58 protein-coding genes and 5 pseudogenes (2 of these 63 running past the window's edge) are annotated in these 56,793 nt (G+C 42.2%); 27 read left to right on the top strand and 36 right to left on the bottom strand.

The genetic code is table 11. From position 1 onward, the window contains the following. Both GQR42_RS26015 and GQR42_RS26020 read left to right on the top strand, forming a co-directional pair. A protein-coding gene (locus GQR42_RS26015; RefSeq protein WP_158202186.1) for an ABC1 kinase family protein crosses the window boundary here: on the top strand, nt 1 shows a 1-nt sliver of it. The gene continues 1,679 nt to the left of window position 1, outside the view; just 1 of its 1,680 coding nucleotides falls inside the window; its start codon lies off the left edge, out of view; the stop codon is cut by the window's left edge — 1 of its three bases falls inside, at nt 1. Nucleotides 2–144: 143 nt separating this feature from the next. Next, entirely contained in the window at nt 145–630 is a 486-nt protein-coding gene (locus GQR42_RS26020; RefSeq protein WP_158202187.1) for a DsrE family protein, read from the top strand. Nucleotides 631–697: 67 nt separating this feature from the next. On the opposite strand, the gene GQR42_RS26025 is transcribed toward GQR42_RS26020, so the two are convergent. Together GQR42_RS26025 and GQR42_RS26030 are read right to left on the bottom strand one after the other, a co-directional pair. Beyond that, nucleotides 698–1,024, bottom strand: coding sequence for a hypothetical protein (locus GQR42_RS26025; protein WP_158202188.1), 327 nt, complete (start codon nt 1,022–1,024; stop codon nt 698–700). Between the two features lie 93 nt (nt 1,025–1,117). After that, nucleotides 1,118–2,176, bottom strand: coding sequence for a tocopherol cyclase family protein (locus GQR42_RS26030; protein WP_158202189.1), 1,059 nt, complete (start codon nt 2,174–2,176; stop codon nt 1,118–1,120). 2 nt (nt 2,177–2,178) lie between these two features. Between GQR42_RS26030 and GQR42_RS26035 the strand changes: the two genes are divergently transcribed. Continuing rightward, nucleotides 2,179–3,429, top strand: coding sequence for an FGGY-family carbohydrate kinase (locus tag GQR42_RS26035; RefSeq protein WP_158202584.1), 1,251 nt, complete (start codon nt 2,179–2,181; stop codon nt 3,427–3,429). Nucleotides 3,430–3,458: 29 nt separating this feature from the next. Here the strand turns inward: GQR42_RS26035 and GQR42_RS29680 are convergent, their stop codons facing one another. Continuing rightward, nucleotides 3,459–3,593, bottom strand: a complete 135-nt coding sequence (locus tag GQR42_RS29680) for a hypothetical protein (protein WP_257792606.1) — start codon at nt 3,591–3,593, stop codon at nt 3,459–3,461. A gap of 42 nt (nt 3,594–3,635) precedes the next feature. Further along, nucleotides 3,636–4,217 carry a thioredoxin family protein gene (locus GQR42_RS26040; protein ID WP_158202190.1) on the bottom strand — a complete coding sequence of 194 codons (582 nt, stop codon included), beginning with the start codon at nt 4,215–4,217 and terminating at the stop codon, nt 3,636–3,638. Nucleotides 4,218–4,513: 296 nt separating this feature from the next. Between GQR42_RS26040 and GQR42_RS26045 the strand changes: the two genes are divergently transcribed. Both GQR42_RS26045 and GQR42_RS26050 read left to right on the top strand, forming a co-directional pair. Continuing rightward, entirely contained in the window at nt 4,514–4,768 is a 255-nt protein-coding gene (locus tag GQR42_RS26045) for a hypothetical protein (RefSeq protein WP_158202191.1), read from the top strand. A gap of 34 nt (nt 4,769–4,802) precedes the next feature. Continuing rightward, nucleotides 4,803–5,330, top strand: a complete 528-nt coding sequence (locus GQR42_RS26050) for a hypothetical protein (protein ID WP_158202192.1) — start codon at nt 4,803–4,805, stop codon at nt 5,328–5,330. Nucleotides 5,331–5,491: 161 nt separating this feature from the next. On the opposite strand, the gene glmU is transcribed toward GQR42_RS26050, so the two are convergent. Then, entirely contained in the window at nt 5,492–6,844 is a 1,353-nt protein-coding gene (gene glmU, locus GQR42_RS26055) for a bifunctional UDP-N-acetylglucosamine diphosphorylase/glucosamine-1-phosphate N-acetyltransferase GlmU (protein ID WP_158202585.1), read from the bottom strand. A 191-nt stretch (nt 6,845–7,035) separates the two neighbouring features. Here glmU and GQR42_RS28055 point away from each other — a divergent pair, with 191 nt between their 5' ends. Together GQR42_RS28055 and GQR42_RS26060 are read left to right on the top strand one after the other, a co-directional pair. After that, nucleotides 7,036–7,203, top strand: coding sequence for a hypothetical protein (locus tag GQR42_RS28055; RefSeq protein WP_002801704.1), 168 nt, complete (start codon nt 7,036–7,038; stop codon nt 7,201–7,203). Nucleotides 7,204–7,295: 92 nt separating this feature from the next. Continuing rightward, a complete protein-coding gene (locus GQR42_RS26060) occupies nt 7,296–8,039 on the top strand; it encodes a DUF561 domain-containing protein (RefSeq protein WP_158202193.1) in 744 nt (247 codons plus the stop codon). A 231-nt stretch (nt 8,040–8,270) separates the two neighbouring features. On the opposite strand, the gene GQR42_RS29260 is transcribed toward GQR42_RS26060, so the two are convergent. The 6 genes from GQR42_RS29260 to GQR42_RS26090 all read right to left on the bottom strand — a co-directional run bounded on the left by GQR42_RS29260 (nt 8,271) and on the right by GQR42_RS26090 (nt 12,435). Then, nucleotides 8,271–9,557, bottom strand: a complete 1,287-nt coding sequence (locus GQR42_RS29260) for an IS110 family transposase (protein WP_233271175.1) — start codon at nt 9,555–9,557, stop codon at nt 8,271–8,273. Nucleotides 9,558–10,059: 502 nt separating this feature from the next. Next, complete coding sequence (locus GQR42_RS26070; protein ID WP_158202194.1) at nt 10,060–10,335, bottom strand: hypothetical protein; 276 nt, start codon at nt 10,333–10,335, stop codon at nt 10,060–10,062. 460 nt (nt 10,336–10,795) lie between these two features. Further along, on the bottom strand, nt 10,796–11,038 hold the full coding sequence (locus tag GQR42_RS29270; protein ID WP_233271177.1) for a hypothetical protein: 243 nt from the start codon (nt 11,036–11,038) through the stop codon (nt 10,796–10,798). Between the two features lie 98 nt (nt 11,039–11,136). After that, the gene (locus GQR42_RS28060; RefSeq protein ID WP_199273246.1) at nt 11,137–11,331 is read right to left on the bottom strand and encodes a transposase; all 195 of its coding nucleotides are present in this window, start codon (nt 11,329–11,331) and stop codon (nt 11,137–11,139) included. A 463-nt stretch (nt 11,332–11,794) separates the two neighbouring features. Beyond that, the gene (locus tag GQR42_RS26085) at nt 11,795–12,232 is read right to left on the bottom strand and encodes a type II toxin-antitoxin system VapC family toxin (RefSeq protein ID WP_158202195.1); all 438 of its coding nucleotides are present in this window, start codon (nt 12,230–12,232) and stop codon (nt 11,795–11,797) included. Continuing rightward, nucleotides 12,220–12,435 (bottom strand): hypothetical protein, encoded by a 216-nt coding sequence (locus GQR42_RS26090; protein WP_002746864.1) that lies wholly within the window; start codon nt 12,433–12,435, stop codon nt 12,220–12,222. Before GQR42_RS26090 ends, GQR42_RS26085 begins: the two co-directional genes overlap by 13 nt. A 424-nt stretch (nt 12,436–12,859) precedes the next feature. Between GQR42_RS26090 and GQR42_RS26095 the strand changes: the two genes are divergently transcribed. Then, nucleotides 12,860–13,279, top strand: a complete 420-nt coding sequence (locus tag GQR42_RS26095) for a XisH family protein (RefSeq protein WP_158202196.1) — start codon at nt 12,860–12,862, stop codon at nt 13,277–13,279. Next, nucleotides 13,264–13,569, top strand: a complete 306-nt coding sequence (locus GQR42_RS26100) for an element excision factor XisI family protein (protein ID WP_158202197.1) — start codon at nt 13,264–13,266, stop codon at nt 13,567–13,569. The genes GQR42_RS26095 and GQR42_RS26100 overlap by 16 nt, the downstream gene beginning before the upstream one ends. Nucleotides 13,570–13,687: 118 nt before the next feature. On the opposite strand, the gene GQR42_RS26105 is transcribed toward GQR42_RS26100, so the two are convergent. Genes GQR42_RS26105 through GQR42_RS26115 form a run of 3 tightly spaced genes read right to left on the bottom strand, consistent with a single transcriptional unit; the run spans nt 13,688 to nt 15,031 of the window. Further along, nucleotides 13,688–13,954, bottom strand: coding sequence for a DUF5615 family PIN-like protein (locus GQR42_RS26105; RefSeq protein WP_158202198.1), 267 nt, complete (start codon nt 13,952–13,954; stop codon nt 13,688–13,690). After that, complete coding sequence (locus GQR42_RS30220; protein ID WP_371731271.1) at nt 13,951–14,340, bottom strand: DUF433 domain-containing protein; 390 nt, start codon at nt 14,338–14,340, stop codon at nt 13,951–13,953. The genes GQR42_RS26105 and GQR42_RS30220 overlap by 4 nt, the downstream gene beginning before the upstream one ends. Next, entirely contained in the window at nt 14,318–15,031 is a 714-nt protein-coding gene (locus tag GQR42_RS26115; protein WP_233271178.1) for an NYN domain-containing protein, read from the bottom strand. Before GQR42_RS26115 ends, GQR42_RS30220 begins: the two co-directional genes overlap by 23 nt. A 300-nt stretch (nt 15,032–15,331) precedes the next feature. Here GQR42_RS26115 and GQR42_RS26120 point away from each other — a divergent pair, with 300 nt between their 5' ends. The 4 genes and pseudogenes from GQR42_RS26120 to GQR42_RS26130 all read left to right on the top strand — a co-directional run bounded on the left by GQR42_RS26120 (nt 15,332) and on the right by GQR42_RS26130 (nt 18,730). Continuing rightward, nucleotides 15,332–16,231: a J domain-containing protein gene (locus tag GQR42_RS26120; RefSeq protein ID WP_158202199.1), complete on the top strand. Its 900-nt coding sequence runs from the start codon at nt 15,332–15,334 to the stop codon at nt 16,229–16,231. A 90-nt stretch (nt 16,232–16,321) separates the two neighbouring features. Continuing rightward, nucleotides 16,322–17,806, top strand: coding sequence for a serine/threonine-protein kinase (locus GQR42_RS26125; protein WP_158202200.1), 1,485 nt, complete (start codon nt 16,322–16,324; stop codon nt 17,804–17,806). Nucleotides 17,807–17,833: 27 nt separating this feature from the next. Continuing rightward, nucleotides 17,834–17,963 (top strand): annotated as a pseudogene (locus tag GQR42_RS29275) (IS630 family transposase); the annotation flags it as partial. 401 nt (nt 17,964–18,364) lie between these two features. Further along, nucleotides 18,365–18,730, top strand: coding sequence for a hypothetical protein (locus GQR42_RS26130; RefSeq protein ID WP_158202201.1), 366 nt, complete (start codon nt 18,365–18,367; stop codon nt 18,728–18,730). A gap of 236 nt (nt 18,731–18,966) precedes the next feature. On the opposite strand, the pseudogene GQR42_RS26135 reads toward GQR42_RS26130, so the two are convergent. After that, nucleotides 18,967–19,110: pseudogene (locus GQR42_RS26135) on the bottom strand (carbonic anhydrase); the annotation flags it as partial. A 555-nt stretch (nt 19,111–19,665) separates the two neighbouring features. Between GQR42_RS26135 and GQR42_RS26140 the strand changes: the two are divergent. Both GQR42_RS26140 and GQR42_RS26145 read left to right on the top strand, forming a co-directional pair. Beyond that, a complete protein-coding gene (locus tag GQR42_RS26140) occupies nt 19,666–20,304 on the top strand; it encodes a MotA/TolQ/ExbB proton channel family protein (RefSeq protein WP_158202587.1) in 639 nt (212 codons plus the stop codon). 18 nt (nt 20,305–20,322) lie between these two features. Next, the gene (locus tag GQR42_RS26145; RefSeq protein ID WP_158202202.1) at nt 20,323–20,925 is read left to right on the top strand and encodes an ExbD/TolR family protein; all 603 of its coding nucleotides are present in this window, start codon (nt 20,323–20,325) and stop codon (nt 20,923–20,925) included. On the opposite strand, the gene GQR42_RS26150 is transcribed toward GQR42_RS26145, so the two are convergent. Next, nucleotides 20,926–21,276, bottom strand: a complete 351-nt coding sequence (locus GQR42_RS26150; RefSeq protein ID WP_158202203.1) for a hypothetical protein — start codon at nt 21,274–21,276, stop codon at nt 20,926–20,928. Nucleotides 21,277–21,828: 552 nt separating this feature from the next. Then, the gene (locus GQR42_RS26155) at nt 21,829–22,824 is read right to left on the bottom strand and encodes a glycosyltransferase (protein WP_158202204.1); all 996 of its coding nucleotides are present in this window, start codon (nt 22,822–22,824) and stop codon (nt 21,829–21,831) included. Between the two features lie 118 nt (nt 22,825–22,942). Here GQR42_RS26155 and GQR42_RS26160 point away from each other — a divergent pair, with 118 nt between their 5' ends. After that, entirely contained in the window at nt 22,943–23,338 is a 396-nt protein-coding gene (locus GQR42_RS26160; protein WP_158202205.1) for a helix-turn-helix domain-containing protein, read from the top strand. A 60-nt stretch (nt 23,339–23,398) separates the two neighbouring features. On the opposite strand, the gene shc is transcribed toward GQR42_RS26160, so the two are convergent. From shc to GQR42_RS26210, 10 genes and pseudogenes are all read right to left on the bottom strand, one after another. Next, nucleotides 23,399–25,306 carry a squalene--hopene cyclase gene (gene shc / locus GQR42_RS26165; RefSeq protein ID WP_158202206.1) on the bottom strand — a complete coding sequence of 636 codons (1,908 nt, stop codon included), beginning with the start codon at nt 25,304–25,306 and terminating at the stop codon, nt 23,399–23,401. 264 nt (nt 25,307–25,570) lie between these two features. Next, a complete protein-coding gene (gene tsf, locus GQR42_RS26170) occupies nt 25,571–26,326 on the bottom strand; it encodes a translation elongation factor Ts (protein WP_158202207.1) in 756 nt (251 codons plus the stop codon). Between the two features lie 116 nt (nt 26,327–26,442). Next, a complete protein-coding gene (gene rpsB / locus GQR42_RS26175; RefSeq protein WP_158202208.1) occupies nt 26,443–27,240 on the bottom strand; it encodes a 30S ribosomal protein S2 in 798 nt (265 codons plus the stop codon). 156 nt (nt 27,241–27,396) lie between these two features. Continuing rightward, a pseudogene (locus GQR42_RS26180) lies at nt 27,397–27,579 on the bottom strand (peroxiredoxin); the annotation flags it as partial. A 385-nt stretch (nt 27,580–27,964) separates the two neighbouring features. Next, complete coding sequence (locus GQR42_RS26185; protein WP_158199336.1) at nt 27,965–28,432, bottom strand: hypothetical protein; 468 nt, start codon at nt 28,430–28,432, stop codon at nt 27,965–27,967. Continuing rightward, nucleotides 28,419–28,673 (bottom strand): hypothetical protein, encoded by a 255-nt coding sequence (locus GQR42_RS26190; RefSeq protein ID WP_233271179.1) that lies wholly within the window; start codon nt 28,671–28,673, stop codon nt 28,419–28,421. The genes GQR42_RS26185 and GQR42_RS26190 overlap by 14 nt, the downstream gene beginning before the upstream one ends. Then, nucleotides 28,645–29,217, bottom strand: coding sequence for a hypothetical protein (locus GQR42_RS26195; RefSeq protein WP_158202209.1), 573 nt, complete (start codon nt 29,215–29,217; stop codon nt 28,645–28,647). Before GQR42_RS26195 ends, GQR42_RS26190 begins: the two co-directional genes overlap by 29 nt. Before the next feature lie 112 nt (nt 29,218–29,329). Beyond that, nucleotides 29,330–30,163, bottom strand: coding sequence for a hypothetical protein (locus tag GQR42_RS26200; protein ID WP_158202210.1), 834 nt, complete (start codon nt 30,161–30,163; stop codon nt 29,330–29,332). 3 nt (nt 30,164–30,166) lie between these two features. Further along, the gene (locus GQR42_RS26205) at nt 30,167–32,287 is read right to left on the bottom strand and encodes a hypothetical protein (RefSeq protein ID WP_158202211.1); all 2,121 of its coding nucleotides are present in this window, start codon (nt 32,285–32,287) and stop codon (nt 30,167–30,169) included. Between the two features lie 25 nt (nt 32,288–32,312). Continuing rightward, on the bottom strand, nt 32,313–32,633 hold the full coding sequence (locus tag GQR42_RS26210) for a hypothetical protein (RefSeq protein ID WP_158202212.1): 321 nt from the start codon (nt 32,631–32,633) through the stop codon (nt 32,313–32,315). Nucleotides 32,634–32,832: 199 nt separating this feature from the next. Between GQR42_RS26210 and GQR42_RS26215 the strand changes: the two genes are divergently transcribed. The 4 genes from GQR42_RS26215 (at nt 32,833) to GQR42_RS29280 (ending at nt 36,299) form a co-directional block, all read left to right on the top strand. Further along, nucleotides 32,833–33,195, top strand: a complete 363-nt coding sequence (locus GQR42_RS26215) for a tyrosine-type recombinase/integrase (protein ID WP_233271180.1) — start codon at nt 32,833–32,835, stop codon at nt 33,193–33,195. Nucleotides 33,196–33,217: 22 nt separating this feature from the next. Then, complete coding sequence (locus tag GQR42_RS26220; protein ID WP_233271181.1) at nt 33,218–33,973, top strand: hypothetical protein; 756 nt, start codon at nt 33,218–33,220, stop codon at nt 33,971–33,973. Nucleotides 33,974–33,984: 11 nt separating this feature from the next. Continuing rightward, nucleotides 33,985–34,275, top strand: coding sequence for a hypothetical protein (locus GQR42_RS26225; RefSeq protein WP_158202213.1), 291 nt, complete (start codon nt 33,985–33,987; stop codon nt 34,273–34,275). Between the two features lie 737 nt (nt 34,276–35,012). Beyond that, on the top strand, nt 35,013–36,299 hold the full coding sequence (locus GQR42_RS29280) for an IS110 family transposase (RefSeq protein WP_233271182.1): 1,287 nt from the start codon (nt 35,013–35,015) through the stop codon (nt 36,297–36,299). Here GQR42_RS29280 and GQR42_RS26235 read toward each other — a convergent pair. The 3 genes and pseudogenes from GQR42_RS26235 to GQR42_RS26245 form a co-directional block, all read right to left on the bottom strand. Beyond that, a pseudogene (locus tag GQR42_RS26235) lies at nt 36,284–36,586 on the bottom strand (peroxiredoxin); the annotation flags it as partial. The gene GQR42_RS29280 and the pseudogene GQR42_RS26235 overlap by 16 nt on opposite strands. Nucleotides 36,587–36,588: 2 nt before the next feature. Continuing rightward, nucleotides 36,589–37,437: a M56 family metallopeptidase gene (locus GQR42_RS26240; protein WP_158202214.1), complete on the bottom strand. Its 849-nt coding sequence runs from the start codon at nt 37,435–37,437 to the stop codon at nt 36,589–36,591. Further along, on the bottom strand, nt 37,437–37,925 hold the full coding sequence (locus GQR42_RS26245; RefSeq protein ID WP_199273247.1) for a BlaI/MecI/CopY family transcriptional regulator: 489 nt from the start codon (nt 37,923–37,925) through the stop codon (nt 37,437–37,439). The genes GQR42_RS26240 and GQR42_RS26245 overlap by 1 nt, the downstream gene beginning before the upstream one ends. A 20-nt stretch (nt 37,926–37,945) precedes the next feature. Between GQR42_RS26245 and GQR42_RS26250 the strand changes: the two genes are divergently transcribed. After that, nucleotides 37,946–38,242 carry a small RNA NsiR4-regulated ssr1528 family protein gene (locus GQR42_RS26250; RefSeq protein ID WP_158202215.1) on the top strand — a complete coding sequence of 99 codons (297 nt, stop codon included), beginning with the start codon at nt 37,946–37,948 and terminating at the stop codon, nt 38,240–38,242. 87 nt (nt 38,243–38,329) lie between these two features. Here the strand turns inward: GQR42_RS26250 and hemL are convergent, their stop codons facing one another. Continuing rightward, nucleotides 38,330–39,631, bottom strand: a complete 1,302-nt coding sequence (gene hemL, locus GQR42_RS26255; RefSeq protein ID WP_158202216.1) for a glutamate-1-semialdehyde 2,1-aminomutase — start codon at nt 39,629–39,631, stop codon at nt 38,330–38,332. 404 nt (nt 39,632–40,035) lie between these two features. Here hemL and dnaN point away from each other — a divergent pair, with 404 nt between their 5' ends. The 4 genes from dnaN to GQR42_RS26275 all read left to right on the top strand — a co-directional run bounded on the left by dnaN (nt 40,036) and on the right by GQR42_RS26275 (nt 45,258). Next, complete coding sequence (dnaN, locus tag GQR42_RS26260) at nt 40,036–41,184, top strand: DNA polymerase III subunit beta (RefSeq protein WP_158202217.1); 1,149 nt, start codon at nt 40,036–40,038, stop codon at nt 41,182–41,184. A 702-nt stretch (nt 41,185–41,886) separates the two neighbouring features. After that, nucleotides 41,887–43,449: a GmrSD restriction endonuclease domain-containing protein gene (locus GQR42_RS26265; RefSeq protein WP_158202218.1), complete on the top strand. Its 1,563-nt coding sequence runs from the start codon at nt 41,887–41,889 to the stop codon at nt 43,447–43,449. Between the two features lie 31 nt (nt 43,450–43,480). Then, complete coding sequence (locus GQR42_RS26270; RefSeq protein ID WP_158202219.1) at nt 43,481–44,689, top strand: XRE family transcriptional regulator; 1,209 nt, start codon at nt 43,481–43,483, stop codon at nt 44,687–44,689. A gap of 23 nt (nt 44,690–44,712) precedes the next feature. Then, a complete protein-coding gene (locus GQR42_RS26275) occupies nt 44,713–45,258 on the top strand; it encodes a hypothetical protein (protein WP_158202220.1) in 546 nt (181 codons plus the stop codon). 96 nt (nt 45,259–45,354) lie between these two features. Here GQR42_RS26275 and tnpC read toward each other — a convergent pair. The 4 genes and pseudogenes from tnpC to GQR42_RS26295 all read right to left on the bottom strand — a co-directional run bounded on the left by tnpC (nt 45,355) and on the right by GQR42_RS26295 (nt 51,637). After that, nucleotides 45,355–46,890: pseudogene (gene tnpC / locus GQR42_RS26280) on the bottom strand (IS66 family transposase). Between the two features lie 313 nt (nt 46,891–47,203). Next, entirely contained in the window at nt 47,204–49,255 is a 2,052-nt protein-coding gene (locus GQR42_RS26285; protein WP_158202221.1) for an FAD-dependent oxidoreductase, read from the bottom strand. Nucleotides 49,256–49,470: 215 nt separating this feature from the next. Next, nucleotides 49,471–50,034, bottom strand: a complete 564-nt coding sequence (locus tag GQR42_RS26290) for a Uma2 family endonuclease (RefSeq protein WP_158202222.1) — start codon at nt 50,032–50,034, stop codon at nt 49,471–49,473. Between the two features lie 76 nt (nt 50,035–50,110). Further along, a complete protein-coding gene (locus GQR42_RS26295) occupies nt 50,111–51,637 on the bottom strand; it encodes a bifunctional aminoglycoside phosphotransferase/ATP-binding protein (RefSeq protein WP_158202223.1) in 1,527 nt (508 codons plus the stop codon). A 1,021-nt stretch (nt 51,638–52,658) separates the two neighbouring features. Here GQR42_RS26295 and GQR42_RS26300 point away from each other — a divergent pair. Both GQR42_RS26300 and GQR42_RS26305 read left to right on the top strand, forming a co-directional pair. Beyond that, the gene (locus GQR42_RS26300; RefSeq protein ID WP_158202224.1) at nt 52,659–54,476 is read left to right on the top strand and encodes an EAL domain-containing protein; all 1,818 of its coding nucleotides are present in this window, start codon (nt 52,659–52,661) and stop codon (nt 54,474–54,476) included. A gap of 1,242 nt (nt 54,477–55,718) precedes the next feature. Continuing rightward, the gene (locus GQR42_RS26305) at nt 55,719–56,720 is read left to right on the top strand and encodes a phosphoribulokinase (protein WP_002768058.1); all 1,002 of its coding nucleotides are present in this window, start codon (nt 55,719–55,721) and stop codon (nt 56,718–56,720) included. A gap of 52 nt (nt 56,721–56,772) precedes the next feature. Here GQR42_RS26305 and GQR42_RS26310 read toward each other — a convergent pair whose 3' ends face one another. After that, nucleotides 56,773–56,793, bottom strand: partial view of a response regulator gene (locus GQR42_RS26310; RefSeq protein ID WP_158202225.1) — the final stretch only. Its footprint extends 693 nt past the window's final position; only the last 21 of its 714 coding nucleotides appear in the window; its start codon lies beyond the right edge, outside the window; it ends in the stop codon at nt 56,773–56,775.

Consider the following 56,793-nt stretch of genomic DNA (forward strand, 5'->3'; position numbering starts at 1 on the left):
AATAATTATCATCTTTAATTAGTAGATGGTTTTTGTTATCCGCAACAAAAATTAAAGTTTGACAGGCTGTCTGTTGACAAAATTTTCCAGAAGTTATCATAATGAAAATGTTTTCATTGCACCCAGCAGCAAAAGGACAAGAAAATGTTATTAAAATCTTTAGCCCTTGGTTCCCTTGTGGGATTATCCTTAGTTACATCTATCCCAGTCTTGGCTAATCCTACCCTTTCTCCAGTACAAACTAACGAAGCAATAATCGCTGTCGGTCAACAAAAATCCGATTTATTTGTTAATTTAACCACCGATGATCCTTGGCGAGCTGCAATGGCCATTGGTGTCGCCACCAATATGCTAAAAAAAGGTCACTCAACCACCATTTTTTTGAATATTACAGGGGTACACCTGGCAGCGACGACCATTCCTCAACACACTAACGGTATCACCGGTAAAACCCTGCAAGCAATGTTAGTAGATTTCATCAGTCAAGGGGGAAAAGTCTTAATTTGTCCCTCCTGCATGAAACAAGCAGCCATAAAACCCGAAGAGCTAATTGCCGGTGTGGTGACAAGTTCCCCCGATTCCCTAGAAGCAAATTTATTTAAGGAAACGGTTAAAGTAATTAGCTGGTAAATCTAGCATTTTCTAGAGAATCTAGAGGATGCATCTCAATTTTGTCTGAGATGCAGCTACTGCTATCTCACTTTTTAGCATAGAGTTCCGTGGGAATATTTTCTTCATCTTCCACTTCTGTCTGCGCTACATAATAGAATTTTAGGTCATCGAGCATATCAGTGATTGCTCTTTCTACAGCAATTCTTATTCTTAATCTTCGGGTGTGGGGATCGTGATATTTCTCTGCCAAAGTTTTGAAACTGCGCGGCAAAAGTTGGATAGCATTATTCATGACTCGATCGATTTTAGTCTCCGAGAGATATTGACGAAAGGAAGCAGGTAAATTCCTTAACTGTTCCTTAACTTCTACTATCACTAATTGCTCAACAAAATTGAGAGAAGGTTGGTTCATGAAGCAATTTTTTAGCGATCAAAAACTAATTCTATGTTAATACCGATCAATCAAGAATAGAGTGATATTCTCCCGTCGCAATGGTGATTTAACTCACCGTTTTATCCATGCTGATGGCCAAATACCGCCAATTTCGAGACCAGCTAGACCACTAGAAGCATTTATAATAATTTTACCACGACTATCAGCCAATTTTATCGATAATTTACCTTTGAGGGTATCTTGACAAGCAAAACAGAGACCTTTTTCTGTGGGTACACGCACGCGATCGGGAGGATAATCACTGATACCGATTAAGACAATGGTATAATTCTCGTTAGTTGCCCTCATTTCCCAGTATCCCCAGGGTTGCACTGTCCAACTTAGTTGAGAATTCCAGATATCAAACTTATAAAAGCGATTTTGCCAGTGAATACCGATAATTCCCACCGATTCCGTCCAGTGGAGAACTTTCCGGGTAGAACCCACTGCGGTTAAGGTTAAATCGGGATTTTCAGGGAAAGCATTACAATTAATCCAAAACCACTTTTCGGGGAAAGAATAACCCCAATTTTTTTCGCTATAAAAAGGTACATTCTCAAATTGGTAATTTTTTCCCCGATAGGTAATCATTCCCGTTGCTAAACCATGAGCAGTTAAAATCTGCCAACCCGGGTCAAAAATCGGTAAATAAGATAATATTCCTGCTGTTGCTTGGGGTGGACGCTTGTTATCTCCCCAACTGTACCTAGTTTCAATGCGATAATCCCATTGACAGATTTCTCCAGTGACGGGATCATAAATTCGTCCTTGCTGCTGGTTTGCTGTTGCTTGATAACCTTCTCGAATAGACTCAAAAAAATCTGACGGAGAAAGCAGACGGGGACGGGTTTTTAAGTTAGTTTTTCCCCAATGGATAATGGCTAATTCCTGACGACTTGCCCAAAATTGATCCGTATCGGGAAAAGTGCGACCAAGATAATTAGATTCTATGGCTAAAATTTGTACTGCTCCACCGCTATTGACTTGACCGCCGCTTGGGTCTTGTATAGAATACATAAAGGCGAATCCGTCGGCTAATTGCGGAATCATGACTCGGAAGTACCAACCTTCAAAGAATCGGGGAGTGATACCATCCCAATGGTAACCAGAATGAGGGGGTTGTGAAGACATCAATGGGTTTATCTTTAGGTATTGATTTTGGCACATCGGGAGCGCGAGCGATTGCTATTGATTCTAGCAAAAATATCGTCGCTGAGGTTCATTATCCCTTCACTAATGCCAATTTTCAGGATTGGCAAAAGTCCCTATTTTATTTATTGGATAATCTAGGGGATTCGGTGCGTTCAGAACTTAAATCGATCGCGATTAATGGTACTTCCTCGACGGTGTTATTATGTGATAATTGGGGTAATCCTCTTTCTCAGGCAATATTATACAATGACGGGCGAGGAATTGCATTTTTAGAAGCAATTAAAGCTATAGCACCCCCTCACCATCCCGTGATTAGTGCTACCTCCAGTTTAGCTAAATTACTTTGGTGGAGTGAACAAGAAATTTTTTCGCAAGCGCGTTATTTTCTCTCGCAAGCGGATTGGTTAGCATTTCTGCTGCACGGTAAACTGGGAATCAGTGACTATCACAATGCCTTAAAGTTAGGTTATGATCTCGAAAATCTCTGTTATCCCGATTGGTTAGAGAATTTACCGATGTTTAATTTATTACCGGAAATTTTTGCCCCGGGTACAGCGATCGATACTATTAAACCGGATTTAGTGACTCGTTTTGCTATCCCGAAAGATTGTTTAATTTATACGGGAACCACCGACAGCATAGCGGCATTTTTAGCCAGTGGTGCTAATTCTTTAGGAGCTGCGGTGACATCTTTAGGTTCAACTTTAGTTTTAAAATTATTAAGTAGCCAGAAAGTTGATGATAGTAACTATGGCATCTATAGTCATCGTTTAGGAAATTTGTGGTTAACTGGTGGGGCATCCAATACGGGAGGAGCAGTGTTAAAGAAGTTTTTTTCTGATCAAGAATTGAGAAATTATAGTTTAGCAATAGATGGACAAAAAGAAAGTAATTTAGATTATTATCCTCTACTAAAAGCGGGCGAGCGCTTTCCAATTAATGATCCTTTTTTACCCGCAAAACTGACTCCTCGCCCCGATAATCCTCTAGAATTTTTGCATGGTTTACTAGAAAGTATTGCCCGCATTGAAGCTTTAGGTTATCAGCGTTTACAGGAATTGGGGGCCAATAAATTAGAGCGAGTTTATAGTGCGGGTGGTGGGGCAAAAAATCCGACTTGGAGAATAATTCGTCAGCGTCATTTAGGGGTTCCCGTGCTTTTATCTAAACAGGATCAAGCGGCCTATGGTACTGCCCTATTAGCACAGCAATCGGTTACGCTATTGAAATAGGGTTTGCGGCAAAAAGTTTGTTGGTGGGGCTACGAGTCAGAATTCAGGAGTCGGGAGATAGGGTGATAGGGATTTGGGGGTTTAGGGTGTTGAGGTGTTAGAGTTTTAGTTGAAATTCCCCCACTTCCCCACTTCCCCACTTCCCCATTTCCCCATTTCCCCATTTCCCCACTTCCCCACACCCCACACCCTACACCCTTCGTTAATTAACCATAATAGGGTGGCTCATTACCCGGTTTCCATTTGATATTACAGCCTAAACTGGGTTTTTGCTCCGTCGGTACTGGTTGACCGCTTAAAACCTTGTCAATAGCGGCACGGAGATCTTTGCCTGTCACCGGTACGCCATTACTAGGACGACTATCATCCAATTGACCGCGATAGACTAGGCTGCGCTGACTATCAAAGAGGAAAAAATCGGGGGTACAGGCTGCCGTGTAAGCTTTCGCCACTGCTTGGCTTTCGTCATAGCATAAATTGAATTTAAAGTCAAGGGTTATCGCCATTTTTTTCAAATTTTCGGGCGAATCATCGGGATATTTCTCCACATCATTAGAACTAATTGCGAGGATGCCCAGATTGGTGTTAGCATAATCGCGACCTAGACGGGTAAGTTCTTCTTGAATGTGTTTAACAAAGGGACAATGTTCAGAGAGGAAGATGACTAACAGAGCGGTTTTAGCCGCAAAGCTGTCCAGAGAGATAGTTTCACCCGAAACCACATCGGGTAGGGCAAAACTGGGGGCTTTTGTCCCCAAATCTAACATTGTGGACTCGGTGCGTGCCATAAAGTTTATACTCTTTTCTATAGGGAGGACTGAGATTTTTATAACATTTCACGCTTCATCGCGCAAATTTAAGGCCTTAACCCGCATCAGTAATCAGTAAACAGTAAACAGTAATCAGTGAACTGATAAGCCATTGACCTATCTAAATTACTGGTTAATATTGTCTATGAGCAGGGAGAAGGGAGATAGGGAAGTGGGGAGAAGGGTGTAGAGAGCAGAAAGAAAAAGCCAACTACTGACTCCTGACTCCTGACCCCACAGTTAACCTTAATTTTGTCCAACTACTTAGAGGTTTTATGGCGTTTATTCTCATCAAAGGTAGATTTACCCCACAATTCGGTCAACCCGATGGGGATTCTGTCCGTTTTTTGGCAAACAATCGTCGCCTATTATTTGAATTAGAAGGTCGAAGACCGAATATTTCTCGTGATAACGGCACTGTGCAGTTACGTTTCGAGGGTATCGACGCAATCGAAAAAGGGGCAATTAAACCTTTATCGACTCAAGCTAAAGAGAATATGCTCGATTTAATCGGTTACGATTCAAAATAATAATCCCACCCCCAAGGGCTATATTCTAGCGCGCATGGTGGATGACAGTTCTGGTCGTCCGATTTGTTTCGTTTTCGCAGGAAATACCGAGCGAGAAGATGGAGATGAAGTATTTTTAGATGCTAACCTACTGAGAGATTCCGTCAATTATCGGCAGGTACTAGAGGGTTATGCCTACCCCTTATATTACAATACGCTTTTTACCCAATTGCGACAAGAATTCAACAAAGCTTTAGCAGTGGCTAAGAAAGATAAAAAAGGTTATTGGCCTAGTGATAAAACTTTAACGGGAGTTACTGTTAAAAATAAGGATGACTTGAAAACAATCGATCCAATTTGGCCAAAATTATGGCGGCGATTGGAGGAGTATTTTCGTTCAGCAGATTCTCTAGCAGGATTTATCGATTTTCTCGAGGTTAAAAATGAGAGAATCGATATTCTTTCAGAAATGGAGGAAAGAGGACTGCAAGATATCGTCGCTGTCCAGGGAAATCTTGTTAAACTTACCGAATCTCCTGAAAATATTCGCGTAGTCGGTAAAGCAGGTCGTCGCGGCCGTTAAATAAGCAAACATCCCCCTTAAACCCTATTTAGTTCACCTGTATAAGTAAGGGTTGAGTACCATTCAACCCCTCTTTCTTTCCTGCCCTTATCAAAGTGTTTATCTTGACTCTAATCTCGGAATTTAGCAACAGTTTTCTGTCCTTATATCCCGGAATTAACCTACTGAAACTGCTCTGCCCAATTTTCGATCACACGCTGACTTTCGCGAGCAATAACTAAAGCGTTATCGGGGACATTTTTAGTGATAGTTGAACCAGCGGCCACGGTGACATTTTTTCCTAATTTTAAAGGGGCAACTAAAACACTATTTGCCCCAGTTTTTGTGCCACTGCCGATCATAGTTTGGTGTTTCTTCACACCATCGTAATTAGCAGTAATTGTTCCCGCACCAACGTTAACTTTTTCCCCTAAAGTGGCATCTCCCAGATAGGATAAATGGGCAATATTGGTTTTATTGCCGATGTCACTTTTTTTAATTTCAACAAAATTACCGACTCGACAATTAGCCCCAATTTTCGCTTCTCCGCGCAAATGAGCATAGGGACCGATGCGACAACCAGAATCCACCTGACTATCAGAAATAACCGAAAATAAGACCGTTACATCGCTGCCTATGCGACTATTTTCGATTAAACTCCCAGGACCGAGACGACAACCAGAAGCGATTATCGTCTCACCGCGCAGATGGGTTTGGGGTTCAATAATCACATCGGGACTGAGGGTGACAGTATCCTCAATGGTGACACTATCGGGGTCAATAATGGTGACTCCAGCGGCCATCCAATGATCCTTAACTCTAGTTTGCAGGATATCATAGGCGGTGGCTAATTGTTTGCGATCGTTAATGCCGCTAATTTCTAAACAATCCTCCACATCCACAGCCATGACGGGAGCGAGAAAATTGACCACATCCGTGAGATAATATTCACCTTGATCGTTATTGGGCGTTAAATTAGGCAGTATCGCCGCTAATTTTGACCAATTAAAGCAGTATATACCCCCATTAATCCGATGGTTTTGTCTTTGGGCATCGGTACAGTCTCTTTCTTCCACAATCTGCTTAACGAGATTATTGCCATCACAAAAAACTCGACCGTAACCTTTCGGGTTAGGAAGATTAGCAGTTAATAGGGTGGCGGCGTTACCATGGTCTTGGTGCATCTGGAGAAGATTTTGCAAGGTTTCGGGACGCAACAGAGGAACATCGCCATTTAAGACCAACAAATCCCCCTGAAAGTCCTCTAAATGGGGGATTAACTGCTGAATAGCATGGCCAGTGCCTAACTGTTCCCTTTGTTCGACAAATTCGATATCCGGAAGATGCTGTAGAGTATTGCGCACCTGTTCCCCTTGATAACCGATAATTACCAGTTTTCGCCGGGGATGTAAGGATTCGCTGACATTAAGGACCCGTTCCACTAGCGATCGACTGCCGAGGGGATGTAAAACTTTTGGAAGGCTGGACTTCATTCGGGTTCCCTTACCCGCCGCTAAAATTGCTACCGCTACCATGGTCATGCTTGCCAATATCGTTCGCGACTGAGTATATCGCACTCCGATCCCCTTGGTTGCAAGAATTTTTCCCCTCTTTAATCCTGTGCCAGTTGAGAAACTACCATCAAAAGGTTTTCTTTAAGACATTGTTAAGGTACTATATACAAATTGAAACAATTAAACATAATCAGCACTCTATAGATACCGCTATGACAACTGTACTAACTAAGGAATCCTCCGCCATGAAACAGATTCGCACCACCTACCAAGCTGACCAACAGGTGAAATATCTCCATTTAGAAGCGGAAATCGAGGTACTGCTGCAACAACTGCAAAACCTCAAGCGCAAAAACCAAGAGAATCAAAACCTAAATTAAAGAAAATTTCCCTAATAATTCTCAAATCCCACCCTCTGATCAGCGAGAAGGTGGGAAAATGTTTTTTGAGAATTCCAGATAGGTGTGGATTAATGATCAATTTTACCTTACAGCAAGCCTTCGCCCGTCGTCATGCCCTGAAAGTGATTAGTGGGTTAAATAATTTCGATCGCTCGCAGGTTCTCTCAGTAGTTAAAGCCGCTACAGCCGGAGGAGCAACTTTTGTCGATATTGCCGCTAATGCTGACCTAATTCGGGCCGTAAAAGCCTTGACAAATTTACCCGTGTGTGTATCGGCCGTCGAGCCAGAATTGTTGGTGATGGCAGTGGATGCGGGAGCCGATTTAATTGAGATCGGTAATTTCGATAGTTTTTATGCCCAAGGACGCATTTTTGAAGCGGCGGAAGTTTTAGCCCTAACCCGTCAAACTCGCGACTTACTGCCCGAAATTACCCTGTCTGTAACAGTTCCCCATCTCCTCCCCCTCGATCAACAGGTGAGACTAGCAGAAGCTTTAGTTAGTCAGGGTGCTGACATTATTCAAACCGAAGGCGGCACTAGCAGTCAACCCCGTCACGCCGGTATTTTGGGACTGATTGAAAAAGCCGCCCCGACTTTAGCAGCAGCCCACGCTATTTCCCATGCGGTTAAAGTTCCCGTCCTCTGCGCTTCCGGTTTATCCATTGTTACTGCGCCCATGGCGATCGCTGCTGGAGCGGCCGGTATCGGTGTTGGTTCGGCGATCAATCAATTGGATAATGAAGTGGCTATGGTGGCAGCCGTGCGCGGTTTGGTCGAATCTCTGCAAGCACAACCGGTCTATATTGGCAACTAGAACAATTTTTGTCTAGATACGGCACAGAAGGGGCTGTTTTCCCTTCTCTTTTTCCCTCTGTAATCAGTTATCAGTTATCAGTTATCAGTTACCAGTTACCAGTTACCAGATGTGAGTTTTCAGTCAATAGTATTAAGTGACAAGTTCGGAGCTTGCTTTTCACTGATTACTGTTTACTCCTCACTGATTACTGTTTACTGCTCACTGCTCACTGAAAAGCCCCACACCCCATCACTTTACCAAATTGTCCGTTAAAAGCCGATACAAAAGTCTAGTCTCGTAAAACAGCAAGCGACACAGTCCATCCTTACCCAGTGCCTTAAAGCTAGGTAATTCTTTCCTTTTTTCGATTCTTTGACCATTTTCGTGGTCGTAATAGAGATGAATCCGGGGATTAAGCCAAGAATGCTTAAGCTTGCCAACAATCTCAGTTTTAGCTGGCTTATTTGGGCAAATAGTAACCATTGCGTGAGCATACAAGTGAGAGCGCATTAAATCGGAACCCTTCCAAGACTTCTTAACCTTGTCTTGTTTGGCGGAAGTATCCCCCGAAATCTGATAGGAATACCCTAAGCTTAGATAAGCCTGAAACTTTCTCAAACTAATATCGTGATCACCTCTAAAATAAGGTTTACCGTTGACCAGAAATCTTTCGATAGGATAGCAGTGTAAAAGCAACAAGCTTTTAGTCACCGTACCAAAAAGAAACTGGTCAAATACTTGGCAATAACCGTTAAACTGCTCTAATTCCAGAATTTCTCTTAAGCTTAACTCTTTAGCTTCGATTCTCTCCTGATAAGTAATAATGTCTTTAGCTAATAGCTGACTGTATTCACTGACTCCCGTCCCAGACGTGGTTTTAATGCGCGGGTTTCCCGCTAATCCGGCAACCCACCCTAAAGTCGGGTTACAGCCGCTAACTCCGATATAATCAAAGTCTCTTTGAGCGATTTCAGGAAACTCACAACATAGCCGTTGTCTAAGCTGATTAATCAAAGAATTTTTGTTCTTATTAAGCTGCTCTCTCTCGTGAAACGTCCGACGCAACAAATCGATCGAGTCATAGTCATAGTTGTTTAAGATGGGGGGATTGCCTAGATCATCTAACCCTGACTTATCAAAATAAGTTAAGGCAATAGTTAAAGCGTCTAGATAGTCATCTTTGTTTTTAGTCTTAAAATAGTGCTGACGATTTATCTTAGTTTGCTGGTGAGATATCCAATAAATATCTAAACCTAGCTTCTTAGCACAATTAACCCAAAAACTAGCGTACCAATACCCAGTAGGCTCTAAAACAATCGCATCAGCTTCTAGGGATTTAATAATCTCGATCGCTTCTAAGTTGCATTCTAACTTCCAGGCTATCTCGTTAAGCTGAATATTTCCTTTAAGTCGAGCGTATCCTTTAACTGGTTCCTTAATGCTTTTCGAGTATTGCAGGGGGGAAATCGTCGGAAATTCACACAACAAAACCACGATAGCCCAATTACGGCTAACGTCTATACCTAATATTTTCATCGGTTATAATGGGAGTGAATTGAGTTTAAAAAGAATTAGCCTTACGATACTCCCGTAGGGCTTTTTTAGCCCTATCTCACTTTAAAAGGCACAATTCTTAAAAGTCCTTGAAGCCTTACGATTGCGGTGCAAGCTAAAGCTTGAAATCAATGAAAAAGGCACTCTTGGACTAGGATTAGGTTTGGACCCTAACCCCATTCCCCCCGCGATAGCGGGTAGGATGCGATTAGGTTAAAAGGGGATATCGTCATCATCTAGATTGACATCTTTTGGCTCCCAATCTTCCGGGGTGAATTCCTGTTGATTTTGACAATGCTCTCAGAACCAATTCACTGTTTTTGCGATGAGAATTTTTTTTAAAGCGTCATAGTCTTCTCCGTCGATCAAAACGCAACAACCGTCTGACATTTTCAGAATTAATCTGTCTTTTTCTGAAGTAATATAGGAAACATGATCTAAATTAATCCAGTAGTTTCCATCCACACAACTTCCGTAGTAAAAATTAGTCATTGCATACCTCAACTGTAGTAAATTCAAGGCAATCCTCTAGGCGAAATCTTTGCCTGGCATCTAACTGAGCCATGTAATTCTTAGCAGGGATTAAGTAGGCTAAGATTACGGCTTTATGTAACTCGCTTAAGCATCCAAATTCGATTAAATCAATTATGGCAGCTAAACTATTTTCAAGTCCATAATCTGCTATTGTTTCCTTAAGTTGATTCCTCATGATAAAATTGTTATCGCTACACCCGTCAGTAAAGAACGAAATCATCGACATTAACTAACTTGCCATTATCGACAAAATATGAGTTAACTTTAGGAGAGTAATAATCATCCTGATAACGAAAATGGCGTTGCTGATTTGAGATATGAATCTTCTTTTGTGGGATTTTTAAAACCTAGACTCAAACTAACTTTTGGATACGATGCACAGTCGGCATTCATACCTTGATTCAGCAACGCCAGAATTACTTCTTTCAATCACCCATCGAGTTTTTACAGGTACGAATCCTGAGCAACCCTTCTCCGCTTTTTTGGTTTTTGACGGTTTTGGAGACAGTTCAAACTGAATTTTAGTCATTATCTCTGGATAGACCTTAACCAACTCTTTCTCTATTTTGTCAGGATGATAACCATTATCTAGAAGAATAGTCGTCTTAGGCAGTTCCGACGGTTTTAACTTGAAATATAGCGTTTCCTGTTCGCACTAGGTACATTATCGATGTTGAAAAGCTTAATTAGCAAAGGTTTAACTGTGCCACACAGGTGTGAGAAACGCTATAGTCAATATTGATAGTTAACAACTCAATCAATCCTTGGTCATCAGATAGGTTGGCGGGAGTACAATGAGCGAAAAAGGGAAAACCAAGACTATCCGTCGCTAGATGACGTTTAATTCCATTGGTGCACTTGTAGAAACAAAATCCTTTCGTCTCCACACTCGCATTACAGGTATTTTTGACGGCTTGAGAATCAATCATAATTAGAGTCGTCCACAAGTTTTTTTTCTTGTTGTCGTAATCTGCGATGTAATTCTTCCCTTATTTTTTGGATGATTCCCTGACTTCTCCACTGTTTATCATGCCAGAACACGGTGGAGTAGGTCGGGAAATCTTTCGGGAGGTCCCCCCCAATTACAGCCATTTTTGAGTTGATAGAAAATCCCATCTAAAATCTGTCGTTTTGTCCATTTTGGGGGACAAGTCAATTTCTTCTTTGGCAATAGCGGTTCTACGAGCGACCACTCTTCATCCGTCATACTACTTGAGTACATTTAGCTGACTCCTCCTTTGATTTTTTGGGACGACTAGACGGTGACGCATTCACAAAACGGGGTTCAGACTAAAGTATTGCCGTTAAGCGCCGCCAGAGACTCTCTCCCCTGAAACCTATAATGGACAAGGTTTTCGCTTCACCTTTTCAGCAAGGGCATCTACATTATAAAAGATACCAAATGGGTTCTATACAGAAACTTTCCGAATAAAGAGAGTAAGGATATGGGGAAACTTTCGGCATATCACCCGTTTTGTGGATTCCTGACAATCAGCCGAGGTACAAAGAACCTTTCAGCGACCATAGCACCAATTATTCAATCTGACTGCACTTCGTAACAAAAATTTACAACTCTCTCATAAGAGATCGCACTCCCGTCTGTCGCTGTGCATAGACGTTTTTTACTTGTAATCATTTACTTGAATCAATGTTTAAGGAACGAACTCCACCAGATTGGCGTACTGTTACAGAGCATCCAAAACCAAAACTTTTAAATCTGGGACAGCAGCTAAACGGGCATCATTGGTCAAGAAAAACATAGCACCTTCTCCCATAGCAGTGGCGATCTGAATTGCGTCTGGAGTTCGCAAGTTTTGTCTTGCTCTTAACTGGGCGGCAACTTCGGCGATCTCAAGGGAAATAGGTACTGTGATTAAGTTTTCTTGATCGAGAAGAATATCACGATACTGGCCAGCAAGTTCTACATTGCCTGAGCGTAATGGATGCACCAAAACTTCCGACAGCGTCAACGTAGAGGTAACAACTTGAAACTCGCCTCGACTTAGCGCCCCAAAAAAGGCACGAACAAGCCCTAAATATGCCTGATTTTGCTCGATCAGGTAAATGAGTGGCGCGGTATCCAAACCCACAACTTGACCTTGTAGTTGCATCAGCCATTCCATGAGGCACGTTCCTGATTAACGTACTCTTGAGCATCAAGTCCATTCCAGATTTCTTTTCCTAGTCCTTCTAGTTCCATAATGCTATGCTTGGGCTTAACAAGCATAGGGCGACGTACCATTACAGCTAACTCTTTTAACAAGCGAAGTTGCTCGTCTGGGGTGAGATTCTCAACTTGCCGGCGAACATCTTGATAGGTGGTCATGCTCTTTACTCCCTGTTTCTTCTATTAATCATGTCATATTGCCCACAGATCAAGGCTCCAAAAAGTAAGGTAAAATGCCCCCATATTTGTCTAAATTTGATCGCACTCCCGTCCGTCGCTGTGCCTAGACGTTTTTAGATTATTATCATTTACTTGAATCAATGATCATGGTGCGTTCCCCAAAATCGATCGCTGCAGCGGTAGGACTTGCATGAGGTAACGCACCCTACCAGATCTGCACTGAGTTCCGTTGTTGCCTTGCTAGGATTAGGAGGATTAGGGTTAGTCTCTAGCCTGAAAAAACGGAAATAGGAATAGTAGGGTGGGCAATGTCCACCTTACCGCTTTTTCGGTCATAATAAATCCGAATTAGGGCGAACTGTAGTAAAATAGGAAACGAACCTCTTAAGCAGGGTTTATAAGGATGTCCAGACGAGACGATCTACATTTATCATTACGTCATACTTTAGAAAAAGAAGGTTGGAAAATCACTGATGATCCTTTAATTCTAACCTTAGAAAAAACCTTGCTTAAAGCTGATTTAGGAGCAGAAAAGTTTTTTGCTGCGGAAAAAGAAGATCGTAAAATTGCCGTAGAAATCAAAGACTTTGATACGCCTTCAGTTATCAGTGAATTAGAAAAAACAATAGGACAACTTCAATTATACCAATGGGCTTTAGATTCACAAGAACCTGAAAGAAAACTTTTTTTGGGCATTAGTCAAGCGGTTTATTTAAAACACTTCAAAAAAGCTATTTTCCAACTGGTTATTAAACGTAACAGAATCAATTTAGTTATTTATAATCCTCAAAAGGAGATAATTGTCGAATGGATAACACAGTAAATTATGCCGATATTCTGACTCAAGTTATCAGAAAAGAATCGGCGATGCAACCTCGATTACAAACCCTTAAAATTACTCCAGTTTGTGATCCAGAATCAGGCAACTTTTTAATAATTATGACTGGTTGGGAAAAAGAAGCGTGGATTAATACAATTTTATTTCACGCTCGTTTATTGAAAAATAAAATTGTCATTGAAGATGATAATCTTGAAGAAGGATTAACAACCAATTTAATTCAAGCTGGGATTCCCCCAGAAGATATTATTACTGGACTTTCCCTAGAAAGGTAGGCATTGCCCACCTTAGCGATATCGCACTAAATGTTAGGAAAAATTATCTAAATGCTTCAATTCGATCTAAATAGACATTAACTAATTTATGTTCAATGACCAAAGCTTCAACCTCTGGTCAAATACGAGCTAAAAACTGATGAAATTCTCGTTTTCCTATATTGCCAAAACGGAGATGTACTACTTTAGGTGGGGAAAAATAAACCATTAGTCGATCGGAAAAGTCTGCATCTTTCGTAACAATAACCAGTTTTTTATCCTTTGCATATTGCCAAATTTCCGTATCCCTTGGACTTCTACCTAAAACCGAAACATAAATGATCGGTAAAGATGGAGTAAACAGGATTTTAGCGGGTAAATTTTCATCAAAGAAAAAACCATTCATGCAATTTTTCTGACTTCATAGTGATTCGCCATCAATCTTGCTGCAAATTGCATACAGGCATAAATATCTTCTCGATTCAGAGAAGGATATTCTTCAAGGACTTCTTCAATAGAATCCCCTGCTCCCAAAAATTCCATAACTGTTTGCACCGGAATTCGGGTTCCAGCGATAACAGGTCTTCCATTACAAATATCTGGATGGATATGGATACGACTTTCCATTAAGGTTTTGTTACCTACTTGATGATCTAAAGTAAGCTTATTATACCCTTTCATGGTACTAGGTGAGGATGTTGGGTTTCCTGAAAATCGAGTGCTGTAGCGGTAGGACTTGCATGAGGGAACGCACTCTACTAGATCTGCACTACGTTTTTGGAGTAGTGCCATTCTTTTGCTTGCTCCTCACGAAGACTGCCTTATTTTTTCGCTGAATCTCGAATAAGTCAATAGCCTCGAACAGGCCACTTAACTTTGCATATCCGTAGTTGCGTGGGTCAAAAGATGTCTGATTTGCTATGTGTCCGCCAATCTCTGCCAAATTCGACCAACCATCATCGTCTAGAGTGCTAGAAACCGCGCCCCTCAATAAACTGATTAATTTGGTGTCTTGCTTCAACTCTTTACCAGTTTTCTTCACACTTGCAGAAACTTTGGAAGTCTCCTCAGAATTTACTGCTTGATCAATAGTTTCTAGGTATAAAAATGTTGAACACGCATAAACAAAAGGCAAGGGTGTTTTCTTCTCGCCAAATCCATAAACTTTTAAGCCATTTGTCAAAATTCGCATCACTAAAGGAGTAAAGTCACAATCGCTCGACACGATTGCAAAAGCATCCAACTGTTGTGTATACAGCAAATCCATTGCATCAATAATCATTGCAGCATCAGTAGCATTTTTGCCCTTCGTATAGTCGAACTGTTGGACGGGGCGAATAGCGTATTCGTGCAAACACTCCTCCCAAGCTTTCAGCGCAGGACTTTTCCAGTTTCCGTAAGCCTTACGAATATTGGCAACTCCATACTTTGCAATTTCAGAGATGAATCGCCTCAATTTTTGATGCAGGGGCGTTGTCTGCATCAATTAGCAGTGCAATTTTTGATTCTGATTGCAGCATATTGCTCCAGGTGTGCTGATCACTTTAATTTTTGAACTCGAACAGACACTTTTCAAGTATGCCCCAACCTATAACCTAAGCCATCTAACTGTTAATTATACAGAAACTTTCCGAATAACCAAAGTAGGAATATATGGAAACTTTCGATATATCACCCCGTTTTGTAGATTCCTGACTATCAGCCGAGATACAAAGAACTTTTTAGCGACCATAGCACCAATTATAATTTTTCGAGTAACTCAGCAGACTAACTAAAAGTTGCGATGGCGGAGCAAATTCTTTCTCTACTCCTGTACCTAATTCTCATTTTAACGGCTTTTTGGTTTATTAGCCCCCAAAAAAAGCCCCGTAGTCATCCCGCCTATCATCTTGCTTGTTTACTAGAAGATGCTCCTGAAAGCTCTTTAAAGGGTCAATTTTATCCCTTGGCTACTCCCTTGGCTACCCCGATCGCCTGTACTGTTCCGCAGGTGTGGCGCAGTGTATATAGGCAGTCTCTGGCAAAACCGGATGTTAACTATTGGCAATGGCGCGGTATGCCCGAAAATGAGCAGTTTTGTCGGGAATTACGGGAATTATTGCGATTAAATCCGGCTAGAGGTTACGCTAAGGAAATTCTCGAAAGTCTCGCCTTGGCTCAAGATCCTTTTTATCATCTCTACTGGGATCTAAAAGCGATCGCTAATGGTAACTTTAACACTATCGGGGCTAATAAACTAGCTGAGGGCAGATTTGCCCAGCGAGATTTGCGAACTCATCAGCAGATGCGGAGGGATTTTCGTCAATGGCATTTACAAGCTTGTGAACAGTTGGGAAAAGAGCGGGTTAAAGCGGTTTATCGGCTGTGTTATGGGGCAGATTGGTCATTAATCGCCCAAATTCTCTATCCTTCGCCCCGTTCCTTGGCCGTGATGATTATGGAGTCGGCTAATCCCGTTTGGTGGCGAGTTTTGGGGATTACTCCTTTGAGCAAGACTAGCCATATTGAAAATAATTATAAAACTCTTTTGTGTTATTGGCATCCCGATCGCAATTCCCATCCCAATGCGACGGAAATCACCGCCCATCTTAATCGCGCCTACGATTGTTATCAAGGTTTTCAACAGATGAGTAGTCAAGATAATGGCGCTTTCTGGACGAAAATCCGTCGCTGGATTCCTTAGACTTGACTCTAGTTTTTCCCTTGACTTTTTCCTTAACAAAAGAATGTTAGTCTAGGAACAATTTATGACCACGCTTGCACTCTCAGGGTAATGAATCTAGTGCTTTTAAACAATCGCTACCAAATTGTTAGTACCCTTGCTAGGGGGGGATTTGGGGAAACTTATATCGCTATCGATACGAATATGCCTTCTCAACGGCGCTGTGTGATTAAAAAATTGCAGCCAGCTATTCAAAGTGAGGAGATGCCAGAATGGTTAAAAGAACGTTTTCAGAAAGAAGCAAGGGTTTTAGAGGAATTGGGGGAACAAAATCGCCAAATACCCCGTTTATACGGTTATTTTGCCCAAGATAATCACTTCTATCTGGTGCAGGAATGGATTGAAGGGGAGACACTAACCCAAAAACAGCAACGACAGGGAAATTTATCGTCCTCGGCAGTGCGGACGATTTTGGAGAATTTACTGCCTGTTCTTGATTTTATTCACAGTCGCCGCATTATTCACCGGGATGTGAAACCCGATAATATTATCTTAAGAAATAGTGATAATTTGCCCATTTTAATCGATTTTGGGGTAATGAAAGAAGCAGTCGCCACCTTACTCGATCCTACGGGAAAAAGTGCCTATTCGATCGCCCTTGGCACCCCCGGTTATATGGCTTCGGAACAGGCTGCCGGGAGACCGGTCTTTTCTAGTGACCTTTACAGCCTAGGCTTAACGGCGATTTTTTTATTAACGGGAAAAACTCCCCAATATCTAGAAACTGACTCGCGCACGGGGGAAATTCTCTGGCGACAGGAGGCAGAAAATGTTAATCCTAATTTAGCTATGGTAATCGATCGAGCGATCCGTTTTCATCCCCGGGATCGGTTTGCCACTGCCGGGGAAATGTTAGCAGCTTTAGGAGAAATATCCCCCGATTTGTCCACCCAACCAACTATCGCGGTTTCTCCCCATAGTCCCCGATTAAAGTCCTCGACACCCCAAAAACCAACCGTCTCCCCCACTGTGGTTATTAAACCCAATTCTGGGGAAAAAAAGAATCCTTGGCTGTCGATTTTGCTGATTTTTGCGGTGACAATTGGGGCTTTTGCCCTGGGATATCGGGGATTTATGGCTCTTTTACCCAAAAATGAGGAAATTAAACCATCACCAACCCTCGAACCTTCTCCTAGTCCTGAAATCATTCCTCCTCCCTCCCAAGATTTTCCCCCTATCCGACGACCTTCTCGTCAACGGACTCCCATTTATTCCCCGACTCCTACCCCATCCCCGACTCCTACCCCAGAGGTGATTCCTAGTCCAGAAGCGACTCCAGAATTAACTCCTAGTCCCACCCCAGAAGAAGTAATTCCTATTCCTGTTCCTCTTCCTGAAACAGAGCCGAGTCCTCAAGTTTCTCCCCTTCCCTCCCCTTCCCCTTCTCCTTCCCCTTCTCCTTCCCCTTCTCCTTCCCCTTCTCCTTCCTCTGGAACAGAGGTGATTAATCCCCCAGTTAATGAGGATAAAATTGAACCGATCGCTCCTCCCGTTTTATCACCTTCTCCTCTTCCCACGGTCGAAAATAGTAATTAATAGACTTCTTGGATAATTAATTTTTGCATAGGAGAATTAAGTGCGATAACTCATGAAGTTATTATGGTAACAAATGACACTTATATTACGGCAAGTCTGTGAACTTCTTGAAGAAATACCTGGTTTAGGACTAACTATAGCGCTTTTCACATTACTGAGGTATCGACAAGTTTTGCCAACAAGGGGCTTAAGCCCCTTGCTCATGCCTCATTCTGAGGAAAACTGCTATATTTTTTCGGAAAAATAGGTCGTCAAGGGAGACTCTTTGTTTTCCTGGGCAAAAATAATTAGGGTTTGCTGAAAAAGTTTTTCGGTGGGGGTAGGAGTCGGTCGTCAGTAGCCAGTCGTCAGTAGCCGGTCGTTTCAGGCTTTGTTGCCCTGGTTTTTTGTACCAAGCTATGTACTACAAGAAGGATAATGCCAGGTTTTTGAAAGTCCCAATCCTATTTTCGCGGCATGAACATCGGATTTTAACAGGTCAAAAGCCTTATTTTAAAAGGGTTTTACCATTATTCAGCCAACCCTAATTATTTTTTCAAAAAAACATTTTTCTATTTTTTGGTTGGGTATTTTATTCTCTGGAAGTCCCTTAATAGCCTCACTGGTGGCTTAGGAAATGATACTCTCGCAGGTAATACGGGTAATGATACTCTCACGGGTGGAGCAGGAATTGATCAAATTGAATATCGCTCTACTCGTGTTCTTGTTGCCAGTGATTTTGGGGTAGATACGATCACTGACTTCGTGCTTAATCAAGATAAAATTGTCTTGAGTAAAACCACTTTTGCTGCTTTAACCAGTGAGGTTGGTAACGGTTTTAGTCAAGCTAGTAATTTTGCCCTCGTTGCTAATAATAGTTTAGTTGACGCTATAGCGGTATGCAGTCGAATGAGGTATAATGCAACAAGCTATAAGTCAGTCTAGGCAAGACGATGGTCTGTATCTCACTCAAGCGAATACCGCTATAGTAATGCTTTTATTGTTTATAGCAGTGGCACTGGTCATCTATTCTATAACCAAAATGGCAGCGCAGCGGGATTGGGAACCGGTGACAATTTTGCAGTTTTAACTGGTAATCCTAGCCTAACAGCCAATGATTTCCTCTTGGTCGCTTAATCGAAAACAGTAGTCAGTTATCAGTTTTTGTCAAATTTACAGTTTTAGGAATGCAGGATTGATCGCCCGTTTAATGGTTGAATATTCCTAGCATTATCGGGGAAAATCTCGGCAAATTGTTGCAGTTGTTGAGGAGAAATTTCGAGCGCATTTTGCCAGAATAACCAGAGAATATCCTCGCTACAGGGTTGAAAGAATTTTCCTTGATTAACCCGAAAATAGAAGCCCGACAAGTTTTTCAAGCCCTAGAGACGAGGTTTTTCATGGTCATTGGCTAATCGATGTCTAGAGATAGAGGTTTTAGACTTCTCGGGCGAGAATCAGGTTCAAATAGAGTCGGGCCAATCACTAGACCTCTTGTAAAAATCAAAAATTGTCGTGGTTGATTAGGAGTCAGTGGCCAGTAGTCGGTCGTCTGGAGAATTAAGAATGAATAATAATCAATTAAATGGTCTATTTACATACTTTATGCCACTTAATCCTTATTTTTGACGTTTTTAAACCACTAAAAATTGATTATACAAGAGGTTTACTAAAATCGTTAATATTAATTTTACTCTTGCCTTTTTAGCTCTCCTGGCCTCTTGAAAAGCCTCATCTCATCCTGTATTCTAAGTCAGCGTAAGAACTATAAATGTCAATTGATCGACTTAAATCTTAAACTAATAATCTAGCTTGATCGCCCAGGAGGGACAAAACAACTCGTGAGTATAACTGATTTAATCCAAAAAGGCGGAGTTGCCATGTGGCCGCTGCTTTTCCTGTCTATTTTAGCTCTTAGCACTATTATCGAACGAATTTGGTTTTGGAGTCGTACTCTCCTCAGTGAAGGCCAGATTTTAAATCGAATTATGGAATCGGCCATCCGTAACTGGGATTTGGCGGCAAAAGTCGCCAGAGATTCCCGCAATCACCCCATTGGTAGCTATCTTTATGCTCCCCTGCGCTTAGAAAATCCAGAGCCAGAGGTTTTTCACTTTGCCCTCGAGTCGGCTGCCGATGAACAATTATCCCTGATGAAACGGGGCGATAAAATCCTTGAGGCAGTCATCGCCCTTTCTCCCCTGCTAGGATTATTAGGGACGGTACTCGGTTTAATTACCTCTTTGGCCAATATTCAATTAAGTGACCTGGGAACTTCCTCTACAGCCGGGGTAACTTTAGGTATTAGTGAGGCTTTAATTTCCACCGCTACCGGCTTAATTGTCGCTATTTTTAGCCTCGCTTTCTATCGTGTTTTTCAGGGACTCTGGTTCAATCAAGCTAGGATTTTTCGCAAGGCCGGCAGTGATTTAGAAATTATCTACCGCCAACGCTGGCTAGATGGAGAAGACCAACAATACGCCCTCAGTGCTAACCTAGAAAAACCTCTCGATCGCTAAATCTCCCCCTGATCACCCATGGCCGAAACTAAAATCCAGCAACCGAAAACCACAAAAAGTAGCCATATTACGGCTCGTCCGCTCAAATTATGGCATGATCAACACCGCATTCAAGAGGATGTGCAGGTTAATATCATTCCCCTGATCGATGTAATTTTCTGTATTCTCACTTTCTTTATTCTCGGTGCGGTGGGATTGTCTCGCCAACAGGCTATCAGCCTCGATTTACCGAAAGCCAGTACCGCCACCACCCCGATGCGGGAAATGTTGGTAGTTAGTCTCGATGATTTCGGACAACTCTACGTCGAAAAACAGATGGTGACTCGCGCCCAGTTGTTCGAGGCGATCAAGAATTATCATCAATATAGTCCCAATGGACTGATGGTACTGAATGCTTCCCGTAATGCCAGTTATAACGAAGTAGTTGGGGTTTTAGACCTACTGCGACAGGTAGGCGGCGATCGCGTGGCTTTAGCGACTCTATCGGGGGAGGCTAACAATCCCACAATAGAAAATAGCAATCCTTTGCCCAATTTGCCGACTAATCCCACCCTACCCGGTTTACCCAGTCTGCCTAATTCTAACTCACAATCTTCCACCAATCCTCTGGGCAGAAATTAACTAGGAATGGATGCGATAGGTGAGTAATTGTTCTTCGAGAGCTGCAATGCGATTGTAGGCCGCCGTCAATTGTGCCGTTAATCGGCGAATTTGGATTTCATCGGAAAAAGGATTATCGCCATTGACAGCTGGGGCTTGTTTGCCACCGTGATCCCGGAGAATATCTTTATGATCATAGAGGCTATTATCGGATAACTCGGAAAAACCGACCATTTCGAGGGATTCTTGCGGGGAATGACTCGATTTATCCCCAGCTAGGATAGCAATTTGCTGGCCGAGGTTTTCGACAATATCCTGTAGACGATCGACTTTCCGATCAAGACTGATAATCTGTTGTTGTAGTCCATTCATGCAATTACCTAGCGATTAAGGATGCTTCCCCTCTATGCTAGGCTCTGGAGGAAATGGACTATAACAATTTATGATTGATTTAACGATCCCTTTACTGCTCTTAACTAATCTCAACATATTGCCAGAGTCAACCGGCTGCACCCGATAGCACTTCTATCAGGAATTAAAGTAAGCTGTTGAGCAGTAAACCTCGATTGTAAGGAACTAATTATGTTTAAAAATTGGTCTTTCGACGATTGGATGAATCATATCCTTTTTCTGGCGACAATTGTGGCTTTGCTGGTGATTTGGCTGGGTAGATAAATAGGGTTGTCCGAATATCAGTGGAAGCCTTGCTAGAAAAGGGTTTTGGTACTTTTTGGGCGAAAAAAGTGCAAGAAACAAAGGTTGAGAAATCGATCCGAGGGACTCAAAACCCTGGCACTTTCGCTCTTCGATTGCGGGTTCCGCTTCCCAGTGCGCGAGGTAATTCTGTTATTCTGACTTCCCCGACCGACTCCTAACCCCAGCAACAAACTTTTTCAGCAAACCCTAATTAAGGAAAGACCACTGCTATTTAAACAGTTTTTTCTTAAGTTTAGCGAGGGAACTCTGTATCCATAATTTTTTAAGTCGCAGGGGTTCTAAACCTTCTATATCAGCCGGATAGTGTTTTTTAATATCAAAGAAATCATTAATTTCTCTTAAAATTGTTTCAAAACGTGGTAGTAATTTTTCGGGATGATAATCATCGAGAAAATTAGCCGGTAAAGAATTAACGGGAAAATTACGGGCATAATTAAGAATACGTGACCGATCGTATTGACTGGAATAAGCCCCGATTTTTTGACAATTGAAACCGGGATCGAGATAATCGGCTAAGGCGCTATTGACGCTAGAAAATACCGTACAACCACAGGCTAAAGCTTCCAGGGGCGGTAAGCCAAAACCCTCCGTTAAACCGTTTACAGCCCAATATTCAGCCGAATCGTAGAGATAAACCCGACTACGATTGAATAATCCCACTAAATCCTCCACATAGCTATCTAAAACCTTAACGCGACAGTGGGGACGGAGGGCGGGAACTAGACGATTGAGAAGATACTTTGAGGATTTGCGCCCCTGTACTAGGACATCGATATCTCTTTCTAAGCCTAAATTGAGAAATTCCGAGCCAATTTGATTAGGAAGATAGTAAATCAAAGCATTAGGAGCTTTTTCTCCCCAATAACCCATAGTATTACGGCTAACGGTGATAATTGGTATTTGGGAGGGTAAACGGAAGCCGTAACCTGTACTATGGGCATGATAAATGATATTATGCGATCGCAATCTTTGCACCAGTTTAGGAAGATCAAAACCCCAGCTAACCACAAAAATACTGTCATCCGAGCTTATTTTCGCGAGTATATCCTCTAAAAAAGGATAATTTAACTCTTTTTGACGATAAGTCACAATCTGGGCGCTACAAATTTGACTAGCCAAATTGACGGTTTTCATTTCTGCCCACAGTCCACCTCCACCAAAAGGAGAAGTAGTACCGGGCAAAAGAAAATAGAGGTTTCTCATCAGGATAATAGAAGTTTTGGTTAAGCGGTAGTTTGGAGACTTGGCTATTCTATACTTAATTATTAAGGTGTGAGGTATCTAAACGCAATAGTCGATCGAGCATAGATATTATTAAATTATGTTTGCCCCTGATAAATACTTAGAATTATTAAAGCAATACCCTCCTCGTCCTATTGACAATGAGGAAGACTTAGAAATGATGCAGGAGGTTATTAATCGCCTTTTAGACAAACCCCAATTAACGGTAGAAGAAAGGGAATATCTAAATGTTTTAGGGTCTTTAATTTATGAGCATGAGGAAAATCAAGAGCCAATACCTGATATTTATGGACTTGAATTGTTGAAATTTATATTAGAGGAAAGAAACCTACAAAAGCAAGATTTGCTATCTATTTTTGAAAGCAAGTCAACCCTGGATGACATTCTTGATGGCCTACAAGAGTTAACTCCTATCTATATTCAAAAATTAGCCAATTTTTTAAATATATCTCCTGATTTATTTTTTCCTAGTTAGTCACAAAAAATGCGTTAGACAGTTAGGCTTATTTCCTGTCTTAACGCATAGATTAACAGACTAAATCAAAGCCCGATAACGCCCCAAAGCCAGTAGAGGAAAATACTGCTGATAGAAGTGATATTTCAGGTAAAAATGACAGGGAAAACCTGTACCGGTGAAGTAATCTTCATCCCATGTACCATTTTCTTTTTGGGTAACAAGAAGATAGTTAACGCCCTTTTCAATCACTTCTCGCTGATAATTGCCCGTGACTTTCCCGACGGCTAATAAACCGATTAATGCCCAAGCAGTTTGGGAAGCGGTACTATTTCCCTGTCCTTTAAATTTAGGGTTATTGTAACTAAAACAGGTTTCACCCCAACCACCATCAACATTTTGACAACCGCTTAACCAATTGGCTCCTTTTTGCAATTGCTGGCGATATTTATTCGGTTCCAGAAAAGCCAAAGCAGATAATGCACCACTGGTTCCATAAATATAATTTACACCCCAACGACCAAACCAACTACCATCAGCTTCCTGTTCTTTTTCCAGATAATCGAAAGCTTTTTTAACTCGATTTTCCTCCATTTTAACATCACAAGTGCCTAACATTTCTAGAACTCTGGCAGTCACATCAGCTGTATTAGGATCGATCATTGCTTTTAGATCGGCATAGGGCAAAGAATTAAGCCAATTTTGATCGTTATCGATGTCAAAAGCTCCCCAACCACCAGCTTTACACTGCATAGTCGCCATCCAATTAACTGCCCGTTTCATCACACCTTTTTTAATATTTTCATCGGGCATTTTAATTAACTCTAAAGCCATCACCACCACTGCCGAATCGTCTAAATCGGGATACCAGCGATTGTCAAATTCAAAAGCCCAACCCCCAGGGGTTCCGATTTTATTTTTAATCGCCCAATCGCCATAATCAAGAATTTGTTGATCGATTAACCATTGTCCCGCTTTAATCATAGCTGGATGAGCAGGATTTAGCCCAGATTCAATTAGCGATCGAATTACCCAAGCCGTATCCCAAACCGGTGACACACAGGGCTGTACACAATAGGTATTATCCGTCTGAATGGCAAAATTATCCACCGCTTTTAAACCACGGGCAACAATCGGATCATAAACATCATAACCTAGGGCTTTTAAAGCTAACAGAGAATTTAACATCGCTGGGATAATTCCCCCCCAATCCCCTGTGTCTTCCTGTCGTTCAATTACCCATTTTTCCGCCGCTTTCAGACTTTCTTGACGGAAGGGAACTAAATTAGTTTTTTCTGCCCATTTAAACAGCCCATCTAACCACAGGAAAACATCCGCCCAATCGTTATTTTTTGGTAACTCATACTTGACATTATTCACCCCTTCTGTATAGAGTTCATCGAGATTAAAACCCATTTTATACACGGGTTTTTTGTCAAAAACAGTTAATAAAGGAACCGTACTTCCCCGCGCCCAACTGGACATTTCATAGATAGTAAAAGGGAAATTTTCCGGCAGTAGCATGATCCAAGCGGGGATAGAGGGAACCCCCTGCCAATCGTAACAACCAATCAAAGCGAGGTGCATTTTGGTGAAAATGCGGGTTTTGCTGATGCCACCTTTAGCTAAGATAAATTCTCTAGCTTTTTCTAAAGCAAGATCATTAACGGGAATTCCCAATAGTCGCAGCCCCATGTAGGCTTCCACAGTGGTGCTAAGATCGCCACCATCCCCATAAAATAACTCCCAAGCGCCGTTAGGACACTGTTGCTGACGCAGATAAGTGGCTGCTTTGTCTAGGGGGCGATTTTTGTCAGTTTTCCAGATTTTGTGCAGTAAAATTGCTTCTGAGGTGATGGTGACATTAGATTCTAATTCTGCCCACCAGTAACCGTCAGAGTATTGGGTAGAAAGTAAATAATTTTGAGAAAGTTCGATCGCTTTCGCTGTTTTAGCGGCTATTTCGGTGATTTTGTCCTGAATCTGCATTTTTTCCGTTCGACAACCTCTAGGGACCACCAGTGCAAATAAGATAATCTTATTGACAAAGTTTTTAATAAGTAGCTAAAGAATGGGATTTTGTTCCCAAACAATCCAGTCAAGGAATCTGCGTGGGTTGCCACTTTCTTTTTTCTTTTCACTGATTACTGTTTACTGTTTACTGATAACTGATCAAGTCCCCCCACTCCGGCACTCCCCTGAAGACAAAAAGGGTACGAAACTCGCACCCCACCAGATTGATCTTCATTTAACCTACTTTTTCTTTTTGCCTTTAGCGGGCGGATTATCCTTCGCTGCGGGTTCCGGGGCTTTTTCCTCCACTGTCGGGGCTGCTGCCACGGGTTCCGGGGGTTTTTGTCCCATTTGGGCAGCTACTTCGGCGGCGAAATCCGTTTCTTCTTTCTCGATCCCTTCACCTAGTACAAAGCGTTGGAAACGACGCACCTGAATATTTTCTCCTAAAGCAGCGATCGCTTGTTTGAGCAACTCCTCAATACTAATGTTCTGATCGCGGATAAAGGGTTGATCGAGCAGAGAAAGTTCTTTCAAACGTTTTTCGATGCGGCCGGCCACGATTTTTTCTTTGATATTATCGGGTTTATTGGCTAAATCGTCCCGTCCCATCTCAATTTCTTTTTCTCTGGTGGCGATTTCGGCGGGAATATCGGCCACTTTCACATATTCGACGTTAGGACAAGCGGCAATCTGCATGGCCACGTCATTAACCAATTTTTTGAACTCCTCGCGACGGGCAACAAAATCGGTTTCACAGTTCACTTCCACTAAAACACCGATGCGGCTGCCGGTGTGGATGTAACTGCCGATCATCCCTTCTGCCGCTACCCGACTAGCTTTTTTCTCGGCGGAAGTAATCCCTTTTTGACGCAACCATTCGATCGCTTTAGTTATATCCCCCGCGTTTTCCGTCAGCGCCTTCTTGCAATCCATCATGCCGGCGCCGGTCTTTTCCCTAAGTTCTTTAACCTGTTGTGCTGTAATTTCCGCCATAAAATTCCTAACCTACTGCTTATAGTTGATCATGCCACGAGAGGGGCAGCTTTTACCGATCAATAGGTTCGGAAAGTTTCCCCCCGAACCTAGCGGCAATCAATAGCTAATTTTCCCTAGTTATCGTCGTCTCCACTGGCAAATTCGGCGGCGTATTGGGAATAATCACCTTCTTCCTCGTACTCGGTTTCATCCTCGTAGTCTTCCTCGTATTCTTCCACCGCTGCTTGACCACCGCGACGACCTTCGATAATCGCATCGCTAATTTTGCCTAAAATCAGTTTAACTGAGCGAATCGCGTCATCGTTGGCGGGAATCGGCACATCTACTAAGTCAGGATCGCAGTTAGTATCCAAGAGGGAGATGATGGGAATGCCCAATTTTTGGCATTCTTGGATAGCGTTGTATTCCCGACGCTGATCCACTACGACGACTAAATCCGGCAGCCGGCGCATGGTTTTAATGCCACCGAGGTATTTTTCTAGTTTGCCCAATTCCCGACGCAGTACCGATGCTTCTTTTTTCGGTCGTTTATCGAGGGCGCCGCTATTTTCTAATTCTTCTAATTCTTTGAGTCTTTCTACCCGGCCGCGAATGGTTTCCCAGTTGGTTAACATTCCCCCTAACCAGCGTTGGTTAACGAAGTGGCTACCGCTGCGTAAAGCTTCCTGTTTAATGATTGCTGCCGCTTGCCGTTTCGTACCGATGAATAAAAAGCGTTTACCGCGATCGGCTTCTCCTCGGACAAATTCGTAAGCTTCTTCGATTAATTGGGCAGTTTGCACCAAATCAATGATATGAACCCCATTCCGGGCAGTGTAGATGTACTGAGACATTTTCGGGTTCCAACGGCGCGTTTGATGGCCAAAGTGAACCCCAGACTCTAGCAATTCTGCGAGAGAGACAACGGGCATATTTTTCTCCTTTTCGGGTTTATCCTCCATCTAGGGCTGGATTTCTAGATTCCTAGAAACACCCGATCGCCTAGATGTGCGATTTTTGACAACTTTTCTAGTCTAACACGAAAGGGCGCGATTGCATAGCCGTAAATATTGGGTACTGAGGGCTTGCTACTGCAATTCCTCAAGTTTTTTCAAAACCGCTTCTGCATGGGCTTTTACCTTGACATTTGACCAAATATAGGCAATATTTCCCCGGGGGTCGATCAGGAAAGTGGATCGTCTAATCCCCATATATTCCTTACCCATAAATTTTTTTAATCCCCAGACTTGATAAATTTCCGCCAGTTGATACCCCTCACGAATTTTATCGAGTTCGATCGCAAGTTGTCAAATCTCGCGTTCTATGTCGCCACCAGCAGGGGGAACCCGTCGCAAGTCGTTTTTCGTCACTTCCCCCACAGCAAAAACCCACTGATTTTTGCGTCAGAACTACTCCAGTTAATTATCCTAGTGTTAGTCATTGCCTTAATCCTCCCTGTTACTCCATTCGGCTAACCCGGCCCCAACTACAGCAGTCGGACCAGTAAGCGCAATCGTTAATTTTTCCGGGGGGAGATGGTAACTTAAAACAATGCAGCTTAATAACCCCACACAGACAAAACCTAACGCAATCTTATTTTTCTGTGACATTTTAAAATCAATAAAGGACAAACAAGAGCCAATAAAGTGAATGGAATCATGGTAAATCTGGTAATCTCTCCAAGATTAAATCGAGTTTTTGGTCAACTGAATCAATAATCGGACCAGTGTATTCCCATAAATACAATGAAATTTGTCTGTGCCAATAAGGAACCGAAATTAGCAAGGAATAACTCAAACCAAAACTAACAGGGTATCTTAGCATCGAAAATTGATTTAAAAAAATTCGCTTGCTATCTACCACTGCGTCAGGGTTTCCCCCCACAGTCAACCCCGTGACATACTTTCGCTTGACGTTAGCCGCAAACTTCCATTTAGGATTAGCCCCTTGACTTGTAGCGTAAAAAGTAAGTAAACCAGAGCTTAACTGAATCGGCACAGAAATTTCTGGTAAAGGAAAAAACCGCTCTAATTCTGGTCTGTCTCCCGGTGCTGGTTCTGCTGTAAAGCTTTGATTCCAAACAGACTGCCAGTTATTAAGATTACTAACATTATAGGATGTCATACAGGTTTTCGTTGATTATTTCTAAATATTCATCAACATTTACCCCGCAGCTTTCAATTATATCAAGATAGTCCGTCGGAGTAATTTCTAAAGAAAAGAAATCTACCAACGCGCTCCCACAAATGATTAACCTTTCTGACGTTTCTTCTACGGAAACATCATCAAATCTTTCCGGAGTCCATAGACGCATTCCTTCTTTAACTTGATCTACATTAATCACGGCGGAATCTCTCTGGTTCAAAACTTACGACATGAGTAGCATTAGAGCCATTAAAAACGGCATCAGTTAAAATAGCGTTAATCGTTTGCTGATAGCGAAGCGTTCCAGATGTTTGTCCCATAGGGATGGTGTAAGCGGCTCCGGTTTTACTCTTGTATTTTCGTCCAGTAATTGCTGATGTTTCAGTGGTTCCGGCCACAATTTGGGCAATGCGAGCTTTAGCAGGGACAAAGCTAGAATTTGTTTTGTAATCATCTAGGTTGGCAGTTGCTACTCCGAATTTAGCTTTAGGACCAAATCCATTTAAAAAAGCGCTAGACCGACCGGATAACGTAACTAATTGTTTTGCTTCTTCATCGTCAAATCCGTATCCAAACGCTTTTACACCGACCGAAACCTCTCCATTTAGGTTAGGTCTGACGATGTTTCGCTCTGGTCCGTTACCTTCGCGCCATTTTGCATATTTAACAAAGTCTAAATTCTGGGGTAAAGAGCTAATTTGGACGTTTCCCAGCTTTAAAGCATCATACACCCGTTCTAAATCTGAAAACCTTTTTCTAGCCATGCTATCCGCTCAATAAAATATTTGTACCGCTCTCGGTAAATCCGATAACTCAGTTATAGCAAGGCTTGTAGTCAATCCGACTCGACGGAAGGGTATAGACCATCCGTGAATACTACCCAAACTCATCTACAAGGGCATCAAGGAAAGTAAACGAGCGATCGTAAAGAGCGATCGGCTTGTTCAACCCCCAAATGGTGACGGTGGCGTACTGGAAGCGCACATCAACCATTGGACGCTGGCGCGGTTTTTTGCGGCTTTTCCCTAAAATTGTGTGATTACCGGGGTTATAGGGGAAAGATTCATTTTCATCATCGGCAATATTAGACTTTAAAAACTTCCAGTCAGGAGTATGACTTTGTAAGTCTAAAACCTTATTAATCAACTCTTTAGCTGTAGCTTCATCTCGGCAAAGAAGCTGCAACTGATATCCTTTTTCTTTTTCGGTATAAGAGAATAATTTTCGCCCTTTTTTCCAAATATATCCGTTAGCAGCTCCAAATACTGTCTTAATTTTATTGGCTAAAGTATTTAGTTCTGTTTTTGTAATTGTGGTGCTAGATTCGTTCATTAATCTAAAAGAAATTTCTCCCCACGTCGGACGCGAATTTTCCTCTACGTCGTTGTCATCTTCCTTAAAATACAAGGTAACTTGTGGCTTAAATTTCCTAGAAGCTTGCAAATCGTCTAAAGGAATCCCATAAAAAGGTTGTTGTAAGTCTTGCGCTTTTCTTAGGGAAAAATAAAAAAGTAAGACTCTTTGAATCATCATATCAGCCGTGTCATTGTCTTTCAATAAGCAAGCCCAGCGCAATGAAGATCGAGGAACGGCTAAGTCTAAATCATCGTCTGTAATATCACTAAATTCATCTCGCACTATTCGGTTATGCACTCTTAAAATAGTGCTTTGCCAGTGTTCAAATTCGTTAAAATTGCTGGGGGTAGTCATAAATTACTCGGTATCGGGTTTAACTAAATCTGATTTATTTATTCCTGGAGACTGTGAGGCTTCTTTGCTTTCGTTTTGTTCCGTTTCTTTTTCGATTTCCTTGCCATTTATTTCTGTTTTAATTGTGTTTATTTGCGTGCCAATTTCCGCTACGTTTTCGGTTACTGATCTAAATTCAGACGTTATACTTTCTAAATCAGAAGCGACCTCGCTGGCTTGCTGTAGTCCTTGTATTACTCTATCAATCTTTCTATTTTTGCCCCTAGAAAAATTAAAAGTCTCTGTCATCCAATTATAGGAATTTTCGAGGACGGTCCCCGATTTCTTGAGAGCATTGCCAATTTTACCTGTATATTTGCCAATTTGCTCTAAACCCTCAGTAATACCAAAAAGTGAATCAGTCATTAATTGATAAATATTGATTGCACTTTGATATATTCTATTTGCTTTAGACCATGTTTCGCTTAGTGTTGTATAATTTTCCGCACCTATTAAACCTTTGATAATATTCTCAATTCCATCACCGATAACTGTGGAAAAATTTTGGGCCACCTCGTCACCATCCTTAATGCCGATAATATTTAAGGCATTGCCTAAAGTCTGAATCAAAGTCGAGCCAATATTTCGAGACAGCATGACCGCATTATGAATCGCGGCAGCCGTAGCCATTAAATTAAGGGCGCGATCAACTGCTCGCGACTTCCACAATTTCACAAATCTATCTGTAAGATAGCCCGACAAACCTCCGTTAATTTGCGGACCGAGTTTATTGTTAATAACTTCTAACATTGATAAATCAATTAATTTCTCTAATAGCAGGTCACTTTTTTGGTTAATGTTATCAAGTCCCTGCGAGACAGGACTAGGCACGCAGCAACTGTTTCCCGGAGGTGTTTGAACAACCGGCGGCTCTTTTGGGTCTGGAGGTTTAACCACGGGGTCTATAGGGTTAAGCGGCGGAAATGGGACAAATCCTGGAGGGAATGTTTTGCGGTCGGGGTCGGGGTTAGGGTTAGGATCAGGGTTAGGGTTAGGATTAGGGTTAGGATTGGGGTTAGGGTTAGGGTTAGGATTGGGGTTAGGGTTAGGGTTAGGGTTAGGATTAGGGTTAGGCTTAGGACTAGGAATGGTAATAGGACCAAAACTTGGAATAGGAGCAGGAAAAGGGGTAGGGTTGGGAAAAGGAAACGGTGGCTTATCTTTATCTGGATTGTTAGAGTTCGGAGTAGGATTTTGATTGCCAAAAGGAGTATTTGCTGGAATCGGAAAAGGTGAATTATTAGGATTAGTGCCAAAAGGATTTAAAGGGTTTGGATTAATCTCAGGGGGAGCAGTAAGTGGGGGTGGAGTAGTGTTAGTAGTGCCATAGGGAGGAGCTATTGATATAACAACTAATGGCGGAAGAAAGTTATTGGTGCTGTCATCGCGAATTCTGGTAATTCTAAGTGAATTTCTTTTGATTTGAATTGCGCCAACTATATTAGTGAATGTTCTTATGTCTCTATTGTCAACGGTTGCCAGAATGTCTGTGTTGCCAAACCCAGCAAAAAACTGCTGTTGAATTATTTGTCTGTTCTCACCCTCAACAGACATAGTAAAAATATATCTAAACATCAAATCAGGTATCGTAGCAAATTCAACTGGTCCACTAAAGGGTCCTAAAGTGGTAAACCAAGTTTCATCGGCGCGGGTTCCGTTAAGGAGTTCAGCATCGAAAAAAACTGTGTACAATCTTCCAGGAGTTAAGGAATTGGGATTGGGTGGTTGAGGAGGATCAGGATTAGGTCGCGACGGCGGCTGATACCAAGGCGGCAGCGTGCCATCCGAAACCGGAGGAGGAAACAAAAGCTGATCTACTAAATTCAATATCAAAAGACCACCAACTGGTCCTAGTCTTAGACCACCACCCGGCGGTTTAGGCGGTGTTTGGGGAAATGGATTGCTTTTTGGTGGTTGAATTCTTGGCGCGCTGCCGGGGGGACGGCTTCTTTCTGTCCAAGTTGGGCCATTCCAGCTATTCAGTCCTCTGTCAGATGGGAGACGCTGCCCACCAGGAGCACTAGGATTTTTTGGGGTGTTATTTTTCCCCGGTCCCCGATAACCCGGTGGTCTAGTGTTGCTCATTAATTTAGCTCAAGTGAAAAAACAATTAAGTGGCGCGATAACCAATAGGATAGGCGTTGCTGCTGATTTCTTCGGCATATTGCCAAGGCCGTTGATTCAAGGCGTTATTGTCAATTCGCGCGTCTAGAGGAATGTAGGCAATGATTTGAGCGTATTCTTTGCCGTCGCCCGTCGCCCGTCCTCTGTTGATTGAAATGTGGGGAGTCCGTCCCCCATCGGCTGTCCCGTCAAGGTTAAAAGTAGCAGCCCCAATCGTAGCGTTTAAAGCGAGCGACACATGGAAAAACAATCTTTCTAAAGTATTGATGTTGCTCGGTATATCGGTTGAAAGTGCAATAGTGGTCATAACAAAAATCAAAAAAAAGCTCTAGATTCAAATTAATCAAAAAATTATCATCGAGCAAGTGCAGAAAATATCTATTTTTTGTAGTAGTCGAAAATGATAAAACCTAGCATTTAAAGCTATCCTGTAGATACTGTACTTAAGTTTTAGAGGAACGAGTACAGAATTATGCAACTTTATTAATAAATTCTGTAGTTAGATTATGAGAACTATTGGGCAAGCTTCTGTATTATCAGAATCAGATTGGAAAAAATTGGAATCAGTGGCTAACCAGAAACACCGGCTACTGTGGTCTATCCTCAGATTTACCGCAGCCCGCATCAATGAAGCATTAGAACTACGGATCGAGGACGTTTACAAAGATGCAATCAAGAAAATACCCCTAGATGAAATCGTTTTCCGGCAAGAAACCCGAAAAGGCAAGGATAAAAATCACACCGTGCCAATTTGCTCTGAATTACGGATTAGATTAAAAGATTACACTCCATCTCAGACCCCGGGAGATTATCTTTTTCCAGGCATCAATGGAAGATTAAGTTACGGGTTCCGACATTCCAGAAAGTGATTTAGGCCGCTCACTCTATGACTTGGCCATCAGTATTGAGGAGAGTTACGGACTAGGGGAACTGATGGACGATTTACCCGATCTAGTATTGGGAATCAAGAAAAATCTCACCTCTTGGTATGAAATCGGTTTAATCTCTTGGAAAATCAAGCTATGTAAGGCATGGCGCAAGCGTTATACTTCTTTTAAGCAGTTTTGCGAGAATGCTATTGGCAAAACATCAAGCTCCGTGAACAATTGGATTAGAGCGGCGCGGGTCATGAGTCAGTTAATTTCTGCCGGTTGCGATCGATTACCGATGAATGCCTCGATCGCATTAGAGTTATCCAAGTTTGGTGAGATTGACCTTTTAGAGGCATGGCGCGATATTTGCGAGACTTACGCCGATCACGCGCTAACCCTAGATAAAGTTAAGTCTCATCTCGAAAATCCTTATCAGAAGCTACCTAACTCCAAAAAGATTAACATCTCTCTTGAATCATGGGAGAAGTTGCGGGAAAAAGCCGCCGAGTCTGGGATATCTCCATCCAAGTTACTAGATGAACTGATCGACTCGCTGCTTCCTGATGATGACACTGTCCCACTGGAGGAACCTGATGACGGGGATGAGGCTGATGACGATACCATTCCCCTCGATTTATCAGAAGATTTACCCAATTTTGCCAAGCGTTACCGCGCTAATTTTAGTTATCAGGAGGATTATTACTCTCCTAAAGTTAACTCTTATCTTTTCGACAATGGCAAGTTAGTTAATGTCGATGATTGGGTTCCTTATTGACGGGTGTAGCGATGACAATATTATTATCACCAAAAGGCACTTTTCCCGCCAAAATAATTGAGATTGTTGGTTCCTATCAGTTAGTCATGAACCGGGGAAAACAGAACAACATTCAAGTAGGACGGCGGGTGTTGGTGTACGAGCCAACCACGGAAAAAATTCAAGGTCGATGGGAATACCTAGAAATTGTTAAGGGGCGTGGGCGGGTTATTACCGTAGAGGAAAATAAAGCTACGATTGAATCCGATTGCCTAAAAACATTTGAGAATCCCAAAATCGGGGACTTGGTTAAACCAATTTAGCAATTTTATCATGAGGAATCAACTTAAGGAAACAATAGCAGATTATGGACTTGAAAATAGTTTAGCTGCCATAATTGATTTAATCGAATTTGGATGCTTAAGCGAGTTACATAAAGCCGTAATCTTAGCCTACTTAATCCCTGCTAAGAATTACATTGTTCAGTTAGATACCAGGCAAAGATTTCGCCTAGAGGATTGCCTTGAATTTACTACAGTTGAAGTATGCAATGACTAATTTTTACTACGGAAGTTATGTGGGTGGAAACTACTGGATTAATTTAGATCATGTTTCCTATATTATTTCAGAAAAAGACAGATTAATTCTGAAAATGTCAGACGGTTGTTGCGTTGTGATCGACGGAGAAGACTATGACGCTTTAAAAAAAATTCTCATCGCAAAAACAGTGAATTGGTTCTGAGAGCATTGTCAAAATCAACAGGAATTCACCCCGGAAGATTGGGAGCCAAAAGATGTCAATCTAGATGATGACGATATCCCCTTTTAACCTAATCGCATCCTACCCGCAATCGCGGGGGGAATGGGGTTAGGGTCCAAACCTAATCCTAGTCCAAGAGTGCCTTTTTCATTGATTTCAAGCTTTAGCTTGCACCGCAATCGTAAGGCTTCAAGGACTTTTAAGAATTGTGCCTTTTAAAGTGAGATAGGGCTAAAAAAGCCCTACGGGAGTATCGTAAGGCTAATTCTTTTTAAACTCAATTCACTCCCATTATAACCGATGAAAATATTAGGTATAGACGTTAGCCGTAATTGGGCTATCGTGGTTTTGTTGTGTGAATTTCCGACGATTTCCCCCCTGCAATACTCGAAAAGCATTAAGGAACCAGTTAAAGGATACGCTCGACTTAAAGGAAATATTCAGCTTAACGAGATAGCCTATAAGCTCGAATGCAATGCCGAAGCGATCGAGATTATTAAATCCTTAGAAGCTGATGGGATTGTTTTAGAGCCTACTGGGTATTGGTACGCTAGTTTCTGGGTTAATTGTGCTAAAAAGTTAGGTTTAGATATTTATTGGATATCTCACCAGCAAACTAAGATAAATCGTCAGCATTATTTTAAGACCAAAAATAAAGACGATTATCTTGACGCTTTAACCATTGCCCTAACCTATTTTGATAAGTCAGGGTTAGATGATCTAGGCAATCCCCCCATCTTAAACAACTATGACTATGACTCGATCGATTTGTTGCGTCGGACGTTTCACGAGAGAGAGCAGCTTAATAAGAACAAAAATTCTTTGATTAATCAGCTTAGACAACGGCTATGTTGTGAGTTTCCTGAAATCGCTCAAAGAGACTTTGATTATATCGGAGTTAAGGGATTTAATCCAACTTTAGGCTATATTGCTAGGCTAAGAAATAACCCGCGCATTAAATCCACGGCCGGGACTGGAATTAGTGAATATAGTCAGTTATTGGCTAAAGATGTTATCACCTATCAAGATAGAATCGCAGTCAAAGAGCTAAACTTAAGAGAAATTCTGGAATTAGAGCAGTTTAAGCCTTATTGTCAAGTATTTAATCAATTTCTTTTCGGCACGGTTACTCAAAGTTTACTGCTTTTGCACTGCTATCCTATCGAAAGATTTCTGGTCAACGGTAAACCTTACTTTCGAGGCGATCACGATATTAGCTTGAGAAAGTTTCAGGCTTATCTAGGGTTAGGGTATTCCTATCAAATTTCAGGGGACACCTCAGCAAAACAAGACAAGGTGAAAAAGTCTTGGAAGGGTTCCGACTTGATGCGTTCTCACTTGTATGCTCACGCGCTGGTGACTATTTGCCCAGATAAGCCAGCTAAAACTGAGATTGTTGGCAAGCTTAAGCATTCTTGGCTTAATCCCCGGATTCATCTCTATTACGACCACGAAAATGGTCAAAGAATCGAAAAAAAGAAAGAATTACCTAGCTTTAAGGCACTGGGTAAGGATGGACTGTGTCGCTTGCTGTTTTACGAGACTAGACTTTTGTATCGGCTTTTAACGGACAATTTGGTAAAGTGATGTTCGGTATCGCTCAATAATTGAATGGTTAAATTATGTTTTTCAATAAAACGACAGTGGGACTTTTCTGAATCGGGACTAACTCCCAAAATTACCGCGTTTAATTGCTGAAATTGCGGCGACAAAGCGGTAAAATCGATCGCTTCTGTGGTGCAGCCCGGACTGTTATCTTTAGGATAAAAATATAAGACCAACCATTGACCGGCAAAATCTGCTAATTTGCTAATTTCGCCTCTTTGGTTGGTGGTGGCAAATTCCGGGGCTTTTTCTCCAACTTCTAGGGTCATTTTTAGGAGTGTAAAGGCAAAAGTAAGAAAGGAGCGAGGGAGAGGGAAAGCAATAGCCAGACTTGATAGTTAAATCCAGGAAGTTCCAGTTTTTCTGAATCGACTAAAGCATCAATTCTCTCTAATAAACGACTATTTAAGGAATGCTCATTGAGAGCGACACAGCAACTAGCGGAGAAATTTATTTCTGCTACTTGATTAACTTTTTCTGCCACTAAAAGCAGAGATTCAGCTAATAGTAAATAATCTACTTTTCCAGAAGCGTACTTATCGGCGCGCAATTCCCGCAAGAAGACCAATTCTGACCATAAATTCTCGCTATTGGGCAGCCAAAAAGACATCGATCGCAGCCAACCTAACCAGAAAAACCAGAAAGTGTCATGATATTCTTGGTGAGCTTGTTCGTGGGCTAAAACTGCTTGTAAATGTTCTTGATCTAAGAGATTTAATAATCCTTGGGTTACAATCAATTCCGACTTCCAGAAGCCAACTCTGGCACTGTAGGGAAAATCCACTGCTAAAACTCTCGCCTTCTGACTGGTGATTTTTTTGAGGGGGTAACTGCTAAAAGCCCGATGGGTTTGCCAAGTTTGATAGGCGAGTTTTATCAAACAAAATATAGCAAAAACTAGCCAAATTATAGCACTAAAGTAACTAATTAAACTGGAGTTATAGCCCAACATTTGCCCGCCATAGCCCATACAAACCACCGATATAACTGTCATTAACAGCAGCAAAGGAGGAAAGAGGAAGAAAAATAGCGTTGTCTGCCAACGACGCTGATAGCTGGGCAGAAACCAACGTAAACCAATGGCGATAGTTAATGCTAGTAATAACATTAAACTGTGCATTAGCGTTCTCCCCGTTGTTGACGAAGGGTATCTAAACGAGATGCGATCGCTTTTAATTGTTCGACAGTAGCAGTATCGAGACTATCGGCAAAAGAAGCCACCACATCCGCATTACCAATAGCCAAAAAACGATGTAATTGTTCGTAGGCTTTAATTGCCTGTGCTTGTTCCTTAGAAACCATCGGTTTCCAGTAGAAGATCCGACCCTTTTTATAACAACTTAACCAGCCTTTATTAGTTAAACGACGCAGTACCGTAGTCACAGAAGTATAGGCTAGATCTCGTTCTGGATCCGCTAAAATGCGATCGTGGACATCCTTAACGCTGACGGTTTCCAATTCCCAGACAATATTGAGAATTTCCGCTTCTAGGGGGCCTAGGGATAACTGTTTTGGTTGATAGGTCGGCAATTGAGCCATAGTTACACAGAAATGAAGATTACTTTCCTGATCATAGCGGCGGATATCGATCGCCTGATAAAATAGCAACGATCTTTTATATTATCTTTATGTCCACCGAAACTAATTTAACCACGACTACGGGTGCTGATGCCATCGATGTGGCGATCGCTAATGGGATTGATTTTGATGGTTCCCCGATTCCACCGGCAAAATTAGAACTTTATCACCGGGTAATGGGTTTGGAAGCAGGACGACAAAGGAGCGGGGTTTCTAACACGATGAGATCGCGAATTGTCCGCATCGGGGCCAAACATATCCCCCAAGAGGAATTAAATCAGCTGTTGTTAGCCGCCGATTTTGCTCCTCTCAAGGAGAAAGAAATCGCTTTTTACTATATCAACTAAATTGCCAAAGCCTTGTGGCTTCAGCCCAAGGATGAAAACCATTCTTGGGACTCTATCAATCAATTTTCCCGGCCGAAGCAGCATTGACTATAAACTTGCTAAAACCTCTTTAGCGGCGGCCAAAGTCCGTTCGATATCGGCCTCTGTGTGAGCTAGGGAAGTAAAACCAGCTTCAAACTGGGAAGGAGCTAGATAAACGCCTCTTTCCAACATTCCCCGGTGAAAACGACCAAATTTAGCCACATCGGCCTTTTTAGCATCTTCATAGTTATGCACGGGGGAGCCAGTGAAAAACATTCCGAACATGGCACTAATATGACCTCCAGAAACGCTATGACCAGCATCTCTAGCCACTTTCAGCAGCCCTTCAGTTAAGGATTTGGTCACTTTCTCGAGATATTCGTAGATGCCGGGGCGCTGGAGTAACTCGAGGGTTTTAATTCCCGCCGTCATGGCCAAGGGGTTGCCGGATAAGGTTCCCGCTTGGTACATCGGGCCAGCCGGAGCGACCATAGCCATAATATCGGCCCGACCGCCGTAGGCCCCCACTGGCAGCCCACCGCCGATAACTTTGCCGAGGGTGGTTAAATCGGGGGTAATGCCGAATTTTTCCTGAGCGCCACCGTAGGCGATGCGGAATCCGGTCATTACCTCATCAAACATTAATAAGGCTCCGTATTCCTTGGTTAATTCCCGCAATCCTTCTAAAAAGCCGGCATCCGGCACGATAAAGCCGGCATTACCCACCACTGGCTCTAAAATCACCCCGGCAATCGAGTCGGGATTCTCAACAAAGAGGGCTTTTACCGCTTCCAGGTCATTGTAGGGGGCGGTTAAAGTGTTGTTAGTGGTGGTTTTGGGAACCCCCGGCGAGTCGGGCAAGCCCAGGGTGGCTACACCAGAGCCGGCTTTAACCAGGAACATATCGGCGTGACCGTGGTAACAGCCCTCGAATTTGATGATTTTATCCCGGCCGGTAAAAGCCCGCATTAAGCGCAGGACGGACATACAGGCTTCGGTGCCGGAATTGACAAAACGCACCATTTCAATGCTGGGAACGGCATCAATCACCATTTCAGCGAGAATATTTTCCTGGACACAGGGAGCGCCGAAACTGGTTCCTTTGTCTAGGGCCTGGTGCAGGGCGGCAATCACTTCGGGATGGGCATGACCACAGATAGCCGGCCCCCAAGTTCCCACATAATCGATATATTCGTTACCGTCCACGTCGCGAATATAGGCCCCTTTGACGCTTTCAAAAACGATGGGTTGACCACCGACGGATTTAAAGGCCCGCACGGGGGAACTTACACCCCCCGGCATTAATTTTTGAGCGGCTGTAAAGATTTCTTTCGATTTTGTTGTTTGATACGAAGATGTGCTAACCAATCCTGTCTCCTTGTCTACTTGAGTCTATCGGTTCCGGGAAAGCCCCGGAGTTTTGTTTTGTTAACTTCCTGCTGCTTGTTCCATTTTAAAGATCACTGGCCTACATTTGACGCAATTTTTTCCCTAGGAAAAGTGCTGGTCGGCTCAAGTCTCGCTATTCTTAACTTGTAGCTTGATGGTTAACAGTTGATGTAATCGGGTGAGAAAGGGCGAAAATTTCACTGTTGACAATTTTTCCACAATCTTTTCAGAATTGCAGGAAAAACCTAGCAATGGCCGAAGTTATTGCTATTGATAGATTTTAGCCCGGAAAGAGCGATCAAAAAAAGCTCCGGTTTTCCACAGATTTTCCACAGGGGAATTCTTGCTATTATTTTTTAGCGTACAAAAAAACTATTCCTGCTATGAAATTTACCAGTAGTCAAAGCGAACTCAACAGCAATTTATCCCTAGTTAGTCGGGCCGTTGCCAGTCGTCCTACCCATCCGGTGTTGGGCAATGTTCTCTTTTGTGCCGATGAGGAAAAGGGCGAAATTAGCCTGACTGCTTTTGATTTGAGTTTAGGGATTCGCACCAGTTTTCGGGCCGAGGTGGTGGAAGGGGGCAAAATTACCCTGCCGGCAAAATTGCTGAACGATATTGTCTCTCGTTTGGGAGAGGGGGAAATCACTATCTCTGTGGAAGAAAACGAGAATGATGAGGAGCATAGTCTCGCTTTCCTGAAAACCGCCTCGGCACAGTTCCAAATTCGCGGCATGAAGGCCGATGAGTTCCCAGAATTGCCCACGGTGGCCGATGGGGAAATTGTTAATTTACCTATAGTTGCCTTGACAGAGGGACTAAAAGGTGCATTGTTTGCCGCTAGTGGCGATGAAACTAAACAGGTGTTGACGGGGGTGCATTTAACTAAAACCGTCGATTGTCTAGAATTTGCCGCTACAGACGGTCATCGTTTAGCGGTGGTACAAACTCCCCTAGAGGAGGTAGAAAGTGCCTCTGGTGGCTTTAATGTCACCATTCCGGCCCGGGCCCTGCGAGAATTGGAAAGAATGATGGCAACAAAACAAAATATCGAGACTATTACTCTGCACGTGGATGATTCTCAAGTCATCTTTGAAATGGGGGAACAGAGGTTAACCAGTCGTAAGTTAGAAGGGGCCTATCCCACTTATAATCAGTTAATTCCTAAATCCTTCGAGCGTTCTTTGGTTTTAGACCGCAAACAGTTAATCCGTTGTTTGGAATTAGTGGCGGTTTTAGCTGACCAAAAGAATAATTTAGTCAAGTTTAGTCTCGATAGCGAAAATGACCGTTTATCCCTAGCGGTGGAATCTCCCGATTTGGGTAGTGCCAAAGAGTCCATGGCGGCGGAAATTCAGGGAGAAAGTGGCGATATTGCCTTTAATGTGAAGTATTTAATGGACGGTTTGAAGGCTTTACCCAATAATGAGATCCAAATGCAGTTAAATGCTAGTACCCAACCGGTTATTTTTAGCCCCTTGGGAGGTTTAAAGATGACTTATTTGGTGATGCCGGTACAAATTCGTCAGTAACTTTTACCTAGAAGGGATTATCAGCAGCTTGTCTAACAATTAGGGGTTGTTAGTCCCAACCCCTGAAAATACTAATTAAAAGGTATCGCGAGAATCTGGAAAAGGAAAACGAGTGCGATAACTGTATCCTTTGGATTATAGCGATAATCCGATTTTGCTTTCGAGAGTAAATCCGTTGAGTAACGCACAGAAAACGGGTTTCTCGGAGAAACCCGTTTTCTACTCATGCAAGTCTTATGAATTATGTTTTTTTTTGCAGGTATTGTCTGAAATTTATCCCTAAAAAAGGAAAAGTTGACAAAATCGATTTTAAAAAACTGTTTTTTCGATTGGTTAGTACCCAGAACTGACATTTAACCCCAAAAACCCCAGGGCAAGCGCATCTTAACAATGCTTGACAAAATGAACTTTATGTGGGTTGCTTACCCAGAGAACGATTCAGGAATATTTGAGGAGAATTTGCCATCTCAATTGTTAAGCAAAAATCGACCGAATGTTAAGATTTCGCAACTATTCTGATTGACTGGTATCACCTGAAATACCCACGCAGATCACAAAATTGGCCAATTGTCAATAGCTTTTGAGATGCTCTCACCCTGCAAAAACCCCATAAATTTCTAACAATATCAGCAGAAAAGAGTTAATATCTTAAGAGATCGCCTGTACGACATTATTACCTTTCTCTACCCGCACGACAGACTTATGGTTACAGTTAATCTGGATGCTTTAATTCCGCGAGAAGACTTTGAAATCAGAGCCAGCACTAAAGCAATTAAGAAAATAGATTCTATCGCTATTAGGGATATTACACCTGATTCATTTTTTTTTCCCGTTGTTCGTAAGCCCGACTTTCAAAGAGAGACGAATGAATGGGATCAAGAACGAGTATGTCAGTTTATTAAAAGTTTCGTAGAAGGTGATTTGATCCCAGCTATTATTTTATGGCGTAGTGAAAGTGGATTAATTTTTGTTATAGATGGCAGTCATCGATTAAGTTCATTGATAGCGTGGGTAAATGATGACTACGGAGACGGTGTAATATCAAAGCCTTTTTATAATGGTATTGTTCCTGATGAACAATTAAATATAGCCGATAGAACCAGAAAACTGATCGATAAAAAAGTTGGATCGTATCAGAACTTCAAACTAGCTTTAGAAAAGCCAGATAAAGTTAGGGATGATATTGTCAATAATGCTAGAGAGCTAGGAGTATTAGTAATTCAGCTTCAATGGGTTGAAGGAAATTCAGAAAAAGCTGAAGATTCCTTTTTTAAAATCAATCAACAATCTACTCCGCTTGATACAACTGAAATTAAGCTGTTGATATCCAGAAGACAGCCAAATAGTATTGCAACACGAGCAATTATAAATAGTGGAACGGGGCATAAATATTGGTCAAGATTTTCTGAGGAAAAGCAGTGTCAAGTAGAAAAACTGGCTAAAGAGATTAATGATATGCTATTTCAACCATCTCTGCAAACTCCTATTAAAACTTTAGATTTGCCCGTGTGTGGAAAGCTATACTCTAATGAAACCCTATCAATGATTCTCGCTTTTGTTAATATTGCCAATCATGTTGAAGATGAAAATCCAAATATTGAGAATGATGAAACAGGAGAAACAACGATAAATTTTTTGAAACAAGCTAAAAAAGTTGCTAAACGGTTTAATAGTAATCATGCTTCGTCTCTTGGCTTGCATCCGTTACTGTATTGTTATTCTCGAACCGGAAGATACCGTACGGTTTCTTTTCTCGCAACTGTTTATTTTGTTATCAAGCTAGTAGAAACAAAGCATTTAAATGACTTCATAGATATCCGAGCAAAATTTGAGCAATTTTTATTTGAGCATAATTACTTGGTTTCCCAAATCATGGGAAAATATCGCTCTGTTCCAAAAAGCTATAGACTTATTGCTGAGTTTTGGTTGAAAATTGTTGAAGGTTTAAAGAGTAATAAAGAAATAAATTTTATTCTAGAAGATATTGTAAAAAATAATAATTTTGATTACTTAAAAATCGAATATCGCCATGATTTGCCAACTTCAACATCAGCAGTATCACAAAATTTTAGTCAAGACCAAAAGAGTGAAATTTTTATCCTAGAAACATTTTCCCAAGCTCCACGCTGTCGAATTTGCAACGGACTGATTCACTGTAACTCTATTTCTATCGATCATAAAAACCGCAAACGAGATGGAGGTTCGGCAAATGTAGATAATGGACAAGTTACCCATCCTTATTGTAATACAGGCTATAAAAACTAACTTTATTTAACGAAAATCGAGGATGACAATCATGACGAATAATATTCTTGATCGCATTAATCTCAGCGACTTAGGAAAACGACTCAAACAAGCGAGAGAACAGCGCGGCATGACACAAGAAGCGGCGGCAAAAATTATCGATGTGGCGCGGACAACCCTAGTGGCAATTGAAAAAGGAGAGCGCCGTCTCAAATCCTCGGAATTAGTGGAACTCGCTCGCGCTTACGGTAAAAGTGTTAGTGATTTTCTTGTCTTAACCCCTCCGATTGAATCTTTCGAGGTACAATTTCGTTCCGCTTCTCGTCGTGGTGAAGCGGAAAAAACGGAAGTACAGTCTGTGATCTTGCGCTTCCAAGAATTCTGTCAAAATTACCTTGAATTAGAAGAACTAATGAAGTCGCCTTTACCCCGTAACTATCCCCCCGAATATCATCTAGATGATACTTTTCCCATTAATATTATCGCCGAAAGTATCGCCAATGCGGAAAGACAACGATTAGGTTTAGGAGATAAACCTATTCCGCTATTACGAGAGATTTTAGAACAAGAAGTGGGGATCAGAATTTTTTATCTGCCCATGCCTTCCCAATCGAAATGCTCGGAAATGTATAGCTATAATGAAACCGTAGGAGCTTGTATGGCGATTAATGCCAATCATCCGCAAGAACGCCAATTGTGGTCATTAGCGCACGGTTATCTCCATTTTTTAGCCCATCGTTATCAACCCGTGATCGATTATCTCGATGAATATCAAAGAATGCCTAAAAGTGAACAATTGGCGGAAGCTTTTCCGAAATATTTTCTCATGCCCACCAGTAGCTTACTGAAACGTTATAATGACATTAAACGATCGCAAGGTAAATTTACTCCTACCGATTTAATTCACTTAGCTCATTACTACGGTGTTTCGGTACAAGCACTATGCTATCGATTGGAAGAAATGCAATTGCTGCCATCGGGTACTTATAACAGATTAAGGGATAGTGGATTTAAAATCCGAAAAGCGCAACAGGAACTAGGCTTAGAAAATAATCCTAATAAATCCTACGATTTAACTCCTACTCATTATCAACGTTTAGCGATCGAGGCTTACAATCGAGAACTAATTACTGAAGGTGCTTTCGCTCATTTTTTAGGTGTTGATCGCCTAGAAGCTCGTCGGCTCGCCGAGAGATTGCGTGAACCATCACAGGAATTAACCGAAGACTACAGAGATATTGATTTAACTAAAATCAAATAAGTAGGGGAGAGGCTATTAACCTTATGCTGAAGCGATCCTCCCCTATTGTTTTCGATGCCTGTTGTGTTTTTAATCTGATAGCTTCTGGTTGTTTTTTAGAAATCATTACGGCTATTCCCATTCAAATTATGATCGCGCAAACAGTTTGGGAAGAGGAATTGATTAACTTCGATCGCTTTGAAGAAAGTGACAGACTCCAGCTAGATAAATCGGTTAATAACGAAATCATCCAAATTGTTGATTTTGAATCCGAATCAGAAACTGATCTTTTTGTCAATTATGTCGCTATTTTAAAAGATGATGGAGAGTCGGCAAGCGGAGCGATCGCTATTTCCAGAGGCTGGGCAATTGCGACGGATGACAAACAGGCAACGAACTTATTTCGACGGGAAAAACCAAACCTAGAAATCCTCTCGACTCCTGAAATTCTGCAATATTGGGCGCAAAAAAATAAGATTAGCGATCAAGATTTGAAAAACGTTCTCAAATCGGTTCGAGTCAAAGGACGATATTCACCCCCGCGAGAACATCCTCTGGCGAATTGGTGGGCGAGCATTACCCAGAATTAGAAAAATACTGGTATAATTCGTCAAATTTTTCGATAATTTTCCCAAAAAACTTGACTTTATCACTCTCTCGTGCTTGTAACCGTTCAGGGGGGGGTGTCAAGCAGCCAGTGGTATTGACCCTGTAGAAGTACTCTCCTGGGGTAGCAGAGAAGGAGAAGCACTACCTTTCCTAGAGGCTCGAACAGCGTCGGTCATGAATTCCAAGACATTGCGGTTCTGAGAACGCAGACTGGTGACTACCGTCAGCATCCGCGCCACAAAAATACTACCCGCCTCACTTTGAGAGCCAAAGCTAGTGCGCCGCCAGAGGACAGCCTGGCGAATGGCTCTCTCAGCCGCATTGTTCGTTGGCTCTAACCCCTCCACCGTGACGAACAGCCATAGGGCGGACTCCACCTTCAGCAGTTGCCGGCAGGTGCGAACGGTTTTAGCCAAAGGAGTCTTCTCCCTGGAGCCAATCTGATAATCCGCTCCTGAAGAGAGTAAACTTCTGACTCGTTCTCGAATTGGCGACACTAATGACTGAAACTGAGTCCGGCTCAAAGTCCCATCTCGGACTCGATGCCAGAGGCGAAACAACTTTTTCTGTTGGGCGAGCAAATCTCGTCCTAGTTGACGGGAGACTCCACTGCGTTCAGAGATTTTGGTGAACTCTCGCTTGAGATGTGCCCAACACAGTTGTCTTCGGTCAACATCGACCCAATTGTAGGCCTTATAGCGATCGCTGTTGAGAATCCCCTCGAAGTTCTCTCCCAATAACCCTTGAGCCGCCGCCGTCGAGCGCGACAACTCCACACAAAAGAAGCTGACCAAGGGAGTGACGGCCACCCACAACCAGGCTCTCTTGGACTGAGGATTTTCCCCATCGGCATTTCCTTGTCCGAAACCTGTCTCATCGGCTCCCACTATCGGCGCAGCTTGAATTTAGGCTTTGACCTCCTCTACTGAGGCTGAGACCGCCTCACTGGCTTCTTTTCTCAGACGATTGACTGTCCCCAGAGAGATTTTCACCCCAAACAAGTCCGACATCGCCGAAACCACCATCCTTACTGAATGACGGTACATCCCGCTCAGCACTGAGACGATGGCTACCACTGTTTCGCCGTAGCCACTGGCTTCTACCTCTTCTGGTAGAGTGGCTCTGCTTGTCTGGCCGCAGCGAGTGCAAGTTAGTTGGTGTAGGCGATGCTCCGCGATTTGGAGCTTAATCGGGGGAATTTCTACTACTTGATGGCGGTAGGGGCTGGGGTCAACTCCTTGTAGGGGTTCGCCACAACAGGGGCAAGTTTTAGGATAGTGGTTGGTGACGCTATCACACGCTTCCACTGGATACAGGGAACGACTATGACCTGGGTGTCCGGGTTGCCCCCCTCGCTTTTTTCCTGTTGGTTTTTTTTTCTTGGTCTTCTCGACGTTGGGAGAGTCTGAGGCAGGAGAGCTATGGGAGTTCTGTGAGTTTCGATTGACTTTCTCTTCTAGCCCCTCTTTTGAGTCTTGTAATTCTTTGAGGTGTTGCTCTAGTTGCTCTATCTTCAAGCCTAACTGCACTACTAGCCGTCTGACGCTGGCTGGGGTCTGCTCCCAATCCTCTGCGTCTATTCCTGACATCTCTAGTAGCTGCTTCTCATCCATGTCTCTCAGATTACCAGATTTCGTACCCCCCCTGAACGGTTACTCGTGCTTTAAATGTCTGATCGATCCATTGCCTCGATAGAGAAATAAAAAACATCAAAGCGAACGTCAACCGCTCAGTGGATAGTACAGGCCGAGAATACCATATCCACTCCCCGCTCACGCCCGAAACCGTAGAGACAATCCTCGGTAATCGATAGCCCGTGGGAGATTACCTTCCCCCCTCTATCCTGGTATCAGTTCGGGTTAAGGAAATTTTGCCATGACTTCTAGAGGAGAATCAGGGTTGTTGCTTATCCCGAACTCAGGTTAATTAATACCAATTATCCATCGACTGGAAAATTGAGGCATCGGGGAACATAGTTGGATTACCACTTGCGTCGATTTTTTGCCGTAATTCTCGCAGTTGTTTATTGCCGATGAGAAAATCACTTTCTACTAATTGATAGGGCAGTACATTATTATCCAAAGCATACACTGCCGTGATGCCGGCAGCTACCCCAGAGGACCACTCGAAGGAATGGACACGATAGGCGGCCGCAGCAATATGACTAAGAGCGATACTTTTCCCCGCTATCAGTAAATTATCGATTTTTTGGGGAATTATAGCCCTTAAAGGTATCTCAAAAGGGTAAGCTTGCCCTTGTCCCCGTCTTTCTCCTGCTTTTTCTGTATTACCCGGTTTTTCGGGGGGATGTTCCGTCATGCAGGGGTGAAAATCAATCGCATAGTGACCGATACCAACGGAATCGGGGTAAATAGTCGATCGCTTGCGTTTAACGGCCTTGTCAGGGGATAATGTGCCATCAAGTACGGAAAATCCCTCTAATCCTGCCAAGGTGGCAATTAAGCGCCGATATTCTGCTGGGGAAAGATTTTGACGATAGAAATCGCTTTGAAAATTTTGTCGGGAAATATCGATTTCTGTGACGGTAAAACCAGCGGGGAAAGTCAGGGAAGGACGACCGATAATCCGTCTTGCTTCCCGAATATAGGGATATTTTGACAAACCGTGGGCAGTTCCCATGGGAGAATCAAAACCGGAGAGATAACGGTTATTCAAATGGGGAACTTTTACCCCGTCTCCTAACTGGGAATCGGTGGTTCCTTCTACTAACCAATAATAGTAGGAAATGGCGTGTTCTTCGCCCCTCGCAAGGGTTTCGGTGCGTAATCCTCCCATCCATCCCCCCGGAGATAACTGTCCTAACTCTTGCAACTGTTCACGGGTGTAGATAAAGTTATCTTTAGCAGTCCCCGGACGGTAATCATTTCCCCAAGTCCAATTCTGCATGGAAATATCCCCCGGGACGGGTTCGGTAAAAGTAATTCCCCCAAAGGTTTTCTCTTTACCCAATTGCGGACTCCAGATACGACGATAGGTGAAAACGAGGTCAAAATCGGCTAATCGCGGCAATTCATAGCTAAAATAGGGGGCATAGCGTTCATAATAAACGGGTTTCTCGTGGGTTTGTGGTTTTTCTGTTTCCTCCATGGCGAAGGTATAGGTAAAACCTTGGGTACAGTAGGGGTCTCCAGTGACGCTAGAAGAAGAAGGTTCGAGATAACTGCGCTTATCGACACCTAAACGGTAGGGAATATCTGATAATCCGATTATTTCCCCGGTTTCGGTCGCTTCAATCACATACCAATCTGCTAATTGATTCGGTTGGGAGGATTTGGGGACAAAACGGAGGATTTTCTTATCAAAACGGAGAGAATTTTCGTAGCGATAGATATCCTCCATTTTTTGCGATAAAAACTCGGTATTTAGGGGAGGAGTTCCTTTTGCGGGACTATGTTGAATAGCAATTACACTGGTAATCTGTTGACCGGTACCGCGGTTGGGTAAAGTTTCAATATTTAATTCTTTGACTACTGTGGAGGGAAACCATTTCAGGGTTCCTTTACCTTTTTTGGCAGCGTCTTGTAACTGTTGAAATAATAATTTATGTCCATCAAAAGGGAAAAAACAAGACCCGCTTACCCAACATTCTCCAGGGTTGCGTTTCCCATAATGCTTTCTAATTCTTTCCCTAAATTCTAGATAACCTTTCGGGAAAAATAATTTTTCTCTTTGTGTCCGTCTTTCATCTAATGCGGAGGTTCCCTGAGAAGATATCTGTCCCCCCACCCAGTCAGTAATCTCGGTTAAACAGACGGTTTTTCCTAACAATAAAGCTTCGTAGGCTGCACCAGCACCGGCTAAACCACCACCCACCACCAGAATATCACAGCCGACGGTTTGATCCGGTTCTCGCGGGGGGTACGCTAGGGTAAGGGGAGTGAAAGCTTGTAGGAGAAATAATCCCAGAGAGAGGGATTTAAGAGGAGTAAAGTGATGATTGAAAATTTTGGGTGACATTATTGACAAATATCAATGTTGTGGCTGAGAGTTTCTTCTTTCTTTGAAGAAGTAGCCAGAGCATCTGTTCCTGAAATCCTGATGGTTTTTTTTGGGGGGTCTTGAGAGATTATACACCTCCAAGCTGACAATCGATCGCTTTTCTGGAAATGTTTTGACAAAATAGAGATATCCTGACTCGGTGTCATTCCCTTTGTTATTCCCTGTAATCCTTCCTAGGTTAAATTCAAAACAAACCCGGGTAAGACATCTTCCCCGGATAAAATAGCAGGTAAATTAATAATTTCCACAGCGCTATTTAGTCGGTAGATTTCCACCTGCTGCTGTTGCGGATTAATCAACCAACCCAAACGTAAACCACTGGCTAAATATTCGCGCATCTTTTCCCGTAAAGAGATTAAGGAATCAGTACGAGAACGTAATTCAATCACAAAATCGGGACATAAAGCGGGGAACTTTTCTCGCTCTTCTGCGCTCAAAGCTTCCCATCTTTCCCGTTTTATCCAAGCAACATCAGGAGAACGATATCCTCCCTTTGGTAAACGAAAAATTGTCGAAGAACTAAAGACTTTACCCGAATTACTTTGACGATTCCAAATCGTTACATCAGCAATTAAATCAGCTTCTCGATTACCACTATTTCCACCCACGGGAGGCATAATTAATAATTCTCCTTTTTGATTACGTTCTAAATTCCATGTTTGATTAGCCTGACAGAGATGATAAAATTGTTCATCGGTCAGATTAACTGTCTCTAGATTTAACACTACAGTTTCCATAATCGCTTCTCCTTCTTGCTACTTTATACAAGATAACTTAACTATAAGAATGGCTATATCGGTGATTCATCTCAACCTATTTACCTAATTGACTCTCTAAAAATTCTGGCCAATTGGGATTAGTGGTGTCTAGGGAAATTAGATAGGGTTGTTCCTTTTCATTAAAAGGTTCTGTTTTCTCAATTTGGGCATTTAAAACCTCGATAGTAGCGTCAGAAATATCACCTTTTCTAGCGGCAATACGTTGTTTTAAAACTTCTATAGGTGCGTGACAATGGACAATATGAAAAGGAATCCGTAAATTTTGGGCATAGGTTAATAAGGGTTCTCGCCAAGCATATTTATCGTAGCGTGCATCGAGAATAACCGGATAACCTAAAGCTATTAAAATTTCGGCTAATTCGGCCAGTCTAGTGAAGGTTTTTTGACTCATTTCCAGACTATATATGTCTAGACTTCCTGTTTGATTTAATTCAATTCCAGCCAAATGTTTGCGAACTGCATCGGAACGAATCTGAATAGCATTAAGATTTTTAGCAATTACTTTCCCTATGGTACTCTTACCCGATCCAGAAAATCCCGACATCAGAATTAATCTCGGTTTCTGCGGTTGTGTGTACTGCCAAGCTAATTGATAATAATCCTGTGCATCTGCTTTAATTTTCTCGGAAAAACTGTCACCATCAAGCAAAAAACTATTGACTTTTGCCCTCACATATGCTTGTCTGGTCAGGTAGAGAGGCAAGACTTTTAAACCCTCCCAGTCCGCGGTTTGTTCTAAATAAGTATTCACAAATAAATTAGCGAAATCTTCTCTCCCCCTAGCGGTTAAATCCATCGCTGTAAAAGCCATATCATACATGACATCAACGAAGCGAAAAGATTCATTAAATTCTATGCGATCAAATAATTGTATTTCTCCCTGCCACTGACAGATATTATTTAAATGTAAGTCGCCGTGACATTCGCGAATCATCCCTTTTATTTGTCTTTCCTCTAACCAATCTCGGTGTTCTGCGAAGAATTTATCTGTATAAGCTTTCGTTTCATCGTACTGTTTTTGGGTTTGGACAAAATTAATATATTTCTCAGTTTGTTGGTAGTTTTCATTAAAAGCTTGTTTAATAATTTCTAAATTGCCAAATTGATTAATGTAGGAATTAGTCAGAGCTTGCCGATGAAATTGTGCCACTTTTTGAGCCAAAGACTCTATAGCTTTTTCCGTTAGTTCTCCCCGTTCAAACATTTTACTCAGTAAACATTCTTGGGGAAACTGATTCATTTTTAAAACGTATTCGATCGCTTTTCCTTCTCCATTTAAACTTATCCTACCCTGTTGATCATTAATTGACAAAACTTCCAGATAGATATTGGCGGCAACTTTTTTATTTAACTCTAGTTCCTGTTCTAGATAATATTTTCTCTTTTCTAAAGTGGAGAAATCTAAAAAATTATAATTAACTGGTTTCTTGACTTTATAGGCATAATCTCCTGTCAAGAAGATAATGGAAGCATGGGTTTGGATAATTTCAAGGGGAATTTTGACAGAATGAGGATAAAAGGCGGGATTTTTTAATTCTTCGATTAATCGGTTGCTATCCATAGGGAAAACTCCAGTCGGCTGCATCTCATTTTTGTAAATCTACTAAGTTGGGATTTTTAAAGGGAACCCCTCGGTTAAAATTGGGCGTTATTTCTGATTTTATCACTCAATCTCGTCCCTTGTGGGATTTTACCCCGCACCCCCCCGTTGGGGAGTGGGAAATGGGGAGAAGGGAGCAGGTTTTTAAAGTTTGATTGGGAGTTAATCGTACTATTAAAAACGGATTTGGTGTCAGATGTCCGTGGAGGAAGTACCTCTCCCAAACGCTGGAAAGCATTAGCTTTGCAAGTGGGATGCTGACAACGGGTTGTTCATACATTTGTACCAGTGTGAGGATGACTGATAATTGCTGATTGTCGGTAAACTGTTGACTATCTAAATTACTCGTTAAGACTGCATGGGAGCGGGGTCAGCTTTAAGCGAAGGAATTAGGGGTAAAGTTAGTTTTAGATAATTTTGGCACCGGCTATTCCTTCTTAAGTTATATTTATAAGTAGGGCTGGCTGAATAATGGTAAAACCCTTTTAAAATAAGGCTTTTGACCTGTTAAAATCCAATGTTCATGCTGCGAAAATCGGATTGGGACATTCAAAAACCTAGCATTATTCTTTCTATAGTACACAAACTGGTACAAAAAAGCAGGGCAACAAAGCCTGAAACGACCGGCTACTGACTCGGAGACGACCGACTCCTAACCCCACCAACAAACTTTTTGCCGCAAACCCTAAGTACCCCCTCGACAGTTTGAAGATCGATCGAACCTTTATCCAATCTTTACCATCAAAAATCAAGGATTTAGCCATGTTATCGACTATGATCGGCCTAGGGCAGAATTTGAAGAAGTACAAGGATTTTGGTTTACTCAGGCCTTGAAACCAGAAGATGTGACACAATTGCCGTTAAGTAACGGTTCCGAATCACACCCAACACTTTATTGAGAAGATAAATTAACTTAAAGACGAATAAGCCATGGCTTTTGAGGGAGCATATTAACTTATATTTTTGTCGAGGTGCCGAAAAAATGATTAATAGTCCATCTAATTCCCGTTATCTCCTCATTGTGGAAGATCCTCAAGGTAGAAGAACAATTCCCCTAGAAGAAATGAAATATTCTCTCGGCCGTAAGTCCGATAATCAAATTGTTCTTCGCTCCAAACACGCGTCTCGCTATCATGCGACTTTAATTAAAAAGAGTATTGATCGCCAAAAATTTTCCTATTGGATTCTTGATGGTGATTTAGAGGGAAATAAAAGTCATAATGGTATTTATATCAATGGCTCTAAATGCTTAGTCCATGAATTAAAAGATGGTGATTTAATTAACTTTGGCTGTGATATAAATGCCAGTTTTCATTTAATAGGCAGTCAAGAAAAAATAGAGCAAGCACCAGTTAAAAGTCCCGAACAGGTACGAGCGAACCTGACGGACAATGAAGCAAATTATAGCCAGAATAACCTCCATGGGAAAAGTACCTTAATTCTCGATCAGTCCCAATCCCAGATCATTAGTTTCGATAACAGGATTCAAGACGAATCTTTTCTAGATGTTCTCACGGATTTACCGAATCGTTCTTTCTTTAATGAATATCTCTCAAGCGCTATAAGTAATGCTAGAAAAAATAATAAACTGATCGGGCTTTTATTATTGGACATAGAGCGGCTAAGAAATGTCAATAATCAACTAGGTTATCGACTGGGAGATAAACTATTAAAAATCCTCAGTGAACGTTTAATAAAAAATTTGCGGTCAGGGGATATCGTCGCTCGTTGGGGAGGGGATGAATTTATTATCCTGCTGCCACAAATTAATAATGCTAATGATCTGAAAAAAGTTAGTCAAAGAATTATTAAAACCCTAGAAAATAATTACGAAATCGAAAATCACTCCCTAGCCGTGCGATTAAATTTAGGTTCAGTTATCTGTCCCCCCGACAGCACAGACAGAAAAGTAATTTTACAGAAACTGGAGGAAAATTTAGTAGCGGTCAAGAATAATATAAATAATAAATACCAGAAAGATTCAGTTAATGTTAACCCGAAAAATCCTCGTAGTTCTAAAGTTGAATATTTTCTCTATCAGGCAATCAGAAATAATGAATTAGCTCTTTACTATCAACCGCAAGTTAATATTACTCGGGGGCAAGTGGAAGGATTAGAGGTATTATTGCGCTGGTTACACCCTCGATTCGGATTAATCGCTCCTAATCGTTTCTTACCCTTAGTCGAAGAAAGCGAGTTAATCCTTGAGCTTAATCGTTGGGTGCTGAAAAATGCCTGTCAACAAGCACAAATATGGCAGCAGCGAGGATTATTATACACTCCCATCTCGCTCAATCTGTCCCCGCACCAATTGCGCGATCCCCAGTTCCTCACCATCCTCAAAGAAGTCTTGACTGGAACCAACATCGGGCCTTCCTTTCTAGAGATGGAAATAACCGAGACAAGTTTGCTAGAAAATAGCGGCGAAACTGGTCGAATTCTTGGGGATTTAGAGAAATTGGGTATTAGTATTGTCCTCGATGATTTTGGCAGCGGTTACGCTTCGATCGCCTATCTCGGTCGATTTCCCGTGAAAAAACTGAAAATAGAGCAATCTTTAACGAAAAACCTGAGTAATAATCCCGATACCCGTTTTATCTCGTCATTGCTGGCGATAGCGAAAAGTTTTCACTTAACAGCGATCGCTAAGGGAGTGGAAACCCAACAACAACTAGAAATCCTGCAAGAATTAGGTTGTGAGAGAATCCAAGGCAATCGCATCAGTTGCCCCCTAGCAGTGGAGGAAATGACTAAATTTCTCCATACCCACCGCAGCCTGTCAGTAATCAGTGATCAGTGATCAGTTACCAGTTATCAGCTCTGGGTTTTTAGTCAGGGGTATTAAGTGAGGAGGACGAAATAGCATTAACAGTGCTGTCTTCTCACTGATTACTGATTACTGATTACTGATTTTGGTCACTGATTCTGGTATCAAATAGTTACTCATCGAAAATTTTGGGTGGGAAACCCCGCCGTTCTAGGTTGGCTTTACATTAGAATTAAAAAGACCGTCTCGAAAACCAAGTGGGCGGACAGCACCTTGAAAACTCGGCTTAGGGGGTTCCGTTCAGAAAAGCTTGTCCTGCTAAAAAGTCGCGCGCAACAAGTACAAGAAGCGTTTAGTCAGAACCGTACCGTGGGACACAAGGAATCGGGCTTCTGAAAGGTCGCGAAAGTCTGTGGACTTTGTGTAAGACAGTACATGGTTTTTTAACCGTGGTATGCAACGGTGGTTGAAGCAGAAACTTAAATCGTGAGGTTTAGGAATCGCCGCACTTTTAGGGCGGCGAGGATGTCAATCTAGCGTGAGGCTCTTGCCGAACCTGTCAGCAGCAGCAATTTGTGGCGGCGGGGTGCTGCTGGATCCAGAGTCTGGTTTAATTAGGGGTGGCTGAATAAATCTAAAAACCTTGTTGGGTAAGACTTTTAGACTTTTGGGAAATCAAAAAGGGCCTTAGCTAGGAGGGAGCGGGGGGAAAATTCCTGGACTTTTTCCCTGAAAATTAGCTAATTTACCAGATGAAAATGGGGAAAACCCTACACCCTACACCCTACACCCCACACCCTACCCCCACGAGAAACTTTTTCAGCAGACCCTAATTACCGAAAAATTGGGTTTAAAGCCTCGCCCTTTTAGGGCGACTTGATATGATGTATGATATTAAAAATAGCGGGCAGGGTAAGCAACCGCTTAAAAAACCCAGTCATCAACCGATGAACGCACCTTGAAAACTAGAGTTATGGGGTTCTATAGGGGAATGCTCCTATAGGTAAAAGCTCTCAGCGTCAAGTACCAAAGAAACCAATTATTTTAGAGGTTTTGAACTGTATCGTAGGGCATACGAGAACAGGCTTCTGTAAGGGAGCGAAAGTCTGAGGAGAGAACCACCTCTGGGTTGGGTTTCGCCAGGAATCTAATTCAAGTGGACTCGTTGAGCCAGAAATTCTCAGCAGTGATGCTAGAAGAATCCACGTCCGTTTACGGCGTGGGGTATGTCAAATACTATGGGTTAACAATTAGTTGTGTATTTAGAGGGAAACTATGGCCAATAAGCCAGAGCGCGTGGTTCTAATCGGTGTAGCTGGGGACTCCGGCTGTGGGAAATCTACTTTTTTACGTCGTTTGACCGATTTATTCGGGGCCGAGTTTATGACAGTGATCTGTTTAGATGACTACCATTGTCTCGATCGCAAACAGAGAAAAGAGGTGGGTGTCACCGCACTCAATCCAAAAGCGAATAACTTTGACCTGATGTACGAGCAGATTAAAGCTCTCAAGCAAGGTCAAGCCATTAATAAACCTATTTATAATCATGAAACGGGGATGATCGATCCTCCCGAAATCATCGAACCGAATAAGGTAATCGTGATCGAGGGACTGCACCCCTTATATGATGAACGAGTCCGGTCCCTATTAGATTTCAGCGTTTATCTCGATATTAGCGATGAAGTCAAAGTTAACTGGAAAATTCAACGGGATATGGCCGAGCGCGGTCACACCTATGATGATGTGATGGCGGCCATTAATTCTAGAAAACCCGATTTCAGTGCCTATATCGATCCCCAAAGACAGTACGCTGACGTGGTGATTCAAGTGCTACCCACCCAATTACTTGAAGATCACGAAAGTAAATTACTACGGGTCCGTTTAATCCAGAAAGAAGGGGTGGAAAACTTTGAACCCGCGTATCTGTTTGATGAAGGTTCCACCATCGATTGGCGGCCCTGTGGTCGTAAATTGACCTGCGCTTATCCCGGTATTAAACTCTACTATGGTCCAGATGGCTTCTTGGGGAATGAAGTGTCGATTCTGGAACTAGATGGTCAATTCGATAACCTCGAAGAAATGATCTACATCGAAAGCCATTTGAGCAAAACCGGCACTAAATACTACGGTGAAATGACCGAATTACTGCTCAAACACAAGGATTATCCCGGTTCTACCAATGGTACGGGTTTATTCCAGGTGTTAGTCGGTCTCAAAATGCGTGAAACCTACGAAAAACTAATGGCAGCCGAAGCAAAAGTGGCAGCCCAAGTCTAGTTTTTAGTTTTGACCGAACCGGCATCCTATATGGTTAGGGTGCCGGTTTTTTTTAAGCCACTAATCCCGATCG

This window comes from Microcystis aeruginosa FD4, assembly GCF_009792235.1.
GTDB classification, from domain to species: Bacteria; Cyanobacteriota; Cyanobacteriia; order Cyanobacteriales; family Microcystaceae; genus Microcystis; species Microcystis viridis.

Bases quoted from the DNA above. Each gene is read 5' to 3' on its own strand.
- GQR42_RS26020 (WP_158202187.1), top strand. From the start codon at position 145: ATGTTATTAAAATCTTTAGCCCTTGGTTCCCTTGTGGGATTATCCTTA.
- GQR42_RS26025 (WP_158202188.1), bottom strand. From the start codon at position 1,024: ATGAACCAACCTTCTCTCAATTTTGTTGAGCAATTAGTGATAGTAGAA.
- GQR42_RS26030 (WP_158202189.1), bottom strand. From the start codon at position 2,176: ATGTCTTCACAACCCCCTCATTCTGGTTACCATTGGGATGGTATCACT.
- GQR42_RS26035 (WP_158202584.1), top strand. From the start codon at position 2,179: ATGGGTTTATCTTTAGGTATTGATTTTGGCACATCGGGAGCGCGAGCG.
- GQR42_RS29680 (WP_257792606.1), bottom strand. From the start codon at position 3,593: ATGGGGAAATGGGGAAATGGGGAAGTGGGGAAGTGGGGAAGTGGGGGA.
- GQR42_RS26040 (WP_158202190.1), bottom strand. From the start codon at position 4,217: ATGGCACGCACCGAGTCCACAATGTTAGATTTGGGGACAAAAGCCCCC.
- GQR42_RS26045 (WP_158202191.1), top strand. From the start codon at position 4,514: ATGGCGTTTATTCTCATCAAAGGTAGATTTACCCCACAATTCGGTCAA.
- GQR42_RS26050 (WP_158202192.1), top strand. From the start codon at position 4,803: ATGGTGGATGACAGTTCTGGTCGTCCGATTTGTTTCGTTTTCGCAGGA.
- glmU (WP_158202585.1), bottom strand. From the start codon at position 6,844: ATGGTAGCGGTAGCAATTTTAGCGGCGGGTAAGGGAACCCGAATGAAG.
- GQR42_RS28055 (WP_002801704.1), top strand. From the start codon at position 7,036: ATGACAACTGTACTAACTAAGGAATCCTCCGCCATGAAACAGATTCGC.
- GQR42_RS26060 (WP_158202193.1), top strand. From the start codon at position 7,296: ATGATCAATTTTACCTTACAGCAAGCCTTCGCCCGTCGTCATGCCCTG.
- GQR42_RS29260 (WP_233271175.1), bottom strand. From the start codon at position 9,557: ATGAAAATATTAGGTATAGACGTTAGCCGTAATTGGGCTATCGTGGTT.
- GQR42_RS26070 (WP_158202194.1), bottom strand. From the start codon at position 10,335: ATGTCGATGATTTCGTTCTTTACTGACGGGTGTAGCGATAACAATTTT.
- GQR42_RS29270 (WP_233271177.1), bottom strand. From the start codon at position 11,038: ATGATTGATTCTCAAGCCGTCAAAAATACCTGTAATGCGAGTGTGGAG.
- GQR42_RS28060 (WP_199273246.1), bottom strand. From the start codon at position 11,331: ATGTACTCAAGTAGTATGACGGATGAAGAGTGGTCGCTCGTAGAACCG.
- GQR42_RS26085 (WP_158202195.1), bottom strand. From the start codon at position 12,232: ATGGAATGGCTGATGCAACTACAAGGTCAAGTTGTGGGTTTGGATACC.
- GQR42_RS26090 (WP_002746864.1), bottom strand. From the start codon at position 12,435: ATGACCACCTATCAAGATGTTCGCCGGCAAGTTGAGAATCTCACCCCA.
- GQR42_RS26095 (WP_158202196.1), top strand. From the start codon at position 12,860: ATGTCCAGACGAGACGATCTACATTTATCATTACGTCATACTTTAGAA.
- GQR42_RS26100 (WP_158202197.1), top strand. From the start codon at position 13,264: ATGGATAACACAGTAAATTATGCCGATATTCTGACTCAAGTTATCAGA.
- GQR42_RS26105 (WP_158202198.1), bottom strand. From the start codon at position 13,954: ATGAATGGTTTTTTCTTTGATGAAAATTTACCCGCTAAAATCCTGTTT.
- GQR42_RS30220 (WP_371731271.1), bottom strand. From the start codon at position 14,340: ATGGCACTACTCCAAAAACGTAGTGCAGATCTAGTAGAGTGCGTTCCC.
- GQR42_RS26115 (WP_233271178.1), bottom strand. From the start codon at position 15,031: ATGCAGACAACGCCCCTGCATCAAAAATTGAGGCGATTCATCTCTGAA.
- GQR42_RS26120 (WP_158202199.1), top strand. From the start codon at position 15,332: ATGGCGGAGCAAATTCTTTCTCTACTCCTGTACCTAATTCTCATTTTA.
- GQR42_RS26125 (WP_158202200.1), top strand. From the start codon at position 16,322: ATGAATCTAGTGCTTTTAAACAATCGCTACCAAATTGTTAGTACCCTT.
- GQR42_RS26140 (WP_158202587.1), top strand. From the start codon at position 19,666: ATGTGGCCGCTGCTTTTCCTGTCTATTTTAGCTCTTAGCACTATTATC.
- GQR42_RS26145 (WP_158202202.1), top strand. From the start codon at position 20,323: ATGGCCGAAACTAAAATCCAGCAACCGAAAACCACAAAAAGTAGCCAT.
- GQR42_RS26150 (WP_158202203.1), bottom strand. From the start codon at position 21,276: ATGAATGGACTACAACAACAGATTATCAGTCTTGATCGGAAAGTCGAT.
- GQR42_RS26155 (WP_158202204.1), bottom strand. From the start codon at position 22,824: ATGAGAAACCTCTATTTTCTTTTGCCCGGTACTACTTCTCCTTTTGGT.
- GQR42_RS26160 (WP_158202205.1), top strand. From the start codon at position 22,943: ATGTTTGCCCCTGATAAATACTTAGAATTATTAAAGCAATACCCTCCT.
- shc (WP_158202206.1), bottom strand. From the start codon at position 25,306: ATGCAGATTCAGGACAAAATCACCGAAATAGCCGCTAAAACAGCGAAA.
- tsf (WP_158202207.1), bottom strand. From the start codon at position 26,326: ATGGCGGAAATTACAGCACAACAGGTTAAAGAACTTAGGGAAAAGACC.
- rpsB (WP_158202208.1), bottom strand. From the start codon at position 27,240: ATGCCCGTTGTCTCTCTCGCAGAATTGCTAGAGTCTGGGGTTCACTTT.
- GQR42_RS26185 (WP_158199336.1), bottom strand. From the start codon at position 28,432: ATGACATCCTATAATGTTAGTAATCTTAATAACTGGCAGTCTGTTTGG.
- GQR42_RS26195 (WP_158202209.1), bottom strand. From the start codon at position 29,217: ATGGCTAGAAAAAGGTTTTCAGATTTAGAACGGGTGTATGATGCTTTA.
- GQR42_RS26200 (WP_158202210.1), bottom strand. From the start codon at position 30,163: ATGACTACCCCCAGCAATTTTAACGAATTTGAACACTGGCAAAGCACT.
- GQR42_RS26205 (WP_158202211.1), bottom strand. From the start codon at position 32,287: ATGAGCAACACTAGACCACCGGGTTATCGGGGACCGGGGAAAAATAAC.
- GQR42_RS26210 (WP_158202212.1), bottom strand. From the start codon at position 32,633: ATGACCACTATTGCACTTTCAACCGATATACCGAGCAACATCAATACT.
- GQR42_RS26215 (WP_233271180.1), top strand. From the start codon at position 32,833: ATGAGAACTATTGGGCAAGCTTCTGTATTATCAGAATCAGATTGGAAA.
- GQR42_RS26225 (WP_158202213.1), top strand. From the start codon at position 33,985: ATGACAATATTATTATCACCAAAAGGCACTTTTCCCGCCAAAATAATT.
- GQR42_RS29280 (WP_233271182.1), top strand. From the start codon at position 35,013: ATGAAAATATTAGGTATAGACGTTAGCCGTAATTGGGCTATCGTGGTT.
- GQR42_RS26240 (WP_158202214.1), bottom strand. From the start codon at position 37,437: ATGCACAGTTTAATGTTATTACTAGCATTAACTATCGCCATTGGTTTA.
- GQR42_RS26250 (WP_158202215.1), top strand. From the start codon at position 37,946: ATGTCCACCGAAACTAATTTAACCACGACTACGGGTGCTGATGCCATC.
- dnaN (WP_158202217.1), top strand. From the start codon at position 40,036: ATGAAATTTACCAGTAGTCAAAGCGAACTCAACAGCAATTTATCCCTA.
- GQR42_RS26265 (WP_158202218.1), top strand. From the start codon at position 41,887: ATGGTTACAGTTAATCTGGATGCTTTAATTCCGCGAGAAGACTTTGAA.
- GQR42_RS26270 (WP_158202219.1), top strand. From the start codon at position 43,481: ATGACGAATAATATTCTTGATCGCATTAATCTCAGCGACTTAGGAAAA.
- GQR42_RS26275 (WP_158202220.1), top strand. From the start codon at position 44,713: ATGCTGAAGCGATCCTCCCCTATTGTTTTCGATGCCTGTTGTGTTTTT.
- GQR42_RS26285 (WP_158202221.1), bottom strand. From the start codon at position 49,255: ATGTCACCCAAAATTTTCAATCATCACTTTACTCCTCTTAAATCCCTC.
- GQR42_RS26290 (WP_158202222.1), bottom strand. From the start codon at position 50,034: ATGGAAACTGTAGTGTTAAATCTAGAGACAGTTAATCTGACCGATGAA.
- GQR42_RS26295 (WP_158202223.1), bottom strand. From the start codon at position 51,637: ATGGATAGCAACCGATTAATCGAAGAATTAAAAAATCCCGCCTTTTAT.
- GQR42_RS26300 (WP_158202224.1), top strand. From the start codon at position 52,659: ATGATTAATAGTCCATCTAATTCCCGTTATCTCCTCATTGTGGAAGAT.
- GQR42_RS26305 (WP_002768058.1), top strand. From the start codon at position 55,719: ATGGCCAATAAGCCAGAGCGCGTGGTTCTAATCGGTGTAGCTGGGGAC.